Source organism: Sneathiella sp. (genome assembly GCF_036960985.1).
In the GTDB taxonomy this organism is placed as follows: Bacteria; Pseudomonadota; Alphaproteobacteria; order Sneathiellales; family Sneathiellaceae; genus Sneathiella.
In genome coordinates, this window is the sequence record NZ_JBALWD010000021.1 from 1 (window position 1) to 57,671 (window position 57,671).

Here is a 57,671-nt window from a genome sequence, read left to right on the forward strand (position 1 = left end):
CCTGAACAATCTTCGAAACATCCTCGGCCGAAAAGGTTACAATATGCAAAACAGGCCCAAAAATTTCTTGTTCTAGTGAGTCAATACCGTCAATTCTATATACAGCTGGACCAACGAAGGTTCCGTTCGCTTGGCCTTCCGGAACCTTAAGCTTTTTGATAAGACGCCCCTCGTCCTCCAGTTTTTGGCAATGAGCGTCGATCACAGTTTTAGCATCGCTATCAATGACAGGACCAACATCAACTGCAATGCCCCAAGGGTTACCGATAACCAATTCATCCATGGCCCCTTTCAGCATTTCAATTATTTTGTCAGCAATATCCTCTTGCAAATAGAGAACCCGCAGCGCAGAACATCTTTGACCTGCGCTTTGAAAAGCGGAAGCGATAATGTCCCGCACCGCCTGTTCAGGCAATGCACTGGAATCAACAATCATTGCATTTAACCCACCGGTCTCGGCAATTAGCTGGGCATCCGGTGCCGCGTTTTCTGCCATTGCACGATTGATGTTCTGAGCGGTAATAGTCGAGCCTGTAAAGCACGTTCCCTTAATGTCCGGATGCGAAACCAATTGAGCACCGACAATTGAGCCAGCGCCTGGAAGGAATTGTAAAACTTGAACCGGGATTCCCGCTTTATGCATCAATTGTACGGCTCGAGCGGCGATCAACGGCGTTTGTTCGGCTGGCTTCGCAATAACCGGATTTCCCGCGACTAGAGCCGCCACAACCTGACCCGTAAATATGGCAAGTGGAAAATTCCAAGGGGAAATACAGGCGAAAACGCCCCGTCCTGTATAATTGAGCGGATCGTCATTATTCCGTGCTCGCATCGCATAATACCGACAAAAATCAGCTGCTTCGCGAACTTCCGAAATGCCATCGAAAACTGATTTCCCCGCTTCGCGAGCCAGTAGCGCTATGAGTTCGATCCGATTTTCTTCGTAAAGATCGGCTATTATTTCAAGGATATCGGCTCTTTCGAGAACGGATGTCTCACGCCAGGTTTTCTCGACATTTACGGCGCAAGACATCGCTTCATCAACTTGCACAGCATCCGCATTTTGACAATAACCCACAATATCCGACCGCAATGACGGATTGGAAATTTCGTAACGGTCACCAGATGCCGCTTGACCACCAACACATGGGTGAGCTTCCCATTGATAGTTGTTATAGGTATTTTTGCTTCTTTGCAATTCGTGTAATACTAATGGATCTGCGAAATTGATCCCTAAGGAATTTTGGCGATTGGCGCCATACAAGCGAGCCGGAGTTGGAATTGCTGAATTCGATACGACGGAATAACCAAGAACCGCAGACACCGGATCTCGAACAACTTCACGAGCAGGAACGTCTGTATCTAAAACCTGATTGACGAAAGAACTATTCGCTCCGTTCTCGAGCAGGCGCCTGACCAGATACGCTAATAGGTCTTCGTGAATGCCAACCGGAGCATAAATTCTGCACCGCGTTTTATTTTGCCCCATAACGAGGTCATGCAATCCCTCTCCCATCCCGTGCAACCGCTGAAATTCATAAGAACCCGCCTTCCCCGCTGCTATCGACAGGATACCACTGACGGAATGCGCATTATGGGTCGCAAATTGAGGATAAATATGATCTGTCATGCCAAGGAGTTTTTTGGCACAGGCCAAATAACTGACGTCCGTCGATGCCTTGCGAGTAAAAACTGGATACCCTTCGAACCCATTTACTTGGGCAAGCTTAACTTCTGTATCCCAATAAGCACCTTTTACGAGGCGCACCATAATTCGACGATCTAGATCCCGCCCCAATTGATACAGCCAGTCAAGGACATACGTGGCTCGTGGCCCGTAGGCCTGTACGACAACACCAAAACCATCCCAACCGGCCAGATCCGGGTTGGAAAGTACCGCTTCTATCACGTCCAGCGACAAATCGAGCCGATCGGCCTCTTCGGCGTCGATATTGAATCCCATATTGGCGTTCTTTGCCTGAAAAACCAAACTGGAAAGGCGCGGAACGAGCTCATTCATTATCCGTTTTTTCTGCGTAAATTCATATCTTGGATGAAGAGCGGAAAGTTTAACCGATATTCCAGGGTTATTTCGAATATCTGAGCTTGTACAGCCTACGGACAAATTTGAAATCGCAGTGGAATACGCCATAAAATATTTTTGTGCGTCGGCAGCTGTTCGAGCGGCTTCGCCCAACATGTCATATGAATAAGTATATCCTTTATCCTCCATCCCTCGGGCACGGAGCCTTGCTTCGTCAATATTTCGCCCCAGGACGAATTGATGGCCCAACACTTTCATTGACTGACTTACGGCCTTACGGATAACAGGTTCGCCCATACGCTTGATGACGCGGCGGAGCTGAACGCCCACATCCCAGTCACTATTCGCTATAGGATGAATAACCTTGCCCGTTAGCATCAGCCCCCAAGTAGACGCGTTGACCAAAGGCGAGGCCGAATTGCCGAGATGTTTACTCCAATCCGCGGGCGCAATTTTGTCACTAATCAAAGCATCTATGGTTATATCATCTGGAACGCGCAACAATGCTTCAGCCAAGCACATCAGGGCGACACCCTCTTCCGTCGTCAACCCATACTCACTTAGAAACGTTTCCATTACTCCGGGATTATTGGCACGACGTAATTCTTCAACAAAAATAGCCGCATTTTCTACGATAAGGGCGCGAGCTGCGCTGTCCAAATCCAAATCATCAATTAATTTTAATATGGTGTCCGTTTCATCTGCAAGATAGGCAAGACAAATTTTGTCGCGGAGAGATGTTTCTAAATGAGCCATAGGACTGCCTTTATCAGCAAGAAAGAGAATATGGCTATAATATAGTATTTTTGATAGACTTAGTTCCTAATTTTTTCATAATACTTAGTCTATAAGATTATGGAATATATTATCACAGGTCTTAAGACTGGCTTTGTATAAATATTCAGGCGAAATGTCCGGACTAGAACTGCTAATTCACGTGCGATTTTTAATCAATAAATTCGCATGTAACGAATAGCATATTTACAGTTTCTCCATCTTGAGAAAGCGGCATAATAATATCTTCTGTCGCTTTGAAATCTGAGTTTTTCCCGGTGTAGGGTGTTTGCCCAGCGAGCGGCTGTCTAGTTTCAACAACCTTGACGCAATTGGAAAAAATCTTGCTGTCCGGGCCTTGGCCTTTAAAGCCAAGCTCACGCATTGTTTTACCTGTATTGTCTGTATGCAACATCTGCAGGGTCACTTTTGTACCGACGAGACGATACTTGAAATCTTGTGGACCCGCCATCACATCCAACAGGATTACATTGGGAAGAAACGACACCATGTCAGCTGGCGACATATCCGCACGTGACGGCATGGAGCGCGCGCCACGTAGCCCACCCCAATAATCGAGGGAAGATATGTTAACCGGACTTCTAAGACGAACATCCAGATTTATTGCACCGACGAGAGCCTTATCCAACTTGCCCCCGGCCTGCACTATCCTTGCGCGTAATTTTCCACATCATATAGATTGATTTACGCGTGATATCCTAACAACTACTTAAGTCTATTTTAGGAATCACGCATAATTCGGATATTCGCCAAAAATCGCTTGCTACGGGCGAATTCCGAAGGAAGAAACACCTGTTTTACGTAGGGGTGCCGCCATTTCCGCAAAATCACAGAGAATCTTTCGTGTATCCCTAGGATCGATTATTTCATCTATCAGGAACCGTTCTGCCGTCCGAAAGGGAGATCGAAGCCGATTAAGCCGTTCTTCGATTTCCTCCAATTTCTTTTCTGGATCGTCAGACGCCGCCAAATCCGCTTTGTAAGCTGCTTCAAGACCACCCGCGATAGGCAACGAGCCCCAATCACCCGAAGGCCAGGCATAACGCAAGTTGAAACGCCCAGAGTTCATATGCGCGGCGCCAGCGACACCATAGGTTTTACGGACAATCATTGCGCACCAGGGAACAGTCGCCTGAAAAATCGCTGTCATCGCTCTTACACCATAACGAATGGTCGCCTGGTCTTCGGCTTGGCGGCCCACCAGAAATCCCGGTATATCCACTAAATGCACGACCGGCATGTGGAAAGTTTGAACGAGATCGACAAACCGCGTCACTTTTTGCGAAGCATCTGCCGTCCAAGCCCCACCATAGTGATAAGGATCACTGGCGATGATCGCCACAGGCCAGCCATCAAGCCTAACAAATCCGGTGATAATTGAACGGCCCCATCGTTTTCCGATTTCGAAAAAACTACCCTCGTCAACGACTGCCTCAATAATTTTGCGCATTTTGTAAACTTTACGGGGGTCCCGCGGGATTGCCTCGATAAGGTTTTCTTCCCGGCGGTTCGGATCATCGTTACATTCCGTCCTCGCCGGAAGATCATAAACGGAAGAAGGTAAATAGGAAAGAAACCGGCGCGCGCGCTCAAATGCCTCTTCCTCTGTTTTCGCTTCGTCATCCACCGCGCCATTTCGCGTATGTATATCTGAACCGCCAAGTTCGTTTTTAGTTAGGTTTTCGCCAGTACGAGCGACAACGGGCGGGCCTGCAACAAACATCTGCGATGTTTCCTTGACCATGACGGAATAATGACTGGCGGCAACTCGCGCAGCCCCTAAACCGGCAGTCGACCCCAATGCCAGGGCAACGACCGGAACTTTCGCCAGATTATCAACCATCACTTCCCAGCCACTTACAGCGGGGACATAAGTCCGTCCTTCGGTTTCAATGGTTTTAACCGAACCGCCGCCACCAGTGCCGTCAACCAACCGAATAAGTGGTTGCTGCAATGTGTTTGCCATATCCTCGACATGGATTAATTTTTCACGTATCCCAGCGTCATTTGCCCCGCCACGAACTGTAAAATCGTCGCCGGCAACAACGACCCGCTTTCCGTTCACCCGCCCACGGCCGGTAATCAAGTTTGCCGGTTGCAAATCTAGAAGATTTCCGTCCTCGTCATACTCAGCTTTACCGGTGATTGATCCAACTTCCTCAAAGGAGCCTGGGTCGAGCATTTTGTCAATTCTATCGCGAACCGTCAGTTTTCCGGCGTTAACATGGCGCGCGATTTTTTCCTCGCCACCCATTTGTTTCGCGAGTTTTTGACGACGCTTAAGTTCTTCGACTTCTTTTTCCCAGCTCATGGAATTCCCTTTTTTTTGATTTTATTCTTTGGAATCGTGATGATGTTTAAATCTACAAGACCCCTTTGCGGCTGTCTCGAATTTTATAAATATCCTGATCGTCAAAACCTCTAATCTTGCGTGTTCCTCCGGATTCAATAAGAAACTGCTCGTTCAGGGCCTCTTTAACGGGACCATTGATCGTGATTTCCATTGCCTCTGAACATTCTTGCAGGCGGGAAGCAAGATTAACTGCTGGTCCAAAAATATCATATACATATTTCTGGATGCCAACGACGGACCCGACGACGGACCCTGACGCTATTCCGATCCGGCATCGCCATTGGTTCGGATGCCCCTGATTTCGGCGGTCCAGATACCGGATAAACCGCAGGGCCGTATTTGCGACGGCGCGGGCATGATCAGGCGTTGGATCCGGTAAACCGGCGACTGTAATATAGGCATCGCCGATGGTTTTGATGCGTTCACATCCGAACTGTTCACCAATTCGGTCAAAGGCACTATAAATATCATTGAGCTCACTGACTGTAACACTAGGATCTGCAGACGCTGCCATTTCGGTAAAGCCGACGAAATCTAGCATAAGAACGGATACCGGATCATAGAGCTTCGGTGTAACAACCCCAAAGGTTTTGAATTCCTCATACACGGAGCGTGGCATCATATTTAGCAGAAGCTTCTCTACCTGTTCCTTTTCTCGCTTAATCTCGCGGGTGTTCCGCTCAACCATCATTGAATAGGAATCGATCATGGATTCCATTTCGCGGATACGAGAGATGTTTTGACAAACAAGGACAATAAAGGCGCCTTCAGCTTCGGTTGTCAGCGTGAAATCCGCGGCAAATATCATCGTCCGGCGTTTTTTCCGAAAATTTAACTCCGCCGTAAAGCGCTTATTGGAGAGAAGTTGCTCACGAAGTTCTTTCGCGTCAAATTCCGGCAATAACTTCGGTAGCGTATCCTGCTCCGGTTGGGGAGCAAACCATTCAACAAACGTATCGTTTTGAAAACGAAAGCTGAAATCATCCGCATCCAGAAGCGCGACACCGACGCCGATGGCCCGTAAAAGTTGCTCATTAATTGCTGCAATAGACATGTTCTATCCTACTATGATCCCACGTCTGGCTTCCAACTCACCCATAACGGTCTCGGTATCATCTTCTGAAAACCCGTGATCCGTGAGTGTTTTCGCCAAAACTGCTTTCATTTCATCCATATGTTCATGTTTAATATCCAGATGCGTATGGAGCTGTTTCAAATGATCGTCCGAATACGAGGAAGGTCCCCCTAACAAGGATGCAATGAATTTCGTTTGATGATCAACAAGCTTGCTCATCTCCGTATCATCGAAAAACGGCCCAATTTCGTCACTATCAAGCAGTCGATCATAAAAATCCAAGACAACTCGGCTAACAGCTGAAAACCCGCCATATTTTTCAAAAAGTGTTTGATCAGCCATCGTACTACGTTCCTTGTTTGTTATAGCTATGTTTTTCTTCGCAGGAGACCACAAAAGAAAGGATAATATCCCGTTATTACTATGTCGAGTGTTTCCTATATTTCCCAACAATCTATTGTTCAGCCGCCATCTTACGATCAATTCTTCAACAGAACGCAGATAGTTTTCCCTACACTTCTTTAACTCGTGCTTTTATGCAACGAGTATCTGCGGTTTATCCAGCGTTTTTCCATAAACCTGTTCATCCGGTGACGCGTTGTCCGCGCGCACAATATCAAGCCAGTTCGAGTAGAAAGTTTGTCCCTGGTATTCCCAAGGGCAGGAGGGCGCTTGATCCAGAGTCGTTCTTGAAAATTGATATTTTGGTTTTACAGGCGACAAGCCTTTTGCCAGGTCACGCTGATACTCAACATTCAATGTATTCATCTCATACTCAAAATGGTTAAGGATGAAGGTTTGCTTTGCGATCTGGTCTTCCAATATCGCCGGTCCTGTTGTTGCGGATCCGGCAACAATTTTTACGGAGGGCAAACGAAACAAGTCGCTGTAATCCAGTGCTGAGTGCCGGGAGACCGGCGTTAGCAATGTATCAGATAAACCACGGAGCAAATCCGACGTAGAGTCAAAAACATCTTGAACCTCAACACCAAAGGCTTTGGTCGGAAGGTTCGTTTTTGCCACGTTATGATAGTGATACAAGGCTGCCTGAGCCGCCCAGCACACGAAAACAACCGGCACCTTGTTTCTGGTGATCGCACTCAAAACCCGGGTCATTTCAGCCCAGTAGTCAACGTCCTCGAAGCGAAGTTTTTCAACAGGCGCCCCGGTTATAATAATACCGTCCAGCGTTTTTATTTTCTCTTCGTCGATATGATCATAATGTCGGTGCAGGTGATAGGGCCCGCTTGTCCGGCAGACCTGATTGTTCAACCGGTAAAGTTTGAGAGAAACATTGAGATCATCCCGGCCCAAGCGGCGGGCAAATTGTCGCTCTGCCACTTGCTTGTCCGGCATCAGGTTCAAGAGCCCGATAACTAGATCCGTGGTACTGTTTCCTTCAAAAACCATCTGCCCTTCCTCACGAAGTTGGCGAGCGCAGGGCAATCCTTTGTTGATACAAATAGGCATGGTTCTACTCCTTCGTGGATAATGTATTCAAAATCGATCTAGAGACTGGTCTTTTCGAGCGCTTGCGAAATATCCGCAAGAATGTCGTCAATATGTTCGATGCCGACAGACAGCCGGACATATCCGGGCGTCACGCCTGCCGCGAGCTGCTGTTTTGAGGTAAGTTGCTGATGTGTTGATGTGGCCGGATGAAGCGCAAGCGTTCTTGTATCTCCGATATTGGCCACGTGATACACCATCTCCAGCGCGTCGATAAACCGCAACCCGGCGTCCCGGCCGCCTTTAATTTCAAAACCGACCAGCCCGCCAAATCCTTTTGCCATATGCTGATCTGCCCGCGCCTTTTTCACCCCGTCCATTCGCGATGGATGAATGACGGTATCCACTTTGTCATTCTGTGACAGAAAGTCCGCGACAGCCTGTGCATTCTTTGTGTGCTCGCGCATCCGAAGCGGCAGGGTTTCCAATCCCTGAATGAATTGAAAGGCACTAAACGGGCTCATACAGGGGCCCAGATCGCGGAGCATGGTAACCCTTGCCTTGATAATATAGGCGACGGGTCCCATTGGTTTGGTTGCTTCCGTCCAGACGGCCCCATGATAGCTTGGATCAGGTGTATTGAGCATGGGAAACCGGTCCGCATGCCTCTCCCAGTCGAACTGGCCACTATCAATGATCATGTCACCGATTGAGGTCCCGTGGCCGCCAATGTATTTCGTCGTCGAATAGACAACAATATGCGCCCCGAAATCAAAAGGTCGGCATAAAATCGGTGCCGCCGTATTGTCCATGATAAGCGGAACACCAATTCCTTCGGCAATGGCCGCAACATCAGATATGGGAAAAACCTGCAGTTTCGGATTTGGCAATGTTTCCGCGTAATACGCTCTGGTTCGCTCATCTGTCGCCCGTCTGAAATTCTCAGGATCCGTTGGATCGACAAAACGAACGTCAATCCCCATTGTTTTGAATGTATTGGCAAAGAGATTCCAGCTGCCACCATAAAGATCGGTCGAGCTGACAATATTGTCGCCTGTTGACGCAATATTCTGGATGGAAAGAGCCGTCGCTGCCTGACCGGAACTTACGGCCAATGAAGCAACGCCCCCTTCCATGGCAGCCATGCGCTGTTCCAGCACTTCTGTCGTGGGATTGCCGATACGGCTATAAATCGGGCCAAGCTCTTGAAGGGCGAAACGGGCGCAGGCAGTTTCCACATCGGGAAACTGGAAGGACGTGGTCTGGTGTATTGGAACCGCAACAGAACCTGTTGACGGATCGCCCCGAAACGACGCATGCAATGCAATTGTTTCTGGATGTGTAAAGTTTGTCATGTCATGTCCTCACTTTTGAAGTTGATATGGAATATTTTCTCAAGCAACCCAACGCAGGGCTTCGACGCCGGTTACGCGATATTGTTCGACTTCCAATACATGATGGAAAATTCTTGGATTAACCCACTCAGCGGCATTCACGGGGGCCATATGACCGAGGCCAGGCAACAGCGCCAGTTTCGCATTCGGGATAACCTGCGCAATCATGCTGCTGACCTGTTGCGTCACTTGTTGTGATTCCAACCCGACCATCATCATTGTCGGAACATTGATCGTTGCCAGCTCTTGCAGGGTCACTGTTTCTTCAAAACCATGAACAAAATTCTGTGCAACGGCGTCAATTTTAGAAACGAAGTTCTCCTGCAGTGCAGATGGCATCTGAGCCCATGTCCCGTCGCCGTTCCAGTAATCGATGAACGTCGCCATCCCGGTTTCTGGTGTCTTGTCGGCAATTGAGCTGTGCAGGCTATCTGCGACCGTCTTCATTTCATTGAAGAATTTCTGATTCCGATCGGTCGTGTTGCGGAGCAGGCAAAACAGAACCGGTTCGTAAACGGTTAAACTGACAAGCAGGTCAGGACGCAGGACTGCAACTTTCATGGCAACAGCCCCACCGTATGAGTGGCCGACAAGATGTACGGGCTGGCCCAGCTTTTCAATTTCCCGAATAACTGGCTCCGCATCAGCGGCAAAACCGACTTGCGATCCAGCGACTGGTTGGTCCCCGTATCCTGCAAGATCCGGTGTGATGACATGAAAGCGATCTTCAAGACATTCACAAAGCGACCGCCATTGCTTTGAAGAAGAGGCGGAACCGTGCAGGGCCATAACGGGGGCTGTTGTAAAATCTGTGTAGGTCATCTTGTCGCTCCATGCGGCTAATTGTTTATGACCGTAGTTTTCCTCCTTTCTTGTTTCAGTTCTTTGTCTGAAAAACAGGTTTATTGCTTCAATTGTTAAATTACGAAAACACACAAAAACACATATTTTCTGGTCTTTTGTGGAGTTTATGTGGTTTTATGTTGATAATTTCTGAAACAATTGAAACAAAACTGCTTCTATTAGATAATCTATTGAAACACAGTTGCGCTAACTTGAAATCATGAATGGTATCGAACAAATGTTAATGTCTTCAGCTAAACAAGAGACGCCGACCACCTCTTTTGCGTCTTTCACGGCCGAAGGGCGCTTAATTGCTGCCGCCCATGATTTTGATCAGCTATCGCTGAACGGGTCAAAGGCCGAAACACGTGCGGCAATCCTTGAGGCATATTTAAAACAGCTAGATCATTTTGATCAGGAAGACTTCACGCCGACAGCCGCCACCCTTAAATCAGCTGCGGAAAAATGGAGTGATGGCCACTCGGCGGCGATCGAGGTCAGATTGGCAAGTGGTGATTGGCGGCTTCTTTCCAGTTATGCCACCCCGGATGGCGGCAGCGTTTTGTTGAGCGTTGATATAAACAAGCAAAAATGGGAAAACGAGTTTTCAGAGTTTATGTTGCAAAACAGCCCTCTACCTGTTTGGGCGAATGATGCGGAAACCGGCAAATTACTTTATGCCAATACGGCGACCCATACCCTTTATAAGAAGGCGACCGCTGATGACAGCGAAATGGGGTTTAAAAAATTCTTCGCCAAAAACAACGAGGATCCCTCATTCAGAACCTTGATGAAAACCGGATATGACGACAATTACACCTTCGTTACCAAGAATGCCGGCGGCGAAGAGCTTTGGTTTAGTGGCGCCGCACGCCTTTTACGGTCCGGCGAAAAAGACATTATTGTCACGACCACACAAGACGTTACAGACAAAAAACGTCGCGAAGAAGAAATCAACAAGGCCAAGGAAATTTTATCTGACGCGATCGAAAGCCTGAGTGAAGGCTTCGCCCTTTATGATGAAGACGGCATTTTAGTTATGTTCAACGACAAATATCGTGAAATGAATCATGGGGTGAAAGATCTTCTCGAGCCTGGTTTGAACTGGGAAATTCTTGTGCGCGAAACGGCCCGGCGGGGCATCTACGCCGACGCCATTGGCAGAGAAAACGAATGGGTTAATGAACGCCTGGAAAGTGGTACGGAATTTATTCAGAATTTCGAACTCTGGCACGCCGACGGCAGTTGTTACACGGTTTCGGTTCATCCAACGAAACTTGGTGGCTTCGTCGTTACCCGCACAGATATTACCTCCGAGAAACAAGCCGACGAAATGCAGCGAGAAGCCGACGTGCTGTTACATAAGGTTCTAGAAGCATGCCCGGCAAATGTTCTTATGGCCCGGATTGGCGACGGACAAATAATCTATCGATCTCCAGCAGCCCGGGAACTTTTCGGCAGCACGGAATCAACGAAAGATCATTATGTCTATCCCGAAGACAATGCAGACTATTTAACTGATTTACTGCCGACCGGTCGGATTGACGATTTCGAAACATTATGTATTCGCCCGGATGGCACGCATTTCCCCGCAGCAATTTCCGCCCAGATAATTGATTATCGGGGCGAAGATATGATTGTTTCCAGCACGATAGATTTAACGGAGCAGCTTGAGGCGCGTCAAGAAATATCGTCGGCCGCAAAACGCTTAACAGATGCCATCGAATCCCTGGATGAAGCTTTCGCTCTATTCGATTCTGACCATGCGTTAGTCACTTATAACAATCTGTATATCGATTCTAACAAACCACTCAAAAATATTATAAAGCCCGGCGTCCGATTTGATGAAATCCTCTATGCGACGGAGAATTTGAGTCGTCAAAAGGATATTGAGCCCTTTATCCGCGCCTATGAAGACAGCAAGGAAGTTGGAAATGTCCGCGCCGAACGGCGGGATATTGAGGAAGAAGATGGCCGAATTTATTCTACTTCTATTAATCCGACATCAGAAGGCGGCTTTGTTGTCACGCGTCTAGATGTTACGCGGCAAAAGGAAATGGAGGCTGAGCAACGCGCCGCGGACGAAGTTGTTCGCCTTGTGCTGGAGGCCTGCCCGGTGCCGCTTCAAATGGTCAACTTTGCCGATGGCAATTTATTGTTCCGAAGCCCGGAAACCAGATCATTGCTCGGCGACCCGCCGTCATCCCGATCCTATTTTGTCGATCAAAATGCATTCGACTCTTACCGGGACGAGCTGCAAGAGAAAAAATTCGTAAACAACTATCGGATCGAACTCTACAACGCCAAGGGAGAACCCTTTTGGGGTGCGATATCCTGCCGCCTCATTGACTTCAGAGGAGAACAAGTCATCGTCGCCAATACACGGGATCTGACGGAAGAACTGTCCCTACAAGAGGAATTGGCGCGGCAACGAGAGATTTTGTTTCAAAGTGAGAAAATGTCAGCATTGGGTGAGCTCTTGGCGGGCGTCGCCCACGAACTGAATAACCCCCTATCCATCATCGTCGGACATTCCTTGATGATGCAGGAAGAAGTGACCACGCCCGGAACCGGGCGGCGTGTCGAAATCATTAGTAACGCGGCTCAGCGATGCGCTAAAATTATCAAGACTTTCCTTGCCATGGCCCGGCAAAAGCCGGCGGAGATGCAAGATATCGATATGAACATGGTCGTCGCCAGTGCCTTGGATGTTACGGATTTCGCCTCGGGTAAAGGCGGCATGGTACTTAAACGCGATCTGATGGAAAATTTGCCGTTGGTCAACGCCGATGCGGATCAGATAACCCAGGTCGTCGTCAATCTCGTCATCAACGCTGAGCAAGCCATTACAGCTAGCGGCAAACCGGGCCAGGTAACCCTTAAAACAGACTTTGATCCGGGATCTTCGGAAGTGATCATCCGTGTGGCCGATAACGGTCCCGGTATTCCAGAAGCCATATCCGCCCGCATATTCGAGCCGTTTTTTACAACGAAGGAAATTGGTCAGGGTACCGGTATCGGATTGGCGTTCTGCCATAGAATTCTGGAGTCGCATGGCGGCAGTATCACTGTAAAATCAACGGAAGGGCTTGGGACAGAGTTCACCCTGCGCCTCCGGGCAAATTCAGGCCTTGTGAGTGCATTATCGGAATCCCCCGAAATAAATCGATCCGCGTCAACCTGTACTATTCTGGTTGTTGATGATGAAGCGGATGTCGCTGAACTTATGCAGGAAATCTTGATTAAGGAGGGCTTCGACGTCAGCACAGCCAAAGACGGGAACGACGCTCTGGTTAAAATTTCCACCGAAACCTATGGCCTGATTTTAAGTGATTTGAACATGCCCGGCCTTGATGGCAAGGGTTTGTATGACCAAATTAAATCGCAATACCCGGATCTTGTGGACCGGATTGGGTTTATTACAGGCGATACAATGAGCGAGGATGCGCAGCAATTCCTGAAGCACGCAAAAAGACCAAGTATGGAAAAACCTATCAACCCTCGTGAACTTAGAAATCTTGTTTACGATATGCTGGAGGAGATCGGGGAACCGGTGAAGAAACATGACAATTGAAAATGCCCATATTCTCGTCTGCGATGACGAAGTCGATGTCCGGGAAATGCTCAAGGAATATCTCGAAAAACGCGGCTTTAAAGTAAGCGAAGCCGGCAACGGCGTTGAGCTGAGAGATGTTATTGAAAAGGATGAAATCGATCTGATCTTGCTGGATATCAATATGCCCGGCGAAGACGGTCTGTCTATCTTGCGTTCCGTCCGGGCCGAAAAGGACATCTGTGTTGTCATGCTGACAGCCGCGGGGGAGGTCGTCGACAGAATAATCGGATTGGAAATGGGCGCCGATGATTACTTGGGTAAGCCCGTCGATTTACGAGAACTCGAAGCACGGGTCAAAGCCGTTCTCCGTCGCCGCGACAACAGTGAAACGACGTCCGCCAAATCACCAACCAATAAGTTCGCCGCCTTTGGCGACTGCCGGCTCGATCTGGAAGCGGCGAAACTCTTCGGCGGCGATGGCCTGGAAATTGCGATTACCGCCATGGAATTCAGCTTGTTGAAAGTATTCGCGGAAAATCCAAAACGTGTCCTTAACAGAGACCAGATTTTAGAGCAGGCCCATGATCGGGGTTGGGATCCGTTTGACCGAAGCGTCGACATCCGGATTTCCCGAATTCGCCGCAAAATTGAGCCGATTCCTGAAAAGCCGCAAATTATCAAAACGATCCGCGGCATCGGCTATCTCTACGATCCGGAAGTTGCCTGAAGTCTATTTCGTGGGCTGCGAGCCCTACTCCGGAAGGGGGACGAAATCAGTTTCCTCTGGCACGCTGTCAAACCGCTGGGCCCGCCAATCTTCCTTGGCCTGCTCGATCCGGGATTTCTGCGTCGAGACAAAATTCCAATACATAAATCTCGGCTCAGACAACCTGTCTCCGCCAAGCACAGCGATCACACTGGGGTTTCGAGCCAGTAGCTCAGCTACTGGCTTGTTTTTAAGGACTGCCAGCTCACCGTCGCCCACAAGCCGGCCGTCAATCTCGATTGCACCTGAAACGACATACACCGCACATTCATCATAGTCCGGTTGCAGATGTACTTTACGGCCAGCCTCAACAGAAATATCAGCGAAGAAGAGTCGGGTGAAAGTCGGCACCGGTGACTGTTGTCCAAAAAGCTCCCCGACCATAAGCCGGCCGGCCCAGGCCGCACCAGAAATTGCCGGAAGCTCCTGTTTTGGGGTATGGGCAAAAGTCGGGTTGGTTTCTTCATATTCTTTCGGAAGCGCAACCCACAACTGCAACCCATTTAACGCCTGATGAGAACTCCTCGCCAGCTCGCTGCTCCGTTCCGAATGAACAATGCCTGTACCAGCTGTCATCCAGTTGACGTCGCCCGGAGATATTTCCTGCAGGGATCCCAAACTATCCCGATGCAAAATCGATCCCTCATAAAGATACGTCACCGTGGCAAGCCCGATATGGGGATGCGGCGGGACATCTATGCCCTGCCCGGCGGCGAGAACGGTTGGTCCCATATGATCAAGAAAAACAAAAGCCCCCACAGAGCGCTGCCTTGCCACGGGCAGTAGACGCCGAACAGTCAGACCGCCAAGATCCTTCGGCTTTCCAGAAATAATATGCTCGACGCTCCCCTGGGTCATAACCGCTCTTCTTGTTACTGGGCTGTCCAGCCACCATCAATGGATTGTAGACTCCCGGTAATATTTTCAGCCGCCTCGCCGCATAAAAACATTGCCAGCGCCGCCACTTGCTCAATGGTTGTAAATTTTTTGGTGGCCGCCGCGGCCAACATAACATCGTTGATCACTTCTTCTTCCGTCATCCCGCGGCTTTTGGCAGTATCCGGAATTTGTCTTTCAACTAAGGGCGTCCAAACATATCCAGGGCAAATGGCATTGACCGTGATATTGTCCCGAGCAACTTCCAGCGCCGCGGTTTTTGTGAGACCCGCCACACCGTGCTTTGCCGCCACATACGCCCCTTTATTGGGTGACGCGACGATGGCATGGGCAGAGGCGGTGTTGATAATCCTTCCCCACCCCCGTTTTTTCATGAGGGGGATCGAAAACCGCATTGTGTGAAAAACCGACGAGAGGTTAATGGCAATGATCGCGTCCCATGTTTGAGGCGGATAATTTTCTATGGGGGCAACAAATTGGATGCCGGCATTATTCATAAGAATATCGACGCCGCCAAATTCAGCATCTGCCGTTTTAATCAGGTCTTCAATCTGATCCGGTTTCGTCATATCGGCGTTATGATAAACACAGGTGATACCATTTTCCTCCGCCAGTGATTTACGAAGCGTTTCAATCTCTGCCGCATCGCCAAAACCATTAATCACGAGGTTACATCCCTCTGCCGCCAGGGCGCGGGCATAGCCTTCGCCAATACCAGAAGTCGAGCCTGTGATAACAGCCACTTTATCTTTCAACATAACGTCTCTTTTCTTCAAATTTAAAAGTTCAATTGCCTACAGCGGCCAGAAAAACATTATGGCCGGAACCGCTACCGCGATGACCAGGATTTCCAAGGGAAGCCCCATTCGCCAATAATCGCCGAATTTGTATCCACCCGGCCCCATAATCAACGTATTATTTTTATGACCAATGGGCGTCAAGAACGCACAAGACGCCGCAACGGCGACGGCCATGAGAAACGGATCCGGGCTGACGCCCAATCGGGTGGCGATATCAAGGGCTATGGGCGCCCCGATAACCGCTGTCGCTGTATTATTGAGGACATCTGATAATGTCATCACGACCAGCATTAAAACAAACAGAACCGCCATGGTCGACAAACCTGATGTCAGATAAACAATACCGCCCGCAATCAACGCCGTTCCGCCTGACGCCTCCAGCGCTGCACCAAGGGGGATCATGGATCCCAGCAAAACGATCACCGGCCATTCCACCTGATGATAGACTTCTTGAATGGGCACAATATCCAGCGCCACATAAGCAACAACAACAATTGCCAGAGCAACCGCCAAATATAATCCGCCAAAACTCGCAACCGCAATGGCAGCAGCAAAAATACCGGTGGCTAACCAGGCCCGTTTATATTGGGTTACAGATAAGCCCCGTTCGGCAAGCGGCAAGCAACCAAGCCATGTTGCAACTTCTGGAACCCGATCACTTGGTCCCAACAAAAGCAGAATATCCCCAGCTTCAATGTCGAGATGCCGGACACGGTCACGGAATTTCTTACCTTGACGGGAAACGCCCAGCAACGTCACGCTATGACGGGATAAAAGCCGCAGGGAAATCGCCGACCGCCCGTCAATACGACAATCTTTCGGGACAACAACTTCACTGAGGACCATTCCGCCGGAGGCCGTTTTCTCGTGGCGTTTTTCCCCATCAAATTCCAACTTCAATGCGCCGCGAAATTGGTCAATGGCTTTCGGGCTGGCGTCGACAACCAACAAATCTCCAGCGCGAATTTCCACATTACGGGCCTGCCCGGCCAATCGTTTATGACGGCGGACCAATCCAACAACCGCCACATCATTGTCATCGGCTGTATCATCAAGATCCCGAACCAGCTTACCGATAGCCGGGGATTCTTCAGGCACAACCAATTCCGCCAAATAGCCTTCCAGATCCAACAACTCACCCGTTGGACTTTTGGCATCTCGAATACCGGGTATCAGCCGCCATCCGATAATGGCGACGAAAAGAATACCAACAGTTGCACAGACAAGACCCACAGGTGCAAAATCAAACATTCCAAAAGGCTCGCCCAAGGCCTCTTCACGATAAGAGGCGATAATGATATTGGGCGGCGTGCCGATCAATGTAATCAAGCCACCGAGAATAGTCGCAAAAGCAAGTGGCATAAGCGTCAGCCGCGGCGCGCGCTTTGCCTTGGCTGCAGCTTGTAAATCTACGGGCATTAGCAGGGCTAGTGCCGCAACATTGTTCATAAAGGCGGAAAATATCGCGCCCAGTCCGCTCATGGCGGCAATATGCCCGGAAAGCTTCAAATCAAGCGCCGTTAATTTTCGAGTTATGAGATCGACTGCGCCAGAATTCACCAGGCCCCGTGACACGATCAAAACCAACGCGATAATGACTGTCGCCGGATGCCCAAACCCCGAGAACGCCAGGTTGGTTGGCACCAGACCCAGAACCAGTGCGATAATCAAGGCGACGAAAGCGATGAGATCATAGCGCCACCGGCCCCAGATAAGCATGGCAAAGACAACACCAAAAAGCGAGAAGAGGAGAATTTGATCCGTTGTCATGCAGATTTCTTCAGCATTGCAGCCATCATCTGATGGATGAGGTTGACGGCTTTCAGCGGCCGCACCATAACTTTGAATTCTGTTATTCTACCGTCTTCGCCCCAGGTGATGATATCGACGCCATTGAGCGTGATACCGTCAATAATCGTTGTGAACTCGAGAATAGCCTCGCGTTCACCAACAACTTCGCGGACATAGGAAAAATCATCTGAAAAAAGAACATGAAACGCGGCCGTCAAATACATTTGCGTAATTTGCTTGCCCCGTTGCGGCGTATGCACCACAGGTGAATGAAAGACAACGTCTTCATGGAGCAAGGCGTCAAGGCCTGCAGGATTATGAGATTTGACCAGTTTATGCCAGGTTTCGAGCGTATTTTCGATCATTTAGTAGCTTTCATCAGAATTAAGAAAGTGGCGGCTCCCGATTAACCATTTCCACCCGCACATCACGTTGCGGAAAGGGAATGCCAACACCAGCGTCTTTAAAGGCTTGCCATAATTTCACAAGGACTTCACTTGAAACATTGCGGCAGCCGGATTCCGGATCGGCTATCCAGAACCGTAATTCAAGATCAATAGCACTGTCTCCAAATCCGCGCATCAAACATTTTGGGGCGGGATTTTCCAGCACTCTGGCAACCTCGCCTGCGGTTGCTTCAATAAGCGATATCGTTTTTGGAATATCGGCATCATACGCAACACCAATAGGAACTCGCAGACGTACATTCTTTGAACTATAAGACCAGTTGATGACCTGTTGCGTGATCAAATCTTCGTTCGGAATAAGATATTCCATGGAATCCCGGGTAATAACGGAGGCGTACCGCGCGCCCATGGTATGGACGCGACCATATGTGGTGCCAACCTCAATGACATCTCCCGGTTTGATACTCCGATCCAGCAACAAAATAATTCCGCTGATGATATTGGAGACGATTTTTTGCAGGCCAAAACCAATCCCGACACCAAGGGCACCACTGAAAACCGCAAAGGCCGTAATATTGATGCCCGAATTAGATAATATGATCAGGATCGCGGCCGAAACCAACCCAACACGGATTAATTTCGACGTCAGTACTTGAACAGATGGCGTAAGCGCTTTGGATTTATTTACCCGTGCTTCCAAAAACCGCGAAAGACCAAAGGTTATCCAGAATACGACGATACCGGCAACGATTGCCTTTGCAATACCGAGCATGGAAATTCGGGTTTCACCCAGATTAAAGGCAAGTCCGTTTAAGAAAATGAGAGTCGGTTCAAGGAGCTCCAGAATACTCAGCGCCGTGATGACCCAAATACAGATGGCAACAAGGCGCGCCCAGACTTTATTCTGAGCAAGGCTTGTCACAATATTAATCAGAATCCAGGCACTTAACAGAGAACAGGTAACACTCAGAATTATAGACGGCGGCCCGACGCCTTGGAAAATTGCCAGAACGACAAATTCGATAATAAGCCATAAAAGCGGTAGCGAGAGCGCGGATAAAATTTCGATTGCACGAAAAAATGGAGATTGAGGCTGCAGGTTACTGGTTAAGGATTTCAATCCTGCCTGAACACGCCCTTGCAAAAAATACGCAATGCAAAATCCAACGATGACAACCGCGACCTGCGCAAGCACGTCAACATCCGAGCCATGCTCCATGACCCGTTCCCAGCCTGACAATAAATAGTCGCGTACTTCCTGAGCATTCATCGATGGAAGCTTAACTTGAACCGCGCGGAATTCAAACAACTATTGCCGGATCTTGTCGCAGGTACCCTGTTATTTTTCGTCGGAAGACGCGTCCACGAGGCCCAGAAAAGCATCAAGAAGTTTCGGGTTTGCCTTCGCCTCGTCGGCCGTTCCCGCCCAGACAGTCTTTCCAGATTCCAAAACACATACGTCTTCAGCAACATCAAGCGCGCGGGCTGTGTTTTGCTCGACAAACAGCAACGTAATGCCCTCGCCTCTCAGGCTATCAAGGGCGGCATAGCAAACATCAATCACTTTTGGCATCAACCCCAAGGACACCTCATCGATCATCAAAAGCTTGGGCTTCGCCATAAGGGCGCGGCCGATCGCCAGCATCTGCTGCTCGCCGCCAGACATTTTACCGGCGAACTGATCGGCCCGTTCGGCTAACCGCGGAAACAGATCAAAGACCCGATCCCGGTTAGCTTTTTCCTCCTCTTTAGGCCGGGAGTAACCGCCAACGGTCAAGTTTTCAACCGTCGTCAAATCAGGAAACAATCGCCGTCCTTCGGGTGCAACAGCGATGCCCAGATGTACCCGCTGCCGTGCCGGTAGATAGGTAATATCTTCTCCGTTAAAAATCACGGATCCTTGCGTAACCTGAACATGCCCAGCGATGGACATTATTGTCGATGATTTGCCGGCGCCATTTGGGCCCATCAAGGCGAAAACACTCCCGGCGTCAACCGTCAGGTTCAGATTGTCCACTGCTGTAAATTCACCATATCCACAGGCAAAATCCTTAAGCTGCAGCATTTTCGTCCTCCCCGCCCAGATAGGCGCGGCGTACAACCGGATCTTTCATAACGACCTCTGGTGGGCCATCTCCAATTTTTCGGCCATTATCCTGAACCACCAGTCTCGTGCAGATGCGCATCACTTCGCCCAGATTATGCTCGATAAGGATGATTGTCATACCATCGCCTTGCAGATCTTTAATGGTATCTGCAAGTCTTCCGGCTTCCGCATGGTTCAAACCCGCCAAAGGCTCATCCAGAAGGACAACCTTCGGATCAAGCGCCAAAGCCCGTGCGACTTCCAGGCGCTTAAGATACCCAAGAGAAAGGTTCGCGGGTTCTGCATCTGCTGCATCGGCAATTCCCACACGTTCCAGAATTTTTAGGGCCGTTTTCCGCTCGGCCCGTTTGTCTGTCTTGAAAAGAGCGGCTAGCGGGTTAGCTGTTTTCCGGTAACCGGCAGCCAAGGCCACATTGTCGAGCACGCTGAGATTACGAAGTGGGCGCACCAATTGTTGCGACAATCCCATTCCTTTTCTGATGCGCGCATGTATGGGCATACCAATCAGCTCCTGGCCCATGAGCTGAATGCTGCCTTCCTGCGGCGTCACCACACCGGTGATGGCGCGCATCATGGTCGTCTTCCCGGCGCCATTAGGACCTATAAACCCCAGCAGCTCCCCTTCATCAAGATGAAACGTAACATCATCAATAGCTGTCACGCCGCCAAATCTAACGGTCACATTCTTGATATCCAATAACCGAGTCATTCTCGAGCTCCTGCCACAGGGGAAGATTTCACCCGCCGGAGACGCGACCAAAGCTTTTGCGAAATTTCGGCGACACCGCCGGGACTAAATCGCATAACAAAAAACAGCAGTCCGCCGTAAACCAGCAATTTATAGTCATCAATAAATTGGAACCATTGCGGCAGCAAACTAAGAACAATCGCTGCGAAGACAACGCCCCATACGGAACCGATGCCGCCGATGACGACCATGGACAGAATGGAAATACTCTCAATAAAGCCGAAACTATCCGGATCGATAAATCGAATATGATGGGCGTAAAACGCCCCGGCGACACCGGCGATCGCCGTCCCCATGGCGAAGGCAACCAGTTTGTACCGGGATACATTGAGGCCGAGAACACGCGCCGTGTCCTCATCGGCGGCAACGGCATCAAAAACAAAACCCAGCCACGACCGTTTTAAATAAAGGCTGTAAATTATCGTCAGGCCAGCGATCAGCAGTGTCAGTCCCATAAAGGCGGGTTTGCCAAGGCCGATATCCGGGATCCCCGCAACGCCCATCTCGCCGCCCACGAAATCCCATTGCCCTACAACACCTAAAAACAGAAATCCGGCGCCCATGGTAGTGATGGCCAGAAAATCATCCCGGACCCTGAGGGAGGCAAGGCCCACAATAAGACCAAAAACTGTGCTCAAGACGGCGCCCGAGACGACGGCAAAGGCAAAAGGATAGCCCGCCTTTGTCATCAAGGCGGCGCAATACGCACCGATCCCGTAAAAAGCCGCGTGGCCCAGACTTATTTGTCCGCAAAACCCGGTAATGAGATTGAGGCTAAGCGCGACGGTTATCGCGATACCCATGGTGGTCAATAGTGTAATTTCGTATGCACCTATTCCAAACATCACGCGGCCTTTCCAAACAGGCCCTGCGGGCGCACCATAAGAACCAGGATAAGAAAGGCAAACGCAATGGCGTCCCGATCGAGATACTGGCCCAGATAAATCGTGCCAAAGGCCTCGATCACACCCAAGGCCAGCGCGGCAATCAAGGTCCCGCGCACATCGCCCAGGCCACCAAGAACAATAATTGCCAAGGCTTTATAACTGGGAACTGAACCCATCGTCGGCTCTACCAGATTATTGAGGAGTGCCACCATAACCCCGGCAGCAGCAGCCAAGGCCGACCCAATGAAGAAATTCACATAGCGTACCTTGATCGTATCGATCCCAAAGGATTCAGCCATTTCCGGATCGGTCACGGTTGCTTTCCAGGCCGTGCCAAATCGGCTCTTCCCGGCGATTATCGCTAAGCCGCCAAGTAAAATAACGGCCCCAAAAAACATTAAAATTTCCGCCGCCTTAAAATTCATGGCAAAGACAGCAACATTTTCCTGTAGCGGAGGATTATCAAAGGAGAGACCAAAGGGTCCGAAGACGATCCGGAATATTTCTTCCATCGCAATGAAAAGTCCGATTGAGGCGATCAGTGCGACGAACGGTGGCTTATCCAAAATCGGCTGATAGCATAACCGGTAAATGACCATTCCGATCAATCCGACGGACACCATCGAAACAACAAGTGCCAGGGTAAAGCTTCCCAACTGGTTGGTGATCAAAACACCAAAATAGCCGCCCAGCGTAAAAAGGCCGGCATGGGCCACATGCAATATGCGCAACAAACCGTAAACAAGGGTCAGTCCGACGGCAATCAAGGCGTAAATACTACCCTGAATAAGGCCCTGCGATAACAGATCTATAAACAGCATCTACCCGCCCTCCGACAGCGTCGTAGTCTCAAATAAAAAGCCGGAAAAGAAAAAAGGAGAAGATAAATATCTTCTCCTTCAGAGTGGGTCTAATTGGTTGGTGGGGCCAATAGTTTTTTATCGCTGATGATCGCGTAATGATGCCAAGCACCATCTTTCACGACTTGAACCTGCACATCTTTTTGAACTTCGCCGAGTTCGTTGAACGAAATTGTCCCGGTCGATGCTGTCAGGTTTGTCTGGGCGATCGCGTCACGAAGAGCCGCGGCGTCGCTTGTTCCCGCTTTTCTCATAGCATCTACCAAAACCTTGACCGCGGTATGACCGGAGGCGGCAACCATATCCGCGCTATAGCCGGCTTTCGCTTCAAAGGCTTTTATGAAATCCGTTGTCTCGGCAGAGTCTGAATCCCGATCCAAAGACGTCGTAATAATAACACCCTCAGCATCGGCCTTTGCAATCTTGATGAATTTCTCCGAGTCATAGCCTTCCTGTCCGATAATCGGTGCGGTGATCCCAGCAGAACGCAATTGGCTGACCAGTGGTCCTGCAGTGAAGAAATAACCTGAGGCATAAATGACATCTGGATTGTCAGATTTCACCTTTGTAACGATCGGCCCGAACTGGCGATCCTTGATGGAATATTCATACTCACTCACGACTTCGACACCGAAATCGCCGGCTTTTTCTTTAAATCCGGCTGCCAGTGACTTGCCAAAATCATTTTTAAGAGTGATCACAACTGCCCGCTTCTTGCCCAAAATTTCGCCCGCAAGTTTTGCGCCCGCACGGCCCTGAACTTCACCAACAAACGATGTCCGAAAGACATAATTACCAGATTTAGTGATTTCTGGGTGCACGGCATATGCCGCGATGTATGGAACACCGGCGCTTTGAAAAATGCCCGCAGCCGCCCGCGTCGCACCAGAGTAACTTCCGGAAATCGCCGCGACGACTTCGTCTTTTTCAACGAGTTTTGTGGCGATCGGAACCGACTGCTTTGGAGACGCTTGATCATCATAGACAACAAGCTCGATCATCTTACCATCAATGCCACCAGTGGCATTTGCCTGTTCAACAGCCAATTCGGCGCCGATAAGTGCAGATTTTCCATCTGCTGCGGCAAATCCTGTTTGCGGTACGTTCATCCCGATTTTCACTGTATCGGCCCATACGGCTGTTGCCGCAACGCTCATGATAAGGCCTAGAGCCAGCCCTTTGATTTTAGGTGTCATTGATTTTTACTCCCCAATTGCATTTGTATATATACATTAGGAGAGGCTACAAATTAGAGTCAAGGAAAATTTGTATATACAAATACTGATGCCCGTTATTTGGCCAACGGCAGACATAGGAATAGCCGTCCATTAGCTGTATTGATTAGACATGTTTCTTGTGAATACGCTATGCTAAGTATCGTCAAATGATTTGGTAACTTGAATACCAAACCACCCCCTCGCACAAGGCTTTCAAAATAGATATGCATTCTCCCGCCATCACTACAGACACGCCTTTTTTGGACAGTAAATATTCCTGGCTTCGCCTTTTCATATCGGTAATGATCTCTGTTGTCGGCAGCGCAGGAATGTGGATTGTAGTTGTTGTAATCCCGTCCGTGCAAAGTGAGTTTGGCGTCGATCGTTCAGATGCGACTCTTCCGTTCACGGCTGTTATGGTTGGATTTGCAATCGGCAATCTTGTGCTCGGACGGCTGGTTGACCGATTTGGAATAGTAGTCCCCATGGTGATGGCGGCAATACTACTTACTCTCGGATTTGCCTTAACGTCTCAAGCATCCAATATTTGGTCATTTGCGGTCTATCAGGGTGTTTTCATCGGAATCGGATCCGCAGCAGCCTTCGGCCCTTTGATTGCCGATATATCCCATTGGTTCGAGAAACGGCGTGGCATTGCAGTCGCCGCTGCCGCAAGTGGGAACTACATTGCAGGAGCTGTCTGGCCATTCTTGTTAAAAGATATCATCGCCGCAGACGGTTGGCGCGATGCCTATCTCATTGCCAGCCTTGCGTCTTTGGTCATAATGTTACCGATGGCATTTTTACTCCGTCGTAGAATACCTGCGCAAACAGTTGATCTAGGCAACACCGGCAGCACCCATTTGTCAGGTCTGAAATTTATCCAGTTATCCCCAAGATCTCTGCAAATTCTGCTTGGCGTCGCCGGCGTCGGATGTTGCGTCGCCATGTCCATGCCGCAAGTCCATATCGTTGCGTATTGTGCAGATCTCGGATATGGGGTCGCCGCTGGTGCGGGAATGCTCTCTATTATGCTGATAGGCGGCATATTCAGTAGATTGGCTTCCGGGATGCTCGCGGACTATATCGGCGGTATTCGCACAATTCTTCTGGGATCGTTCCTGCAATGTATGGCGCTTTTCCTCTATATACCTTTTGACGGCTTGATGTCCCTATATGTAGTTTCTCTCATTTTTGGATTGTCGCAAGGCGGACTGGTTCCCGGATACGCGCTTGTGGTTCGCGAATATCTGCCGGCAAAGGAAGCCGGAGAACGTGTCGGCCTAGTCATCATGCTAACTGTTGTTGGTATGGCGCTTGGCGGTTGGATTTCAGGATGGATCTATGATCTTACGGGATCCTATCAGGCGGCATTCGTCAATGGTATCGCCTGGAACATGTTGAATATGTTAATAATGGCTTTCTTACTTTGGCGAACAAAGGAACCAGACGCGATTCCAGCATTACAATAAGGAGGAATTTAATGAAATTTTCTGTCACCCATGAAGAAGATACTGAATTCGCCGGAGATGGCCTCCGTGGCTTTTTTGAATATCGTGACCTTGGTATCAAAGACGCGACCAACGGTAAATTTGGGGCCCATGTCATTCGGGCTGTTCCTGGAGCTCATGCCATAGGCAACGATCACACGCATACCCTGGAATTTCAAATGGTCTATATATTAAAAGGCTGGGTCAAATTTTGGTACGAAGGCGTCGGTGAAGTCATCCTCAAGCCTGGATCTTGTGTTCATCAAACTCCCGGGATAGTTCATCGGGAAATCGAGCATTCAGACGATCTGGAGTTAATCGAGATTACATTGCCGGCAGAATTTCAGACTGATGATGCTTCCTGATTAGTCAGCCACTATTCCTCAATCCGGCGGCAATTCCATTGATGGCAATATGAATACCCCTCAATACTTTGGGATTGCTATTCTCCTCCCGATTTTTCTTCAATAATTCAACTTGTATATGGTTGAGCGGATCCAGATAGGCGAAACGATTTCGAATTGACCGCTTTAAAAGTGGATTCTCTTGAAGTAATTGCTCCGAACCCGATATCGCCAGAAGGGCATTTATTGTCGATTGCCATTCATTGCAAATCGTCCCGAAAATATTATTTCGCAATTGGACATCCGGCACCAACTCTGCATATCGCGAGGCAATTGCGATATTACTTTTCGCCAACACCATATCCATATTTGACAATTGCGTATTGAAAAAGGGCCATTTTGCATTCATCTCCTGCAACGTCGCCAACCCTGTATCCGGATTTTTGTTAAGCCAAGTTTCAACCGCCGCGCCAAAGCCATACCATCCCGGTAGCATAAGGCGGCATTGGGCCCAGCTAAAGACCCACGGAATGGCGCGTAAATCTTGTACACGCCGTGTTTTCTTGCGTGAAGCAGGCCGGGATCCAATATTCAACGTTGCAATTTCATTGATAACAGTTGAACCCCAGAAGTAGTCTTCAAATCCTTCAGTTTCGTATACCAATCCTCGATATGCCTTGAACGCATCGGCAGACAGCTCTTCCATCACTTCTATAAAATGCGGCGGCACACTTTCTGCCGCGTCCGGCGTCAATAAAGTTGCCTCGAATGTTGCGGCAGCCAGACTTTCCAGGTTACGTCGACCAATGGCGGGAGTAGAATATTTAAAAGAAATAGTCTCACCTTGTTCAGTAACCCGAATTTGCCCCTGAACAGCCCCTTTGGGTTGCGCCAAGATTGCTTCGTAACTCGGGCCGCCACCACGACCGACAGTTCCCCCGCGGCCATGGAAGAGCCGCAAACCGACATTGTGACGTTCGAATAACTCGATTAATCCAGTCTCGGCTTTATACAATTCCCAGCCGGAAGTCACGAACCCGCCATCCTTATTACTATCTGAATAGCCCAGCATTACTTCTTGAATGCCGCCCCTATTAACCAGCAAACGTTTATATTCAGGGATGGATAGCAAGGCATCCATGATCGGGACACAATTTCTCAAATCCGGGATTGTTTCAAACAATGGCACAATGTTGATTTTGCTGTGGCCCTCTGGTGATATCATCCCGACTTGCTTGAATAAGGTGGCAAGCTCCAACAAATCTGAAACAGATTGCGTATTGGAAATAATTGCTGTTGTAATTGCGGTCTCGCCATAGGTTTTCTGGGCAATTGCCGCCGCCTGAAGAATAGCTAATTCAGATTGCGTTTCTTCGGAATAAGACCAGTGAGGCCGTAGCAATGGTCTCCCTGACGCCAATTCGGCAACCAGCGCTTCAATACGCTCGGACTCATCCATTTCGTTATATTGAATGGACGAATCCACGGCACTAAAGAGCTCGCCGACAACCCGTTCATGCATATCCGAGTTTTGACGCAAATCCAGGGTTGCTAGATGGAAGCCGAAACATTCAACAGCTCGGCGAAGATGTTTCAATCGACCATCGGCAATAAGTTTTGATCCGTTTTCAATCAATGATTTTTGAATCACATCCAAATCATCCAGAAATTCCGAAGCAGATCCGTAGGAAGCGGCCTCACCAACCGGCGCACGCGCGGGAGCAGGTGAGCCAAACCCTGTCAAAGTTGCGACCAGGCGTGCATAAATTCCAGAAATCGCACGACGGTAAGGTTCCCCTTGCCGATGGGGAGAATGATCAGGAGAACTTTCAGCAAGCTCAAGTAAGGCATCTGACATATGAACAACATTCGTCGACAACGAAAGCTCGCTTCCCAATCTGTGTGTTTCTTCCAGGTAATGGGTCAGTATATGAGCATTTTGTTTTCGCAATGTTGCTTTCAAGACATCCGATGTAACAAACGGGTTCCCGTCACGATCTCCCCCAATCCAGCTTCCCATTCGTAAAAACGGTTTAATGGAACCCCCGTCTACTTGCATACCTAGTTCAGACAGGCAATTTTCTAAAGACGAGTAGAAATTCGGAAGCTCTGTTAAAAATGTCTGATCGTAATACGATAATCCGTTTTGAATTTCATCAACGATTTGAAGTTTGGTCCGGCGCAGCAAATCCGTTTGCCATATGGTTAGTACTTCCCGGCAAAGTTCGTTATCGATACTCGAAATTTCACGCGGACCCCAATCACCAGAATCTCGTTTATCCAATAATTCCGCAATATCTGCTTCACGACGCATGGTACTTTTACGGCGAACTTCCGTTGGGTGAGCGGTAAGAACGGGAACCACGAGGGCCGTTTCAAAAAACGCTTTTAACACGGCATCAGAAATACCCGCTTCCTTTGCCTTCATTAAGGCGCTCTCCATGGATCCATCCCGCGGGGCAGAGCCAATTTTTTCGTGAAAACGGGTGCGACGCACATGATGTTGGTCTTCGGCAATATTGGCAAACTGCAGAAAATAACTAAACGCTCGTAGAACCAAAACTGCTTGCTCCGTTGACAATCGGTTGAGGATATCCTCAAGATCCTGTTTAGAGTCCACTGAATCTTCTTTATGAAATAGAATGGAAGTTTGACGTATGTCTTCGACCAGATCGAAAACATCCTCCCCCTCTTGGGCTCTTACAGTATCGCCGAGCAAGCGGCCTAACAGCCGAATATCCTCTCGCAATGGCGCGTCTTTTTCCTGGGAGTCCGTCGAACTGTCGGGCAGCATATTAAATTCCGTTTACTATTTGAATAAGAAGGCATTCAGAACACCGGACCATATCAATTTTTCTGTCTGTCGTCTTTAAAATATCGACAATCACTGCCCTTAATCTATCTGCCAAAGCTGCGTAACCGTGTCGCAAATTGATAACCTCACGATACGTCAATTGGTCCATATCATTTTGACAATGAAAGGGGGAATGGCTATGATTTTTTCATAGATGCATATCACAATTACAACGAAAGCCCGTATGCTACATCTTCATCGCTTTCTATCGTCGGCTGTCTTGTCCCTGAGTTTGATCGCTCTGCCTGCTTTGGCAGAAGACGGTCCTCTTATGACATTGGAACAGGCATTGAATATTGTTCGCGCACAGAATTTGCAGATAAAAAACGCGAACATTCAAGTCAATGTGGTCGGGGACCAAACGGATGCAATGCGCTCCAATTTATATCCGGAATTAAGTGCGGGCGTTCGCGGGTACCACAATTTCGAGGATAATGAATATACCTTTGAAGAGGGATCGTTGGGAACTGTTGGCGGCGACCCCGTTCCTTCCAGTAATGTGGAGATTGGAACAACAGACGGTTTCAGCACCCATTATTCTATCACCGCGAAACAACCGCTCATCCAGCTTTACGAAATCAACCTAAATGTCGACAAGCTTAAGCTCGAACAAGACATCGCCCGCCAACAGCTTCGCGGAACGCGGCAAACAGTTTCTTGGCAAGTCAAACAGCTCTACTATCAAATTCTGAGTTACGAGAGCTCCATGGAATCAACAACGAGTTCAATCGCTTTTTACTCTGAACTGGCAGATATATTGGAAGACAAGGTTGCCCAGAAAACGGAACTCGAATATCAGCTTCTTAATGCACAAGCCAAACAGGCTTCGTCAAACCATGACTTGGTATCGCAACAAAATGACATCATAACGAGCAAGCAACAGCTTAATTCCCTTTTGGATAGGGATATTTCAACACCTTTCAGTGTGAGTATGGCTTTTGCCGATCCGCTCGTGAGATATACGGAACAGACCGCCGAAGCACAGGCGTTGGCGAACAGTCCTGAAACGACGGAAGCAAGACTGCAAATAAAAGTCGCCGAAACTAATGTGGAAATTCAAAAGACGGATTATTTTCCAGACCTTGATCTTGTCGCCAGTTATGGAAAGTCCCAACACACTGAGTTTATTCCAGACGAAAGCATCTATGTCGGACTTTTTGCCAAATGGGATTTTTTCACCTGGGGCAGGAATGACAGTAACTTGTCGGGGACCAAGCGCGCGCTCAGTCAGGCTAAAAATTCTTTACGTGACAACGAAGACCAGATACGTGCACAAATCAGTGAAGATATCCGCAACCTCAAAGTCGCGAAGGAACTGATCCCGGTGACGATACTGGCGCAAAAAGCCGCCGCCGAGAAATTACGGGTAAGTACTAATCAATATAAAGCAAACGCCATTCTTTTGGACGACCTTCTGGATGCTGAATCTGAATTATCCGAGGCAAATGACAATTTCCACAAAGCGGAGCTTGCTGTCTGGAATGCCAGCGCGGAACTAGAAAAAGACTTGGGAGAAGAATAGATGCCCGCCAATATTCTAAAGGCGGCAGGGATTTGTTGTTGCCTTATCCTACTGCAAGCCTGCGACTCCGGCGACGACCCACAACAAAAGTCACCTACCCCCGTCCGAACGCAGGCGATTATCTCGCAAAATTTGACAAAGGATGTGCGATATACGGCGACGATTGAAGCTAATTCTCAAGTTAACCTGTCCTTCAAGGTAACCGGTTATGTGACTGGCCTTTTGCAGGAAAAGGATACCAGCGGCAAGGACCGGCCTGTTCAATCTGGCGATATAGTCGCCAAGAATACCGTTCTTGCTGTTGTCGACGACAAAGATGCCGCAAATAATACAAAGCAAACCGGCGCACAGGTAGCAACAGCGCAGGCAAATTTGAACAAGGCGAATGAAGACTATAAACGTGCACAGGAATTGTTCAAATCGAATAGCATGACTGCCCCCGATTATGATGCTGCTAAACAAGAATACGAAACAGCCGTCGCCAGTCTGACAAGTGCCAAGGCAGCCCAGAAAAGTGCTGAGAACGATCAAAAAGATTATGATCTAAAGGCACCAATCCACGGTGTCATTATACAGCGGAACGTGGACGTCGGATCCCTTGTATCGCCAAGTGTCGTTGGCTTTGTCATCGCAGACACGGAAACCGTCAAGATCGTCTTTGGCGTCCCGGATACCATGGCGCGTACATTGAAATTGGGTCAATCGCAATCCTTCACAACGCAATCTTTGCCAGACCGCGTATTTACGGGGAAAATTACCGAAGTTTCTGCGGCTGCCGATACAAACACCCGAGTTTTTGACGTAGAGGTAACCGCAAAAAATACAGAGAACGTGCTAAAAGTTGGCATGATCGCATCTCTCAGCGTAACAAATGCAGGTGCGACACAGACAGCTGCGCTCATCCCGCTTTCGGCGGTGGTAGCAGCCAAAGGAAACGACGGAGGCTATGCGGTTTTTGTTGCGACTGCGGATGGAAGCGAGACTATAGCAAAACTTACTAATGTGGAGTTAGGTCAAGTTTATGGAAACAATATCGCAGTTTTGAAAGGCGTAGAGCCTTCAGATCAGATTATCGTCAGTGGGGCGACCCTTGTCACCGATGGAGAACAGGTTGAAATTATTCCGTGACCCCACCTAATCACCTAGGGCTGGAGATCTGCCTGTGACCGATATAACTGAAACAAAAAATACGGCACGTTACTTTACGGAAAATCGTCATATTTCCTGGATTCTGCTATTTGCCGTTTTAATCTGGGGCGCTTACGGCTACTCGTCGATGCCAAAAGCCAAGGATCCGGATATACCCGTTCGCGTCGCCACTGCCATCACGAGTTGGCCAGGTGCAGATGCCACCAAAATTGAACAATTAATCACTCGGCAAGTGGAAGAAAAAATAGCTGAAAGCTCAAAGCTGCAAGAGACAAGCCCGTCAAAATTCGCGATAAAATCCCTGACGATGCCAAATCTTTCCGTCGTGCAGATTCAGCTTTCGGACTCTTTGAGTACGACCAAAGCAGCGTTTAACGAAATAAATCTCAATTTGAATGCCTTATCAGAAACTTTGCCAGCCGGCGCTGGCAGCATTACGTTTAATGACGGATTTGGAAATACTGCGGCTATTTTGCTCACCATAGCGAGCCCTACTGAGCGCCCCATAGAGATTTCGTTACGTGCTCGCGATATAGAGGCAGCTATAAAAACTGCCCGCCGAAATAAAGGGATACCAGAAGAGGGTACGCAGCAATCTCTAATCGTCGTCATGCCGCGGGATATTAATTTGACGACACCTGCCCGACACATGAAATTGCTGAAAAATTTTCTTGAAGAAAATAACGTCATCGAAACAGCGGACTCACTGCAAGGACCAGGATTTTTAGGTCTGGATTTCACTAGCTCCGCTTCGAAGGAAGAAATAAACAGACAATTTCACAGTTTTCTGGAAACCAAGTTAGCGCAAATAAACTTTCACGAAGACGCCTGGCCCACAGTAATCATCGACAACCCCACCAAAACAAACGAGCTGCTTCAAGCCAATCCCGGTGATAAATATAGTTATCGTGACTTGGATGACTATTCGAACCTGATAACACGAACCTTGCAAACAATTCCTTTGGTCACATCGGTGAATAGCTCAGGCGTTGTCGACGAACGCATCTATCTCGAATATTCTCAAGATCTACTTGCGTCCTATGGATTGACGCCAAATGATATTAATGGCGCCATTGCTGCCAGAAACAGCGATGCGTCGGGTGGTGAATTTTACGCTGGTGGTTCAAACATACTCGTTGAACCAAGCGGGCAGTATACCGATCCCAGTCAAATCGGTGACACGGCATTTAGTCAATCTCCAGCTGGTGCACCGGTTTATTTACGAGATATTGGGAATGTGGTGCCCGGTTATGTAGATCCTCCGCAGTTTCTAAATTTCTACAATTGGCGGGATGGGAAAGGTGAATGGCATAAGGGAAAAGCTATTTCACTTGCGATTCAGATGAGAGACGGTGGCCAAATCGCGGATTTTGGCGAAGCAGTAACAGCGTCGTTAGCAACAGCCAAGCAGCACCTTCCCGAAGACCTCGTTGTTGAGCGTATTTCCAATCAACCCGAGCAAGTTGCCGAAAATATTGATTTATTTATGACGGCCTTGATTGAAGCAGTCGTGCTCGTGGTTATCATTTCATTTTTGGGTTTCTGGGAATGGCGCTCTGCACTGCTTATGATGCTCTGCATCCCGATAACACTAGCGATGACGTTCGGGGTTATTGATCTACTTGGAATTCAGTTACAACAGGTATCCATTGCGACACTCATAATTGCGCTCGGATTACTTATTGATGATCCTGTCGTTGCGGGCGATGCCATAAAGCGCGACTTAGCGGCCGGTCAACCGCGGAGTATAGCCTCATGGCTCGGTCCTACAAAATTGGCGCAGGCAATTTTATTCGCCACGATTACCAATGTTGTTGCTTATTTGCCGTTCTTGTTATTATCCGGCAATACGGGAGAATTCCTTTATAGTTTACCGGTAGTAATGGCAGCCGCCCTAATATGCTCCCGCCTCGTCTCCATGAGTTTTCTTCCATTTCTCGCGTATTATTTGTTACGCCCCTTGAAGAAGCGCGAACGGACAATGGAGGAACGCCGAGAAAAAGGATTTACCGGATTTTATTTTCGTCTAGGCAGCTTCCTCATAAACCACCGTAAGAAAGCTCTTCTCACTTCGTTCTTGTTCCTCGCCCTCATTATTCCTTTAAAGGATGTATTGAAAACATCCTTCTTCCCCGATGATGTCCAATATCTGTTTTATGCCGACGTCCGTTTGAGAAACGATGCGACTATTTCCGAAACACAAGAAGTCGTTGTAAAAGCAGAAAAAATTATCCAGAAAGTGGCCAATGAATTTGGTGATCAACTTGGATCCGAAGGCGGAGGTGATCCGCTTGAATCCATAGCGACATTTCTGGGAGGTGGGGCTCCCCGGTTTTGGTTCTCCGTCACGCCAAAACTTCACCAACGAAACTATGCCCAGTTGGTGATGCGCGTGAATGACAAAGATCTAACAGCAAAACTAATTGTCCCTCTCCAAAAAGCTTTGAGCAAGCAGATATCTGGCGCCATCATCGACGTCCGCCAATTACAGACTAATCCAGTTCCTTACCCCATCGACATACGGTTAGCAGCAAAATCTGCCGTCCAGTCTGAAGGCCCTGAATCCGAACAGGAAATTAGAACGCTCCGTCTTTTGGCGGCAGAACTTGTCAGCATCCTACGAAATGCACCCAACGCGACAAGAGCCCGAGATGATTGGGGCCCAGAATCTTTACGCCTCAAACTTGACATTGATTCAGATCGCGCCTTCCTGGCAGGCGTGACGAACCAAGACATCGCTGCCTCATCTTCAGGCGGGTTAAATGGCAATCAGGTCACGACACTCCAAAGGGGAGACAAAAATATTCCTGTCGTTACTATTTTGCAGCCTGAAGAACGGGCGCAAATATCAGATCTGGAAAATCTCTACGTCTTTTCCTCGCAAAACAGCAACAAAATACCGCTCGAGCAAATTGCCAGCGTCCATTATGATCTCCACACTGAGAGAGTCCGGCATCTTGAGCATTTTCGCACAATGAATATCCGAGCTTTCCCCGTTGCTGGCGTTCTCCCTTCTGAAGTTATGGCGCTAGTAGATGAAGAGCTTGCTGGCTTTCAAAATAGATTACCTCCAGGATTCGAGATGGAGATCTCAGGTGAACAAGCAAATGCGCAGCATGGATTTAAAGAGCTCACTAAAGTAATGGGTATCTCGACCGGGTTAATTTTCCTGGCCTTGGTATTCCAGTTTCGCAATGCCGTTAAGCCGTTGATTGTTTTGGCTTCTGTCCCTTATGGCGTTATTGGCGCATTGATCGCCCTGGCATTAACTAAAAGCCCGTTCGGCTTTATGGCATTTCTGGGTATTGTTGCCTTGATCGGTGTTATTGTCAGTCACGTTATCGTTCTGTTTGATTTCATTGAGGAAATGCGGGAAAAAGGTGAGCCTCTTCAACTGGCATTGCTTGATGCAGGTATTGTTCGACTCAGGCCGGTTTTAATAACAGTCGGCGCTACAGTATTTGCGTTGGGACCGCTTGCACTGCATGGTGGGCCATTATGGCAGCCCTTGTGCTTTGCACAAATTGGTGGACTAACTGTCGCGACTTTTACGACACTTCTTCTGGTCCCGATTATTTATTCGATATTTGTTTTAGATTTAAAAATTGTTTCGTGGAACAGCTCGGAAACTTCTTCTGCGTGATCAATTTCTCACGGTCAAAATATTGTGTAAACTCCTAGAATAGTGGTTAAAAAAGCGCTATGTTCGCCGGAGAAATCGGTTTTAACGGGTATATTGCGATTTCTCCTTTTTATGCACTCTTCCTTGGAGTTTGAGATTGTGACGGAATTTAATTGATGAGGAACAAAAAGACGGACAAGCTTTGCTTGCTTTTCCTCAGTATTTTTGTAAGTCAAGCTTTCGCAATAAACGCGTCTTTCGCAGATTCTCCCAACGTTATGAAATGCAGTCATCAACTGCCCCCTGAACATCATATTGCCAAAGTCATCGATCAATGGGCGGCGGAGATCGAAGCATTGTCTGGCGAGGAAATTGACGTTCAAGTGTTTGGTGCCAGTAGCTTGGAAAAACCTGCTGAAAATGCGTCCACCGTCGCGGCGGGTGACGTCCAGTGCGGCTTCACACTGAACAGGCAATGGGGCAGTAACTTACCCCTAATGAACGTAACGCTAAACCCTTTTACTTTTGATCATCTCGACAAGTTAAAAAAATGGAATTCGTCGGAAGCGGCTGCAATTTTAGAGCGCGAACTGCTGACCAAAGGGCTTAAGAATGTCACATGGCTTTTTTCCAGTTGGCAGACAGTGCTTGCAACCGATCGAAACCTTCTGTCAAAGTTGGCCGATTTTGAAGGGGTAAAAATCCAGGGTATTGGCCCAATAGCAGATGCGAGTTTACGCGCTTTAGGGGCCGTTCCCATAGATGTTTCAGGGGAGAAAGCCTATGACGCATTGAAAGAAAAAGAAATTGATATTGGTGTCGCCAGTTTCTCGGAAACGATCGGCAACAACTATTTTTCTTTACAAGATCAAGCCATTGTTCTGCCTCTTTATAGCCAAATATTCCATGGCTATGTTAATGCGGACTGGTATGCCGGTTTATCCGAAAAAAGTAAAAATGCGATCGCGGAAGCTGGGAAATCCGCGGCCCTTTGGGCCATTGAAGCTTCCGAAATTTCAGCCGCGGCAGCACCGCAAATACTGGAAGAGAATGGCATGAAAGTTCGGAGGGCCACGGAAATTGAGATCACAAACCTTAAAGCAAAAATGAGACCCGCTTTCGCGGCCTCATTTCAGGATGCAACCGGTAGTGAAGGCACGTCTCTTCTCAAATTGATTAACGGCTTATAAAAACGTTTCGAAGCATGGATTACCATGTCACCGTTCTACGGCGTCGTAAGTGCAACTGACAAAAGTCCCGACATTGCTACCTGCCCACACTCATCCGCCTCCGCCTTTATCTCCTTAAGTCTTTGGATGTTTTCTGCATTTTCTCCATTTACACCTATGTCAGCCAGAGAGCGCCCGACTTCTATGTAAAAATCAGACCACCCTAAAGGTTCGCGTGCTGTAATATCCTCCAGAGCGTCTGCATAACGAATTACTTCGTGCCATTCTTGCTGCTGTGCGCAGCTTTCGATAGCAAATGCATAAAAGAAAAAGTAGTTATGACTGATCACGCTGGACTGCAATATCCGATTTCCCTCATCCAGTGCCCATCGACGATCCTCTTCGTTCACGGCTACTTGCGCAGCCGCTCCCAGTGTCCAAGGACCCATAAAGCCTTCGCCAGTTTCACGGCAAATTTTAAAAGCGGCGCGGCAAGTCTCCATAGCCGCATCCGGGTCTTTTTCAACATGAAATTGGTATCTTGCATGGCAAATCATTGAGGCAGGTTGAAAAAGGGCGGAGTCCATTTTTAATGTTGCCTCCCGACTCTGTTTACCCTGCTGTTTCATCGCTTCAAAATCGCGCTGACAAAACATAATTTCGAGTAAACACATATGACCAATCAAACCAGCGCGTTTATCAGAAGTCGCAATCGCCTTTTCAATTGCCTCCTTCGCCACCTCTACCGCCAGATCAAGGTTATTTAGAAACAACGCTGTCCAGGCGATCATCGGCATGTTGGCAACGGCGATGCGCGCGAATTCATGTTTTTCAGCTAATTCAACACATTGTTTGAAATACTGATGAGCGGTTCGCATGCGTCCGGCCCCATAAGATGCATCGCCTAATCCGCCCAAAGCTCGGGCTTCTCCTTCGAATGATCCAATTTCTTTCGCATATTGCAAAGAAATCTTATGCTCCTCCATACATTCTTTAATCATGCTCCTGGGGAAATAAATATTTCCTCGCAAGAAGTGTATTTCTGCCAAAATCTCAATAAACCGGTTTTTAAGAGCAATATTTTGAATTTTGGTAAGGCAAGTTAAGGCGTCATCAGAACGATCAACTATTCTCAATGCCGTGGCCAGGCCAACATGCGCCCGGCAAAACTGTTCCTCGGTATCGTACAACTCTAGTGCTGTTTCAAACGACCGGATCGATTTATCTATTTCACTTAAGTGACGGCATAGATCGCCTTGCAAATATTGAAGCTCAAATTTAATTGTATCATCGCCAGGCAAAGCTATTCCGCGTTCGACTAACGATAAGGCTACGTCCGGCCGAAAAGCACGCAGTTGCAGTTTGGCGGCATCAAGATACGCCTGCGCCGCTGCCGGATCTTCGGCTTTTTCGAGATGTTCGGCCGTCAAAACAGAATCAGTCTTTCGAAAAAAAGCCGCCGCTTTCTTATGAAAAGACAGTCTTCTGGTATCTATGAGGGATGCATAAACTCCTTCGCGAATTAGCGCATGGGAAAATTGGAATCCGTCGGGTGTCGGCCTTATCAGCGCATTCCGCAATAAGTTTTCGGGATCGAAATCAGTTACCCCTAATAAAGCGCTAATGGCATCGGCTGAGAAGCGCTGTCCAAGAATTGATGCTGCTTGTAAGGTTTCTCGATCCGGCATCGTTAGTGTGTCTAGTCGAGCTTGAACTATTCCCTGTATTGTTCCCGGTATTTGATCCTTCTCTAAGTCATGTGCATTGCGCAGCAATTGATCGAGATAAAGTGGATTTCCCTCGGCGCGCGCGATGCAGGTTTGGATTAGCTGGTTATTCAGATTAGGGAATGCTTTTGCGATACCGGCGGCTTCCTCTGGATTTAGAGGGGAAAGTTCAACTGTAGTAAAAGACACATCGTCAAGTTCCGCCGCACGCGGATCGGCAAACGGATCTCCGTTGTTACGCGTGGTTAGGACCAATAGAACCGGGCAATCCGTCAGCACATGATAGATCTGCGCGACATGAGACAATATCACCGGCTCAGCCCAGTGAATATCCTCGACCTTCAACATAAGCGGTTTTTTTTGACCAATCGCCGCTATCATTTGTGCGACAGCTTCTTGCTTACCCATATTGCGAGCATCATTATCCATCGCATCATAAGTTCCCCCCAAAACAGCGGGCTGCGGTAAGTTAAGGAGATCATTTAGAAAAACACGCTGCGTTTCATCCAAAATTCCTTCAGAAATTACCCGCTCCAATGCCTCTCGCCGCTCTTTCTTGCGTCCTGCGGGGATAATCTCCAAAATGTCTCGAAGCAAGGAACGTATGGCGTCCTGACCTTTTGCTGTTCCAAAATCGAGAACCAAACCGGTATGGCAAGCAAATCCCTTTGCTATCGCTATTTTTCCAAATTCATCCGTCAGCCTCGTTTTACCTATGCCTGCTTCGCCGCGAATTACAAATATTTGGCCTGATTGGTCTTCAACGCATTGTTCCAAAGCAAGTGAGAATTGGTGCAAGTACCTTCGACGCCCAACAAAAGCATAAGGACTTGCGCCACGAAGACTAGATACACGCCCTAGTCTCCAGACAGATATTGATGCATTCAATCCATCAACAATCTTTTCGCCGAGCAACTCTCCGTGAAAACGATTGCCAAGCGCATTCTTTACGGCGGCTGATACAAGTGTTTGTCGAAACAAAGCTAAATCCGTCAATCTAACAGCAAGATTTACGCTATCTCCCGTAACTGTATAGGAGGACCCATTCTCATGGCCGGCGACGACTTGTCCAGAAGCAACGCCGATTTTGACTGTAAAGGCAGTTTTAAAATCCGCAGCCCTACGATGAATTTCAAGGGCAGCACGCAGCGCTCTTTCTGGATCATCCGTATGTGCAAGCGGCGCGCCGAAAACAATCATGACAGTGTTTCCAATCTGGCTATCAATCGTTCCTCCGAACTCCGTACCTACATTTTCGATGCACTCGAAACTGCTACTTAGTTTTTCTTGATGTTGTTGGTCAGCATCCGCGACGAAAGGTAAGGTTGCCTCGTCAATTTGGGCATATAAAATTGTAACCTGCCGATGAATGAGCTGAAGGCCTGAATTACGTCCGTCGCCCTCATTCTGGGCTGCGACATACTGGGCAATGGATGACATCATTTTCCGCCGACTACCCAACGGCACACCGAGTTCAGCCAAATCACCATCAGTCAAGAAAGGAAGAGCGGCCATATCCACCGCATTCTCTAAAAAGCTATCTGTATGCTTTTCAAATCCGTTCCGGTGCAGCCATTTACCGATGTCATCTGCCATTTACTTTATACCCTGTAGATTATTCTCTCCAATACACATGAATTTTCAGAGAACTATATTCAATCATTATCGTGTTTCAACTTTGTCCCAATTGTTTCAAGAAATTCGCAAGTCACCTGCACATTACTCTGATGGGACGCTAGCCGTATAGTTCGGGTCGCGAATGTCACGTTTTCCCGCGTCCATATCAGCCATATCGGATAAGGCGCGTGTATCGACCATCAGATCGCAAAACAAAGTTCTCTCCTTCGCCAAACCTTCATCAATTGGTGTGATTGCAGCTCCCCGCACAAGTTTTTTGATATGACCAAATGCACGTGGTGACTTATTTGCCAGTGCCTCGGCAACTTTCATTGCCTTGGCAACAACATCCCCATTTACGCAATAAGCGGCAAGACCAATTTCCTTAGCTTCACGAGGGCTTATGGTTCGCCCGAGAAGCTCCAATTCCAAAGCCCGAGATTCCCCTATCAATCGAGGAAGCCGTTGAGTACCACCCGCTCCTGGTAAAATACCTAAGTTTATTTCAGGCAGTCCAAGATCATAGGGGCCGTCTTTCACCAGCCTAATATCACAGGCTAACGTGAGTTCAAATCCTCCTCCCATAGCGCTTCCGTTGATCGCCGCAATAAACGCCTTGGGCATTTCTTCCATTCGGCGAAAACAACTATGCAAGATGGCTTCCGGTACAGGACGGGCAGGATCAAATGTCATGCCTTTTGCAGCCATGGATTGACTCCGTTTATACAATAAAGACACATCATAATGCCGGATGAAGACATCTTCCAGGCCACCCGTGAATACAATAGAACGGATGTTGTCATCTTTTTCGACGTCGTCCAGAAAAGACTCGAGTTCAACTTCCGTGTGTCCATCCATATACCCATTCGGCGGATTATGAAATTTCACTAAAGCAATTGGGCCAATTTTTTCGACTGACATTTGTGGCATTTTTTATTCTCCGGTTACAATGTCATGTATTTCATTTAACCAAACGGGCGATTGCGCGAGGTCAATAAATTTTTTCTCATCTTCAAGCAAAACCCGACCTGCTTCGCGGCCTGCTTCCGATGTAGAGGCAGCTTCAAGGTCCGCCCGGCTTCGCCACCACATCTCGGCGATACCGTCATACGCTTGAGGTGCACCCCGTACTGCTGCAAGTGCCACCCCCATTTCAGAGTGCTGACGATGTAATTGAGTGTATTTCCAAGTTCCCAATGCTTTTTCGAAAGATCGAACAAGCGGACCATGACTGTTGAGCCAATAGTCGTAGAAATCTTCTTCTGTCAAATCTGCTCGTTTACGAAGGCAAAATGTTAGTTTGATTGGCGGGCTATCTGACATATTTAGATTCCGCCAATTGTGTTTGGTTCGGTGAGCAGTATCTTTCCCGATCTATGTGGTTTTGCCGCATGGGCAACTGCCTGTTTCACGTCATCAAGAGGATATTTGGCTTCTATTGCACCCGAAATTACACCTTCCATGACAAGAGGAATGAGTGCTCCGTACATGGAGAGAATATCATCACGTGATGCCGTTTTGAACCAATCGGCCAGCCAGAACCCCTTTAATTCAATGCGCCGAAACACCAAATCAAAAGGATCTACTTTGCAGGGCTCTCCACTCAACAAACCATAATTTACGACATACCCGCCATCTGCGAGGCATTTTGCGAGTTGATTACTTGCGTATCCGCCAACCGCATCGAGTGCAAGTTTCGGAAGCTCCCCACCGGTTTGAAGTGACATTTCTTCACTCATTTTGACGGCATCCGTTTTTTCATCAGCAACTATTACGACATCAGCACCATCCGCTTTTAACATTTCGACAACATCCGCCCGTCGCGCAATCGCAATGACCTTCAAGTTCTTCCGCTTAGCTATTTTAATTACATATCGACCGACAGCTGAATTACTAGCGTTTTGAATGACCCAATCCCCGTCTTTAAGGGAGACCAATGACGTAAGCATAATTTCTGCTGTCGCCGGATTTGCCTTTATCATAGCTGCTTGATCAATATCAATATCCGCGGGAAGAGGAATGACTGCGCCTTCACGGCACATCATGCTTTCCCGCCATGCGCCTCCCCCAAAGGGCAGCACCAAATCCCCTGCTTGCAAATTTTTTACTGCCGGTCCAATCTTGATTATACGACCAACGCCTTCCGCACCGGGAATATTTGGCAGTTCAGGTCTGATGCCATAATCTCCCTCTATGGTCAGAATATCAGCAGGGTTGATTGACATGGCCAGCATTTTAACTACGAGCTGATCTCCTTCGGGATTCGAAATGTCAGGCTGTTCTGCGAGTTCAATAACCTTGGCGGCCGGTCCAAATTGGTGAAATTGAGCGATCTTGACCATAGATTTTTTCCTTTTTTATTTTATGTGTCCAGTTGCACGCGAAAAAGACCAACAATCCGGCGGGCTATTTCTTCGGGGCTATCTTTTCCCGGTTGATACCAATTGACCGTTGCATTCAACGCGCCAAACAAGGCAAAGCGCAAATATTTTTTATTGTCGTTTGTGAGATTGGGTAATCGATCAATGAAGGCAATAAACATTTTTTCGTAATCATTCCGATGAACTATGAGACGTATATTCAGTTCCGAAGTGCCTTTGGGAATGGTTTCAGCAACAACAACAGAGAAAAAATCATCTTCCAAAAGAGATGTCAGATGCGCTGCTGCTGCGGCTTCTAATTTATCCCATGGGCGGCCTTGCGTCACAACTGCAGTTTCAACACTAGTTTTGATACGCCGTACACCCTCCATATAAACTTCTTCGAAGAGTGTCTCTTTAGAACCAAAGAAATGATAGAGTGAGCTGGGTTGGACATTGGCTGCGCTCGCGATGTCGCGCACTGAACCCGCATCAAAACCTTTTCTGGCGAATACATTTGCTGCCGCATTCAGCAATTCTAAACGTCGATGTTCCAACCTTGGTCTACCAACGGTGCGATTGCTGAGCATTCTTGTTGCCTGAAAATAATTTATTTAACGAACGTTCAGTATATTCGCTCACCGATAATTGGCAACAGCCTTGAGATTTCATTAACCATGTCTGGGATAAAATAGGCGTAAGATATATAGTCGTTATGTATCGGATTATTGCTGGTTATCGCTATTTAGACGTAACGATTTGAGGAGATCTTGGTAAATGGACAAGAATTGGGCCGAATTGGAGGCCTACTACGAACAAGTGAAACTATCGCGGATATCCGATTTTTTCGATCAGGATCCGAACCGCTTTAACGCTTTTTCGGTCGGGTTTGACGACATTTTGATGGATTTCTCTAAAACCACAATTGATCCAACTTCATACAGTCTTCTAGTTAATCTCGCGCAGGCCGCCAATATTGAGCAGAAAAGGGATAATATGTTCACAGGTCTGGAAATAAACCAGACTGAAGGCCGAGCGGTTTTGCATACGGCTCTACGCAATCTAAGGGCTAAACCGATTTATGCCGACGGCGTAGATATCATGCCGAACGTGTTGTCCAATTTCGAGTTGACTAAGAAATTCGCGAACGCCGTGAGAAGCGGTGAAATTTCAGCGTCGGATGGCGCTCCCTTTACGGATATTGTGAATATTGGTATCGGTGGGTCTGATTTAGGCCCCGCAATGGTAACTGGCGCCTTAGCGCCCTACCATGACGGCCCTCGTTGTCACTTTGTCTCTAATGTTGATGGAGCACAAATCGCCGATGTCCTTGGTCTTCTAGACCCGGCACGAACTCTTTTTATTGTCGCATCAAAAACTTTTACGACTATCGAAACGATGACGAACGCAAATACGGCGAGAAATTGGGCCCATGCAGCGCTGGGCGAAACCGCTAAGCAACATTTTGCCGCAGTTTCCACGTCGCTCGAAAAAACAACGGCTTTCGGCATTAATCCAAATTATGTCTTTGGTTTTGAAGATTGGGTTGGTGGTCGCTATTCCGTATGGGGCCCTATTGGCCTGAGTGTCATGCTTGCCATTGGCCCAGAAGCCTTTACAGAATTTCTTTTGGGCGCACAGGATATGGATATCCATTTCCAAACAACGCGGCTTCAAGAGAATATGCCTGTCTTGCTCGCATTGATCGGTATTTGGCATAATAATATCTGTGGATATGGCAGTCGAGCGATTTTGCCCTATGACCAACGTCTGGCCCGACTACCGGCATATTTGCAGCAGCTTGATATGGAAAGCAATGGCAAACGCGTCGACATGGACGGCAAATTAATATCCAGAAATACTGGGCCTATTATCTGGGGTGAACCCGGAACTAACGGCCAGCATGCCTTCTATCAATTATTGCATCAAGGATCACATATTGTGCCTTGTGAATTCTTAGTTGCCGCACAATCTCACGAATCTGATCTCGAAACTCACCATCAACTGCTGCTTGCAAATTGCTTGGCACAATCGGAAGCCTTGATGAGTGGGCGGAGTCAGGAAGAAGCGAAATCTCTCTTGTGTTTAAAGGGAACTCATACAGATTTGGACAGCGCAGCCGCCCATAGAACATTCCCGGGCAATCGCCCTTCCATTACGTTGCTATACAAAAAGCTTACGCCACGTACATTGGGTCAGATCTTAGCTTTATATGAGCACAGGGTTTTCGTTGAAGGCGCCATCTGGGGACTCAACTCCTTTGATCAATGGGGTGTCGAGCTTGGAAAGGAACTTGCCTCCGACCTATTACCGTTAATTAAAACTGGCAAAGGTTCAGAAGAAAAAAGTGGTTCTACTGACGGGCTTCTAAAAGCTATGACGAGATTGCGACAAGGATAAAATTTCTAATCCAGCAAATGACAAGATGCCAGATGACCGTTACCACGATCAATGAGTGGTGGTTCTTCATGATGGCATTTGTCCATTGCAACGGGACATCTTCCCGCAAATCGGCATCCTTTTGGCAGGTTAATGGGGCTTGGTGGATCCCCCATAAGCCGAACGCGTTCTTCGCTACCGTCGCGTGCCCGCGCTTTCGGAACAGCAGAAAGCAAAGCTTTTGTGTAGGGGTGCTGTGGATTTTTAAAGAGGGATATTCGGTCTGCCTGTTCTACAATCTGCCCCAAATACATCACGGCTACATGATCACAAAGATGTTGCACAACACCGAGATCATGGCTGATAAATAGATACGTCAGGCCAAGATCTTCTTGCAGTTTGCGCATCAAATTGAGGATTTGCGCCTGCACAGCAACATCGAGCGCGGACACCGGCTCGTCACAGACAATCAGATCCGGTTTGGTGGACAAAGCTCTGGCCAAACCGACACGCTGTCGTTGGCCGCCTGAAAATTGATGTGGAAAGAGAGTTGTCAGTTCTGGCCGCAAGCCTACTTGAACAAACAAGTCACGGACCATTTGATCCCGCTCAGATTCTTCACCAATATCCATAAGATCAAGCGGCTCACGAACAATTTCGCCAACGCGCTGACGTGGGTCCAATGAAGAATACGGATCCTGAAAGATCATTTGAAAGCGCCGACGGGATATTCTGAGATCATCTTTTTCAAGAGAACTGATTTCCAAATCATCAAGCCGGATATTTCCTGCCGTTATTGGAACCAATCGTAATACTGCGAGCGCCGTCGTCGTTTTACCGGATCCGCTCTCACCAACAATCCCAAGTGTCTTTCCCTTCGGTACCGAAAAGCTGACGCCATCGACCGCATGAACAATCATGCTTTTCTTGAACAGTTTTTTTCCGCCAAAATGAACCTTAAGATCGCGAACTTCGAGAAGGGCTTCTGCGCTCATACCGCCACCACATATTTAACATTATAACAGGCAACTGAGTGTCCCTCAGCAACGGCTTCTATGAGAGGTTGCTGCTCCTCACATTCCGGCGTTTTATAAGCGCATCTGTCTGCAAAGGCGCACCCCTTACCCAAATCAATCAAGGATGGAACGACCCCCTTAATCTCGCTTAAATAAGGTCGTACTTCACTGGGATTGTCTTCAAGGTGCGGCACACAGGCAATCAGTCCGCGAGTGTACGGATGCTGCGGGTTGGTCAGAATTTCATTGGTAGGGCCGGATTCGATAATATGTCCAGCATACATAACCGCGACCCGATCCGCCAATTCTGCTATCGCACCCATATCATGGGTAATCATGATAATCGCCGTGCCGGTTTCTTTTTGCAGATCTTTAAGAAGGTCAAATATCTGAGCTTGAACCGTGACGTCCAGTGCGGTCGTCGGCTCATCTGCGATCAAAACCCGTGGATGGCACGATAAGGCCATGGCAATCATCACCCGCTGCCGCATGCCACCCGATAGTTCATGGGGATAAGAACTTGCCCGCATTTCAGGTTCCGGAATGCCAACTTTTGTCAACATCTCGACAGCCCGTTGCCAGGCCTCTGCCTTTGTGACGTCCTCATGGAGGAGAACACATTCCGCAATTTGATCACCGACATTAAATACCGGATTCAAAGATGTCATCGGTTCCTGAAAGATCATAGAAATTATGCCGCCACGGATTTCACGCATCCGTTTATTGGATGCCGTCGTAAGTTCTTCACCTTCCAGGGAGATCGACCCTCCGGTCACGTTACCAGGCGGGCTTGGAACCAACCCCATTACCGAAAGCGCCGTCATACTTTTACCGCAACCAGATTCACCGACGATACCGAGAATTTCGCCATTCAACAATTCAAGCGACACATGGTTAAGAACCCGCGCATTGCCGGCCCGCGTCTTAAAATCCACGACCAGATTTTTAATCGATAACATCGCAGCCATCAGCGTTCCCTCAATTTCGGATTAAAGGCATCATTCAGTCCATCACCAACCAGACTGAAACTGAGAACTGTCAGGAAAATCATAAATCCGGGGAATGTCACGGACCACCAGGCATCCAGAATATACTCACGACCCGCCCCGATCATCAGCCCCCAGCTGAAAACATTCGGATCGCCCAGGCCTAAGAAACTCAACCCGGCCTCAAACAGAATGGCGATACCAATAGTAAGAGTGGCGGATACGATCAGAGGTGCCAAGGCATTGGGCAGAATAACCCGCCACATGATGCGGCTATCTTTCGCACCCACGGATCGGGCAGCATTAACATATTCGAGACTGCGAATACGGAAGAATTCCGCTCGAGTCAAACGAGCCGTTGTTGGCCAGCTGACGATCCCTATGGCGAAGGACACCACGTATATTGTCGGCGAGAATAGAGTAACCAAAACCATGGCGAACAAAAGGGCGGGAAGTACCTGAAAAAATTCTGTAAGGCGCATAAGGGCTTCATCCACGGCACCGCGGTAGAAACCGGCAAAAGCTCCGACCAAAATTCCAATGGTAACTGTTATAAATCCGGCTGCCAGCCCGACAAACAAGGTAGCCGATCCTCCTTGAATAAGGCCTGCCAGCATGTCACGCCCAAGGTAATCGGTTCCCAAGGGAGCCACTTCGGTTTGGCCCGGAGCTGTCAATGGCGCCCAAACAATCTCAAAGGGGTCAACGGGATATAAAAATGGTCCCAAATAGGTGAATAGGACGACAATAATGAGTAGAAAAAACCCCAGCATGCCGGCCCAGCTTTGCCGGAAAGCACGAAGGGCCTCGCGTACCGGGCTTTGTGCTTGAACGATATCGGGTGCATCGACTGCGGCCACATTAACCTCCCGATCGGATACGTGGATCGACAAGTCGATACACAAAATCCGTCACTAGATTCGCCAATATCACAAGAACTGACGAGAAAAACAAAATTCCCAATACTGTGGGATAATCGCGCGCTAGAATTGAATCAAACGCCAAGGTACCGAGACCCGGCCAGCTAAACACTGTTTCAACCAATACGGCGCCGGAAATAATACTTCCAAACTGCAAACCAGCGATAGTGACAACCGGTAAAATAGCGTTGCGAAGCGCGTGATGACCATAAACCTTGGTTTCCGCTACACCTTTTGCCCGAGCTGTCCGGATATAATCGGAGCTCAGAATTTCCAACATACTGGCACGGGTAAGCCGCGCATATTGGGCGAGATAGACAATGCCAAGGGTCAATGCAGGAAGAACCAGATGATGGGCTACATCCAAGATATAGCCAAAAAACCCGGTATCCTTTGTGATATCGAACATATTGGATATGGGGAAAATCGGATACACCCAGGCAAACAGGATGACCAGCATGAGGCCTGTCCAGAAAATCGGCGCGGAATAACCAATCACCGATACCAGTGTGACCAATCCACTAACAATGCCTTTCGGCTTGTGTGATGCCAGAACACCGAGCATGGTGCCAACAAAAATTGCGAAGAGCAGCGCCGTCGTCACCAATAATATGGTGGCGCCGGCTCGTCCCAAAACAAGATCAAGGACAGGAGCATTATAGAAAAACGACTGCCCCAAATCTCCCTGCAAGGCGCGCCCCAGATAGACCCCAAGTTGGACATAAATTGGTTTATCCAAGCCATAGGTCTTACGGATATCCGCCATCATTTCCTCTGTGGCGCCCCCCATTTCACCGGCGATTACGTCAGCGGGATCTCCGGGAGCCGCATGAATCAAAAGGAAATTAAGGACAAGGACTGCAAGGATTAGAAGAAATGCGTGTAATAGCCGGCGAGCAACCATCATGACCATATTCATGATAGAATTACCCGCCGATTATATAAGTGAACTGACGTCATCTTATTTCAAGAAAACTTCATCCATCGGTGCCATGGCGCCCCAAATTGTCATCGGAGGGTTGCCAACTTTTTTGCTGTAGGCTGTGTGATAAGGCAGGACATTGAGGTAAGCGATCGGTGCTTCGTCAACAATAATTTCCTGAGCTTGGTTATACAGCGCAATCCGTTTGGCTTGATCCAACTCGGATCCAGCTTGCAGCAGCAGAGCATCGACTTCTTCGTTACAATAACTCTGTGTATTTGACCAGATCACACCTTTTTTGATGTTGTCGCAAAGATAAGTACGGTGAACACCAATAACCGGATCGCCCCAGTTAAAGACGATGTCCATGCTCATATCAAAATCATGACCACTTACCCTTTTCGCCCATGTTGGAAAATCCGGGGATGCCCGCAAATCAACGGCGATACCGGCCTTTTTAAGCTGAGGCTTTAGATATTCCGCCACACCTTTTTGCAATTCCGAACCATTAGGAATGTAATCAACGGTCAGTTTAAAGCGCATGCCATCCGCATCGCGCGGGAAACCAGCTTCATCTAGCAGGGCATTGGCTTTATCCAGATCAAGATCATACTTTTGCGCATTTGCCGCATAAAATGGGCTGCCTGGGACAATTGGTCCAGTAGCCGCTTTTGACTGTCCACCAAGTAACGCATTGACGACAAAGTTACGATCGATTGCATATGCGATCGCCTGACGTACGCGTTTATCTTTCAAATATTCGTTCTTCGTATTAAATTCCAGCCAATTAAGCGGTCCAACAGCTTCGTAGCCTCTATCCGTAACAATCACATTGTCACTTTTCTTCAGCCGCGCGATATCTTTCGATGTCCCGAGGAACGGATACATAGTGACTTCACCTTTATCGGTAGCGAGCGCCAAACTTGTTGGATCCTTGTAGTTCTTGATAATAATCTTATCGAGATATGGGCGGCCTTCAATAAAGTAATCCGGGTTCTTTTCCAGGATAATATATTCACCAGGCTTGAATTCAGAGAATTTGAAAGGACCAGAACCGACAGGCGCGCTATTGGCAGGATGAGTTTTTGCATCCTGCCCATCGCCGTAAACATGCTTTGGTATAATCGGTAGTAAGGCACTCGACATTGCTAAGAAAGCTGCCGGATGCGGTTTGTCGAAATTGATCACCGCAGTATTCGCATCAGGTGTATCAACGCCGGTCACAGGCGCGAACATGGATTTAAAGGGATGGTTGTCTTTCACCGTTTGAAGTGAAAAAGCCACATCTTCCGATGTAACGGGTTTTCCATCATGGAATCTGGCATTTTTACGCAAATTCAGAGTAATGCTCTTGCCATCATCGGAAACGGACCAGCTTTCCGCCAGATACGGTTGTGGTTGCCAGTTTTCGTCAAATCGTAATGGTGTCGCGAAAATTTGCGTTCCCGGAACCGCTGTCGCAATACCGGACTGGACGGCTGGATTAAGATGCCGCGCCTTCTGTGTTGTGCCGATAACGAGTGTTCCGCCACTTTTGCCTTCTTCGGCCTGGGTTAGCGTTGCGCCACCAGCCGTTGCTATCATGGCTACCGCAGCCGCGATAATTCCAAACTTCTTCATCCCTGCCTCCTGTTACATTCTATTTTTTTGTCTTTCATTTTGTAAACTTACGCTAAATCAACGGCTATCATTCGTAAAATATATTTTTACGCTTTTATTAAAACATTTATTAGAGGATTGGTCCGTTTTTACCTTCAGGTAAAGTTGCCATATTGAAGGCTCCGCTTTCGCGAAGCCGGATACAGGTTTCAATGACCACCTGATCCACACTGCTTAAATAGGCATCCGTGCGATGCAGAATGCCGTACTCCACAGCCTGGTACCCTGACGTCATGGGAATACGGACAATATCGCCGACCGTGTATTGCTGTTTTTGCAAGGGTCGCAGATTAAAAACAGAAAACCCCATACCTGCAGCCACCATGCTGCGGACCATTTCCGATGTCTGAGAAGAATAGGCGACTTTTGGCGTTAAATTATCTTGGCTAAACAAGCCAAACATGTATTCCCGAGTTTGATCCAAATCCAAGAGAACCATGGGGTCATTGCTCACATCTTTCAGTGATAGTGAACTTTGATTAGCTAACGGATGATCGTGCGGCAGAACAATATGCGGGGGCGCTGTAAAAAGCGAAATAAATGAAATGCTGGCGTCCAGGTTGGTATTTGCGCCAATAACCAGATCAATCTCGTTATCAATTACCTGACGCATATTTTTTACTGTATCGCCTTCTGTGAGATGAATGGAGATACCCGGATGATTATCCGCAACAGATTTTGTTATAAGCGGCAATAAAATAGGTGCCGCTGGTGTAAAACACCCCAGTCGGATAGCGCCGTTAATAGCTTTCGCCTGTTCGTCGACAGCTTCTTCAAAAGTAACATGAGCTTTCAAGAGTTGGCGGGCATTGGACAAAAAGCCATGACCGAACTGCGTAATAGATATGCCCTTTGACGGTAGCCGAGAGAATATTTTTTTCTGACTCTGCTCTTCAATCGCATCGATGGCGGATGAAATGGAAGAAGGGGAGATATTCAACGATTTTGCTGCACCGGTTATGGATTTCTGACGCGCAGCGACATCTATATATTTCAATTGCTTCAGCGTATACCGCATCCATTCCTCTATTTTTTGTAAGAATACCCGCAGAATAAACTATTTTTCAGAGGTTAATGCGCCACCTAAACTCTGTCCAACTAAAAAACGTCAAAAAGGAAGATCACGTTGTCGACAGTCATCGTATTCAAAGCGAAAAAAATCATCACCATGAATCCGGCAAACCCAGTTGCCACATATGTTGCGGTACGCGAAGGCAAAGTACTCGCTGCTGGAACTGAAGAGGATATTGCCGGTTGGGGCGATTATACCTTGGATGAAACATTTGCGGATAAAGTGTTGATGCCTGGCTTTATTGAAGGGCACTGCCATTTAATGGCAGGTGGAATCTGGCAATTCATCTATCTTGGATATCAGGATCGCATCGACCCCGATGGGAAGCATTGGCCGGGTGTGAAAACCCTGGAGGATGTATTGGCGCGGCTAAAGGAAGCCGAAGCAAAACTTGATCCTGAAGAACCACTAATTGCTTGGGGCTTTGATCCTATTTTCCTCATGGATCGCCGGCTCGATAAAAACGACCTGAATTCTGTAAGCACCAATCGTTCTATTGCGGTTGTTCATTCAAACTTTCATTTGATGACGGTAAATTCCACCGCTTTGAAACTCGCCAATTATGTGGCAGATATGGGTGTCGACGGGATTGCCCTTGGGGATGACGGCACGCCAAATGGCGAGCTGCAGGAAATGGCCGCAATGTTCCCGATTATGCGGCGGCTAAATATCAATCTTCGCGAACTTGGTCGGGCACCAAACAGCATCAATGATTTCGGTAAAGTTTGTAATCGCGTCGGAGTGACGACCGCCGCTGATTTAATCAACGATCTCCCCGATGAAGATGTCGCAGTAATGACAGATATTACGTCTACTAAAGACTATCCTATTCGCTTACTTTCCATGCTCAATGGATTGGCCCAATCAGCTGATGAAACGCGCATACGGGCGCTCGAATTAGCAACGAAAAGTACAGATAAACTGCGTTTGGGTGGCGTCAAGATTGTCACCGACGGATCTATTCAGGGCTTTACTGCCCGGGTCCGTTGGCCGGGCCATTACAACGGTGCTCCAAACGGCATATGGAATATCGTCCCTGATCAATTGAACGAACTCGTCTCCATTCTAAATGATGCGGGCGTACAAATGCATATTCATACCAATGGCGATGAAGCCATAGAAGCCGCATTGGACGCCCTTGAGATTGCAAAAGTAAAGAATAACAGGCCGGACTTACGGCATGTATTACAACATTGCCAAATGGCGGACAGAGCCCAGTTTCGTAAAATGAACAGGCTTGGCGTCTGCGCCAATCTCTTTGCCAATCATCTATATTATTTTGGTGACAAACATTATGAGCTGACCATGGGCCCGGAACGAGCCCTGCGCATGGATGCTTGTCAGTCAGCCATCGACTTTAATGTCACTTTCACCATACATTCGGACGCGCCGGTGACCCCAATGGGACCACTCTTCACCGCTTGGTGCGCTGTAAACAGATTGACGGAAAGTGGCAGAGTTCTCGGTGAGTATGAAAAAATCACCGTCGAAGAATCTCTAGAAGCCATCACCCTCGGCGCTGCCAGCACTTTGCAGATGGATCACGAAGTTGGGTCAATTGAAATTGGCAAATGGGCTGACTTTGCTGTCCTCGAAGATGATCCTCTTACCATTGGCGCGGAAAAGCTCAAAGATGTCCGCGTATGGGGTACCGTACTTTCCGGGGACATTTTCAAGACACCATGACGACACGGGAGACACCGCTGCCTTTAACCGTTCTTTCAGGCTTTCTGGGAGCAGGCAAAACAACATTGGTCAATCACCTTCTACGGCACGCCAATGGTCAGAAAATACTTGTTCTGGTCAATGATTTTGGCAATCTTCCGATAGATAGAGATCTGATTGAGGCCGAAAACGGAAACTTACTGACATTGGCAAACGGGTGTGCCTGTTGCAGCATGGGAGGTGATCTGTTTGAAGCCTTTGTCACTGCACTGGAATTCGATCCTGCGCCGGACCAACTATTGATTGAAGCCAGCGGCGTCGCGGAACCGGCCCGTATTGCCAATTACGCCAAAGCGGAGCCGGATTTGCGGCTGAACGCTATTGTAACTGTCGTCGACGGAGAAAATTTTCTTTCTTCGGATCGAGATCATCGTGTGGAGCATGTGGTCCAAGAACAGATATCAAGCGCGCATCTTCTGCTCCTCAATAAGTGTGACAGGATAAACGACACTCGAAAGCAGAACGTTCTTAAGCAGTTGAAGCAACTCAACCCCTCTACCTCTGTCATTGAGATGGTCAAAGGACAAGTTCCCACAAACCTCGTTTTTGACATAGTCCCCATATCCAAATCCTCACAAGAAGTAATAACCAATCCGCACGATCATGGTGACATTTTTGAAAGCTGGTCCTTTCAGACCGACCAGGCTTTTCGACCAGCCGACTTACGTAAAATCCTCGAAGACCTGCCTCCATCAGTCCTGAGATTTAAGGGGATATTTCAGGCAAAGCCTACCTTCGAGCCTTGGACAGCACATAAAGTAGGATCACATATCGAAATTTCTCGCCATACGGGGTCCGCTTTATTGCCGCAACGAACTGAATTTGTTGCCATTGGCGCCAAGGGCGCGGACATATTGACATCACTTAATAAATCGTTCTCCGACGGGGCAACTTGAAGCAATTTCCGTCAGACAACTCGTTTTGCCTTCTTCTTGGAAGTAAGTAAAAATACTTTATTGAGAAAAACGCCATAACTTACCGGCATAAGTCGCTGCAACCGATCAAGAAGCCGGGCGTCACTTCCGATGAGAATCCGGCGTTTGTTCTTAACAACGCCGTCAAGAATAACTTCGGCAGCTTGCTCCGGTGTTGTTCGTGCGAGTGCGTCAAAGGTATTTGAAAATTCCTCAGCCGTCTGCTTTCCCGAAAAAGACCGCTTAAATCGTGCATTTTTGGCAATGTCTGTTAAAATTCCACCCGGATGAACGCAAGAAACGCCAACGCCTTTGCCACGAACTTCTTGCCCTAACGCCTCTGTAAAGCCGCGCACCGCAAATTTGCTGGCATTATAAGCACTTTGTCCCGGAACCGTTACCAGTCCGAAGAGACTTGAAATATTTATAAGATGTCCTTGGCGGCGACCTAAAAGATGCGGCAGGAAAGCTTTGCTGCCATGCACAACTCCCCAAAAATTAATATTCATAACCCAATGAAAGTCATCATATGTCATGGAATTAACGTTATCGACGACGGTGACACCGGCATTGTTGAACACCAAGTCAATACCGCCAAATTCTATAATGGTTGCTTCAGCCCAGTTCTCAACAGCTTCACGATTGCTGACATCTAGTTTGCTTGTTACATATCTGATATGTTGATTTTCGATCAATGTCGCTGTTTCTGCTAAGCCCTCTTCAGAAATATCGCTCAAGGCAAGGTTGCATCCATCGCTCGCCAGCTTGCGAGCCAAAGCGCGGCCAATACCCGAACCTGCACCTGTAATGGCTGCTGTTTTTCCTGCAAAATCCATAAATTATCCCTATTGCTTGATGGCTTTATTCCGCGCTGTTTCTTTTTGATTATCAATAAGTTTATTTTGCCGTTTGAAAAACTCTGACATGTTTTCGATCATGACCTGCACCTGCGAAAAGACGCCCGAGAGGGTAATAAAACCATGATATAGATCCTCATATTCCTGAAAGTAAACTTTGGCTCCTAAACCACTCAGAATATCTGAGATTTTTTTGCCGTCATCCCGCAAGGGATCAAATCCGCAAGTTAAAATCCATGTAGGAGGCATCCTGCCTTCTTGAGCAGAATCAAGAATAGCAAAGCGCGGGTCATCGAAGTTCGCTCCTTTAGGAAGGAAATGTTCCATAAACCATTCCAAAAGATCTCTATTCAGGACAATCTTTTCATCACCAAGCAATTGGCGGGAGTGAGACTCTTCTGCTGTAAAGATAGGCGGGTAAATCAATCCCATTGCCAATGGGACATGTCCTGCATTTGATTTCGATGCATCCGCCGCGACAAGCATCGCCAAAAAAGCGCCCGCGCTATCCCCAGCAACAGATACTTTCGCAGGATCTATATGAAGTAAATCGGCGTTTTGCTGTATCCATTCCCAACTTTGAAGAGCGTCTTCAAACGCTGCCGGAAATTTGTGCTCCGGCGCCAATCGATATTCCAGTGACAGAACATCAAATCTAGACTGCCGCGCGAGTTTTCTGCAGAATTTCTCGTAACCATCCAAACTACCTATTACAAACCCGCCGCCATGAAAAAAGAGTATACACGGGCGTCTCGCTGTGGATGTCTCATCAGAATAATGACGTATTTTAAGTTTACGGCTGCCCACAGGTATTTCGATATCCTTTACACTGGCAATCTCAACGGTCTTTCCATCAAAAAGCTCTACTGATTTATCAAAGCCTCTACGAACCAACTGGGGAGTCCAATGCTTTTTGGAGACGGTTAAACTATCCTGAAACTCAATCATGGCCTGAGCGCGCGGGTTCAACACTCGCCCATCCACGGTCAAAATCCGATCACCAATTTTTCGTCGCCAGTAGTCATCACTTGCATGCTGCAGCTTATGTCTCGTTGAGAAGAAGGTTGCATAAGCCGCAGCCATTTTCAGAACCTTGAACATTTTCCCATACCTTTAACATTTATTGTTCTCAATAATTCACAATCAATCAGGACATCGCTTTTAATATGATATTGAAATCCGCTTTGTTAAGCTGGCGTTTCTCACTTTTGAATCGACGCGCCGTATGTGGATAAAGTGTTCCAATACGTCCAGTTTCATCCTTATACCAGCTTTTACAATCGGTCGCCCAGACTGTTTGTTGAAGATCTTTCTGCATCGTATGATCGTAAGATATCGTTGCCTCATCCGTAGGTTCAATCAGTTTGGTGCGACCGGCTTCCTTTATACATTTCATAATAAATTTAATTTGCATTTCTATCATGAACACAACGGAAGTTGACCCGACACCTGTATTAGGTCCCGTCACAAAATAGGTGTTTGGAAAGCCCGGAACCATAGCACCATGATACGCAGAAGCCTCGTTCGCCCAGAGTTTTCGTAAGGAATGGCCATCGCGGCCAATCAGATCAATGGACGTCATTTGCTTTTGCAGATCAAATCCAGTGGTCAAGACAATTGCGTCCGCCTCATGATGTATGCCAGCTTCATCCACCACCGTTTTTCGAGTAATTTCTTGAATGCCCTCTGTGACCACTGACACGTTGTCACGGGTAAGGGCCGGGTAGAAATCATCGGAAATTAAGATGCGCTTACAACCAAGCTCATAGCTCGGTGTCAATTTTTCCTGTAGTTCGGGATCTTTGATCACCGTTTTCATATTGTCGTCAATAAATCGCACCGCGCGTGAACGCATCCAGGATTTTCGTTTGAACAAAGGTGCCCGCAACAAATCAAACCGCCAAAAAATCTTCCAGCGAAGCATTTTAAGGCGCAAGGAAGACCGGCGAAACGCATCTTTCTCGGCTTGAGTATAGGCCCGGTCCATTCGCAGCGATATATAGTTTGGGGTTCTTTGAAACATAATGACGTTTTCGGCTATTTCTGCCAATTTCGGAACGGCCTGAATGGCGCTCGCAGCACTTCCGATGACCACAATTTTTTTGTCTTTCAAATCGACATCATGACGCCATTGTGCGGTATGAAAAACCGGACCCTTAAAACCTTTCAATCCTGTGAATTCCGGAACGGACGGAATATTGAGACCTCCGGAACCAATGACAAGATGGCAAGCGCTATATTCACGGCCGTCAGGAAGGCGAACCGACCATAATTGATTTTGGTGGTTAAAGACAACTTGCTCAGTGCCGCTATCAAACTTGATATAGGGCGTCACGCCGAAATCATCAGCACATTTTTTAATATATGCCTGTATCTCCGGTTGCGGGGAGTATACGCGGGACCAATCTGGATTGGGAGCAAAAGAAAAACAGTAAAAATGGGACGGAACGTCACAGGCCGCACCAGGGTAGGAGTTCTTATGCCAAGTGCCGCCAATTTCCGTTTCTTTTTCCAGAATGACAAACTCAGTAATTCCGGCCTCAAGCAATTTCACGCCCATACACACGCCGGAAAACCCGGCCCCGATAATCAAAACATCCAATATTGTTGCATCGGATACGGGTCGCGCGTCGCCGGAGGTCTTCATTGAACCACTTCTTTGTTTTCTAAAGCCTTTTGCGCCGCCGCATCGAACGCAGTCACCAATTTTGAAAACAAATACTAGCGGAACATAAATTTAAGTCAAAGGTATTAAAAATTTCACTTTCCCGAGAAATTTACAGCTTTAGATCAATCAGTGACTGTGGGCCCAAGAAGCAAATTTTCGGCTGTTTTCAGGAGTTCTTTCATCATACCATCACCTTCCCAAAGAGGTGTTTCAGGCCCGGTCACGGATTTCGCACGTTCCCGTGCGGCCAGCGCATTATAAACATAATGTTGCATAAGATAAATTCGACGCTTCATGGTTGCGTCTTCGAGATGAGACATCATTTCCTTTAAATGAGCGAGGCAACGAAAATAGCCAATATCCCCGGAATTTGCGACTGTTTTTTGGACGAATTCAGCGTCTGTTTGGAACGTCTGTAGAAATAGCCTAACATTACTATTTGAGCGCGGGTCATTGTTCGACAAGACAGAACTGGTGACAAAAATTTCCAATACTTCATAAACGCTATTCGGTCCACCCTTTGCTTCGGTGGCGTCCATCAGCCTGACCCGTTCAGCATCAATGACTTCGGCAGCATCAAGCAAAAGAACGCGCGCCAGATCTTCTTTTGTCCGAAAATAGTAATGCAGGGAGGCCATATTCTTCTGTCCTGCGGCCGCAACTATTTCGCGAACGCTTACACCGTCCATTCCTTTTTCAGCAAATAACTT

General features: G+C 47.9%; 45 protein-coding genes (1 of these 45 running past the window's edge). 11 read left to right on the forward strand and 34 right to left on the reverse strand.

From position 1 onward, the window contains the following. The 8 genes from putA to V7723_RS12685 all read right to left on the reverse strand — a co-directional run. The coding region (gene putA, locus V7723_RS12650) for a bifunctional proline dehydrogenase/L-glutamate gamma-semialdehyde dehydrogenase PutA (protein WP_335684841.1) at positions 1 to 2,800 on the reverse strand (2,800 nt) is incomplete at its 3' end. Between the two features lie 190 nt (positions 2,801 to 2,990). Beyond that, on the reverse strand, positions 2,991 to 3,467 hold the full coding sequence (locus V7723_RS12655; protein WP_335684842.1) for a PAS domain-containing protein: 477 nt from the start codon (positions 3,465 to 3,467) through the stop codon (positions 2,991 to 2,993). Positions 3,468 to 3,602: 135 nt separating this feature from the next. Beyond that, positions 3,603 to 5,150 carry an acyl-CoA carboxylase subunit beta gene (locus tag V7723_RS12660; protein WP_335684843.1) on the reverse strand — a complete coding sequence of 516 codons (1,548 nt, stop codon included), beginning with the start codon at positions 5,148 to 5,150 and terminating at the stop codon, positions 3,603 to 3,605. A 52-nt stretch (positions 5,151 to 5,202) separates the two neighbouring features. Next, on the reverse strand, positions 5,203 to 6,246 hold the full coding sequence (locus tag V7723_RS12665; RefSeq protein ID WP_335684844.1) for an adenylate/guanylate cyclase domain-containing protein: 1,044 nt from the start codon (positions 6,244 to 6,246) through the stop codon (positions 5,203 to 5,205). A gap of 3 nt (positions 6,247 to 6,249) precedes the next feature. Further along, complete coding sequence (locus V7723_RS12670) at positions 6,250 to 6,609, reverse strand: group I truncated hemoglobin (protein ID WP_335684845.1); 360 nt, start codon at positions 6,607 to 6,609, stop codon at positions 6,250 to 6,252. Between the two features lie 192 nt (positions 6,610 to 6,801). Further along, positions 6,802 to 7,737, reverse strand: a complete 936-nt coding sequence (locus tag V7723_RS12675; protein ID WP_335684846.1) for a homoserine O-acetyltransferase/O-succinyltransferase family protein — start codon at positions 7,735 to 7,737, stop codon at positions 6,802 to 6,804. Between the two features lie 38 nt (positions 7,738 to 7,775). Next, positions 7,776 to 9,071: an O-acetylhomoserine aminocarboxypropyltransferase/cysteine synthase family protein gene (locus tag V7723_RS12680; RefSeq protein ID WP_335684847.1), complete on the reverse strand. Its 1,296-nt coding sequence runs from the start codon at positions 9,069 to 9,071 to the stop codon at positions 7,776 to 7,778. Positions 9,072 to 9,110: 39 nt separating this feature from the next. Beyond that, on the reverse strand, positions 9,111 to 9,932 hold the full coding sequence (locus V7723_RS12685) for an alpha/beta fold hydrolase (RefSeq protein ID WP_335684848.1): 822 nt from the start codon (positions 9,930 to 9,932) through the stop codon (positions 9,111 to 9,113). A 265-nt stretch (positions 9,933 to 10,197) separates the two neighbouring features. On the opposite strand from V7723_RS12685, the gene V7723_RS12690 reads away from it, so the two are divergent. Together V7723_RS12690 and V7723_RS12695 are read left to right on the forward strand one after the other, a co-directional pair. Further along, positions 10,198 to 13,527, forward strand: a complete 3,330-nt coding sequence (locus V7723_RS12690) for a PAS-domain containing protein (protein ID WP_335684849.1) — start codon at positions 10,198 to 10,200, stop codon at positions 13,525 to 13,527. Beyond that, a complete protein-coding gene (locus V7723_RS12695; protein ID WP_335684850.1) occupies positions 13,517 to 14,236 on the forward strand; it encodes a response regulator in 720 nt (239 codons plus the stop codon). The genes V7723_RS12690 and V7723_RS12695 overlap by 11 nt, the downstream gene beginning before the upstream one ends. Positions 14,237 to 14,260: 24 nt before the next feature. Here V7723_RS12695 and V7723_RS12700 read toward each other — a convergent pair whose 3' ends face one another. The 10 genes from V7723_RS12700 to V7723_RS12745 form a co-directional block, all read right to left on the reverse strand. Beyond that, a complete protein-coding gene (locus tag V7723_RS12700; protein ID WP_335684851.1) occupies positions 14,261 to 15,133 on the reverse strand; it encodes a pirin family protein in 873 nt (290 codons plus the stop codon). Positions 15,134 to 15,147: 14 nt separating this feature from the next. Beyond that, positions 15,148 to 15,930 carry a 3-hydroxybutyrate dehydrogenase gene (locus V7723_RS12705; protein ID WP_335684852.1) on the reverse strand — a complete coding sequence of 261 codons (783 nt, stop codon included), beginning with the start codon at positions 15,928 to 15,930 and terminating at the stop codon, positions 15,148 to 15,150. Between the two features lie 36 nt (positions 15,931 to 15,966). Continuing rightward, entirely contained in the window at positions 15,967 to 17,742 is a 1,776-nt protein-coding gene (locus V7723_RS12710) for an SLC13 family permease (RefSeq protein ID WP_335684853.1), read from the reverse strand. After that, entirely contained in the window at positions 17,739 to 18,128 is a 390-nt protein-coding gene (locus V7723_RS12715) for a nuclear transport factor 2 family protein (RefSeq protein WP_335684854.1), read from the reverse strand. The genes V7723_RS12710 and V7723_RS12715 overlap by 4 nt, the downstream gene beginning before the upstream one ends. A 19-nt stretch (positions 18,129 to 18,147) precedes the next feature. Continuing rightward, on the reverse strand, positions 18,148 to 19,440 hold the full coding sequence (locus tag V7723_RS12720) for a mechanosensitive ion channel family protein (protein WP_335684855.1): 1,293 nt from the start codon (positions 19,438 to 19,440) through the stop codon (positions 18,148 to 18,150). Between the two features lie 69 nt (positions 19,441 to 19,509). After that, complete coding sequence (locus V7723_RS12725; RefSeq protein ID WP_335684856.1) at positions 19,510 to 20,235, reverse strand: ABC transporter ATP-binding protein; 726 nt, start codon at positions 20,233 to 20,235, stop codon at positions 19,510 to 19,512. Next, positions 20,222 to 20,986: an ABC transporter ATP-binding protein gene (locus V7723_RS12730; protein WP_335684857.1), complete on the reverse strand. Its 765-nt coding sequence runs from the start codon at positions 20,984 to 20,986 to the stop codon at positions 20,222 to 20,224. The genes V7723_RS12725 and V7723_RS12730 overlap by 14 nt, the downstream gene beginning before the upstream one ends. Beyond that, entirely contained in the window at positions 20,983 to 21,870 is an 888-nt protein-coding gene (locus tag V7723_RS12735) for a branched-chain amino acid ABC transporter permease (protein ID WP_335684891.1), read from the reverse strand. The genes V7723_RS12730 and V7723_RS12735 overlap by 4 nt, the downstream gene beginning before the upstream one ends. Then, positions 21,870 to 22,733, reverse strand: a complete 864-nt coding sequence (locus V7723_RS12740; RefSeq protein WP_335684858.1) for a branched-chain amino acid ABC transporter permease — start codon at positions 22,731 to 22,733, stop codon at positions 21,870 to 21,872. Before V7723_RS12740 ends, V7723_RS12735 begins: the two co-directional genes overlap by 1 nt. 89 nt (positions 22,734 to 22,822) lie before the next feature. Further along, positions 22,823 to 23,968 carry an ABC transporter substrate-binding protein gene (locus V7723_RS12745; RefSeq protein WP_335684859.1) on the reverse strand — a complete coding sequence of 382 codons (1,146 nt, stop codon included), beginning with the start codon at positions 23,966 to 23,968 and terminating at the stop codon, positions 22,823 to 22,825. Positions 23,969 to 24,213: 245 nt separating this feature from the next. On the opposite strand from V7723_RS12745, the gene V7723_RS12750 reads away from it, so the two are divergent. Together V7723_RS12750 and V7723_RS12755 are read left to right on the forward strand one after the other, a co-directional pair. Further along, positions 24,214 to 25,461 carry an MFS transporter gene (locus V7723_RS12750; protein WP_335684860.1) on the forward strand — a complete coding sequence of 416 codons (1,248 nt, stop codon included), beginning with the start codon at positions 24,214 to 24,216 and terminating at the stop codon, positions 25,459 to 25,461. 11 nt (positions 25,462 to 25,472) lie between these two features. Further along, on the forward strand, positions 25,473 to 25,844 hold the full coding sequence (locus V7723_RS12755) for a cupin domain-containing protein (protein ID WP_335684861.1): 372 nt from the start codon (positions 25,473 to 25,475) through the stop codon (positions 25,842 to 25,844). A 4-nt stretch (positions 25,845 to 25,848) separates the two neighbouring features. Here the strand turns inward: V7723_RS12755 and ppc are convergent, their stop codons facing one another. Then, a complete protein-coding gene (gene ppc, locus V7723_RS12760) occupies positions 25,849 to 28,617 on the reverse strand; it encodes a phosphoenolpyruvate carboxylase (RefSeq protein ID WP_335684862.1) in 2,769 nt (922 codons plus the stop codon). 214 nt (positions 28,618 to 28,831) lie between these two features. Between ppc and V7723_RS12765 the strand changes: the two genes are divergently transcribed. The 4 genes from V7723_RS12765 to dctP all read left to right on the forward strand — a co-directional run bounded on the left by V7723_RS12765 (position 28,832) and on the right by dctP (position 36,160). Next, entirely contained in the window at positions 28,832 to 30,199 is a 1,368-nt protein-coding gene (locus V7723_RS12765) for a TolC family protein (RefSeq protein WP_335684863.1), read from the forward strand. Next, positions 30,200 to 31,327 (forward strand): efflux RND transporter periplasmic adaptor subunit, encoded by a 1,128-nt coding sequence (locus tag V7723_RS12770; RefSeq protein WP_335684864.1) that lies wholly within the window; start codon positions 30,200 to 30,202, stop codon positions 31,325 to 31,327. 34 nt (positions 31,328 to 31,361) lie between these two features. Beyond that, positions 31,362 to 34,991, forward strand: coding sequence for an efflux RND transporter permease subunit (locus tag V7723_RS12775; RefSeq protein ID WP_335684865.1), 3,630 nt, complete (start codon positions 31,362 to 31,364; stop codon positions 34,989 to 34,991). Positions 34,992 to 35,146: 155 nt separating this feature from the next. Beyond that, positions 35,147 to 36,160 (forward strand): TRAP transporter substrate-binding protein DctP, encoded by a 1,014-nt coding sequence (dctP, locus tag V7723_RS12780; RefSeq protein WP_335684866.1) that lies wholly within the window; start codon positions 35,147 to 35,149, stop codon positions 36,158 to 36,160. 35 nt (positions 36,161 to 36,195) lie between these two features. Here dctP and V7723_RS12785 read toward each other — a convergent pair whose 3' ends face one another. The 5 genes from V7723_RS12785 to V7723_RS12805 all read right to left on the reverse strand — a co-directional run bounded on the left by V7723_RS12785 (position 36,196) and on the right by V7723_RS12805 (position 42,433). Continuing rightward, the gene (locus V7723_RS12785) at positions 36,196 to 39,462 is read right to left on the reverse strand and encodes an AAA family ATPase (protein WP_335684867.1); all 3,267 of its coding nucleotides are present in this window, start codon (positions 39,460 to 39,462) and stop codon (positions 36,196 to 36,198) included. Between the two features lie 123 nt (positions 39,463 to 39,585). Continuing rightward, the gene (locus V7723_RS12790) at positions 39,586 to 40,413 is read right to left on the reverse strand and encodes an enoyl-CoA hydratase/isomerase family protein (RefSeq protein ID WP_335684868.1); all 828 of its coding nucleotides are present in this window, start codon (positions 40,411 to 40,413) and stop codon (positions 39,586 to 39,588) included. 3 nt (positions 40,414 to 40,416) lie between these two features. Next, positions 40,417 to 40,806, reverse strand: a complete 390-nt coding sequence (locus V7723_RS12795; RefSeq protein ID WP_335684869.1) for an EthD domain-containing protein — start codon at positions 40,804 to 40,806, stop codon at positions 40,417 to 40,419. 2 nt (positions 40,807 to 40,808) lie between these two features. Next, complete coding sequence (locus tag V7723_RS12800; RefSeq protein ID WP_335684870.1) at positions 40,809 to 41,825, reverse strand: zinc-dependent alcohol dehydrogenase family protein; 1,017 nt, start codon at positions 41,823 to 41,825, stop codon at positions 40,809 to 40,811. Positions 41,826 to 41,845: 20 nt separating this feature from the next. Next, entirely contained in the window at positions 41,846 to 42,433 is a 588-nt protein-coding gene (locus V7723_RS12805; RefSeq protein ID WP_335684871.1) for a TetR/AcrR family transcriptional regulator, read from the reverse strand. A gap of 187 nt (positions 42,434 to 42,620) precedes the next feature. Between V7723_RS12805 and pgi the strand changes: the two genes are divergently transcribed. After that, positions 42,621 to 44,243 (forward strand): glucose-6-phosphate isomerase, encoded by a 1,623-nt coding sequence (gene pgi, locus V7723_RS12810; protein WP_335684872.1) that lies wholly within the window; start codon positions 42,621 to 42,623, stop codon positions 44,241 to 44,243. Between the two features lie 5 nt (positions 44,244 to 44,248). On the opposite strand, the gene V7723_RS12815 is transcribed toward pgi, so the two are convergent. The 6 genes from V7723_RS12815 to V7723_RS12840 form a co-directional block, all read right to left on the reverse strand. Further along, positions 44,249 to 45,217 carry an ABC transporter ATP-binding protein gene (locus V7723_RS12815; protein WP_335684873.1) on the reverse strand — a complete coding sequence of 323 codons (969 nt, stop codon included), beginning with the start codon at positions 45,215 to 45,217 and terminating at the stop codon, positions 44,249 to 44,251. Continuing rightward, the gene (locus V7723_RS12820) at positions 45,214 to 46,206 is read right to left on the reverse strand and encodes an ABC transporter ATP-binding protein (RefSeq protein ID WP_335684874.1); all 993 of its coding nucleotides are present in this window, start codon (positions 46,204 to 46,206) and stop codon (positions 45,214 to 45,216) included. The genes V7723_RS12815 and V7723_RS12820 overlap by 4 nt, the downstream gene beginning before the upstream one ends. Next, complete coding sequence (locus V7723_RS12825; RefSeq protein WP_335684875.1) at positions 46,206 to 47,084, reverse strand: ABC transporter permease; 879 nt, start codon at positions 47,082 to 47,084, stop codon at positions 46,206 to 46,208. The genes V7723_RS12820 and V7723_RS12825 overlap by 1 nt, the downstream gene beginning before the upstream one ends. Position 47,085: 1 nt before the next feature. Further along, positions 47,086 to 48,063, reverse strand: coding sequence for an ABC transporter permease (locus V7723_RS12830; RefSeq protein WP_335684876.1), 978 nt, complete (start codon positions 48,061 to 48,063; stop codon positions 47,086 to 47,088). A gap of 42 nt (positions 48,064 to 48,105) precedes the next feature. Further along, positions 48,106 to 49,686, reverse strand: a complete 1,581-nt coding sequence (locus V7723_RS12835) for an ABC transporter substrate-binding protein (protein WP_335684877.1) — start codon at positions 49,684 to 49,686, stop codon at positions 48,106 to 48,108. Positions 49,687 to 49,795: 109 nt separating this feature from the next. After that, positions 49,796 to 50,743 carry a LysR substrate-binding domain-containing protein gene (locus V7723_RS12840; protein WP_335684878.1) on the reverse strand — a complete coding sequence of 316 codons (948 nt, stop codon included), beginning with the start codon at positions 50,741 to 50,743 and terminating at the stop codon, positions 49,796 to 49,798. A gap of 150 nt (positions 50,744 to 50,893) precedes the next feature. Between V7723_RS12840 and V7723_RS12845 the strand changes: the two genes are divergently transcribed. Continuing rightward, entirely contained in the window at positions 50,894 to 52,483 is a 1,590-nt protein-coding gene (locus V7723_RS12845) for an amidohydrolase (RefSeq protein WP_443024225.1), read from the forward strand. Next, entirely contained in the window at positions 52,441 to 53,418 is a 978-nt protein-coding gene (locus V7723_RS12850; protein ID WP_335684880.1) for a CobW family GTP-binding protein, read from the forward strand. The genes V7723_RS12845 and V7723_RS12850 overlap by 43 nt, the downstream gene beginning before the upstream one ends. Positions 53,419 to 53,429: 11 nt before the next feature. Here V7723_RS12850 and V7723_RS12855 read toward each other — a convergent pair whose 3' ends face one another. The 4 genes from V7723_RS12855 to V7723_RS12870 all read right to left on the reverse strand — a co-directional run. Next, the gene (locus tag V7723_RS12855) at positions 53,430 to 54,272 is read right to left on the reverse strand and encodes an SDR family NAD(P)-dependent oxidoreductase (protein WP_335684881.1); all 843 of its coding nucleotides are present in this window, start codon (positions 54,270 to 54,272) and stop codon (positions 53,430 to 53,432) included. Positions 54,273 to 54,281: 9 nt separating this feature from the next. Beyond that, positions 54,282 to 55,394 carry an alpha/beta hydrolase gene (locus V7723_RS12860; protein ID WP_335684882.1) on the reverse strand — a complete coding sequence of 371 codons (1,113 nt, stop codon included), beginning with the start codon at positions 55,392 to 55,394 and terminating at the stop codon, positions 54,282 to 54,284. A 46-nt stretch (positions 55,395 to 55,440) separates the two neighbouring features. Next, positions 55,441 to 56,940, reverse strand: a complete 1,500-nt coding sequence (locus V7723_RS12865) for a flavin-containing monooxygenase (RefSeq protein WP_335684883.1) — start codon at positions 56,938 to 56,940, stop codon at positions 55,441 to 55,443. A 143-nt stretch (positions 56,941 to 57,083) separates the two neighbouring features. After that, positions 57,084 to 57,671, reverse strand: the 3' portion of a protein-coding gene (locus V7723_RS12870; RefSeq protein ID WP_335684884.1) for a TetR/AcrR family transcriptional regulator. It continues 45 nt past the right edge of the window; the window shows 588 of its 633 coding nt (coding positions 46-633); the start codon falls outside the window, past its right edge — the gene reads right to left on this strand; its stop codon occupies positions 57,084 to 57,086.

Bases quoted from the DNA above. Each gene is read 5' to 3' on its own strand.
- V7723_RS12765 (WP_335684863.1), top strand. From the start codon at position 28,832: ATGCATATCACAATTACAACGAAAGCCCGTATGCTACATCTTCATCGC.
- dctP (WP_335684866.1), top strand. From the start codon at position 35,147: ATGAGGAACAAAAAGACGGACAAGCTTTGCTTGCTTTTCCTCAGTATT.
- V7723_RS12865 (WP_335684883.1), bottom strand. From the start codon at position 56,940: ATGAAGACCTCCGGCGACGCGCGACCCGTATCCGATGCAACAATATTG.
- V7723_RS12675 (WP_335684846.1), bottom strand. From the start codon at position 7,737: ATGCCTATTTGTATCAACAAAGGATTGCCCTGCGCTCGCCAACTTCGT.
- V7723_RS12805 (WP_335684871.1), bottom strand. From the start codon at position 42,433: ATGCTCAGCAATCGCACCGTTGGTAGACCAAGGTTGGAACATCGACGT.
- V7723_RS12790 (WP_335684868.1), bottom strand. From the start codon at position 40,413: ATGCCACAAATGTCAGTCGAAAAAATTGGCCCAATTGCTTTAGTGAAA.
- V7723_RS12845 (WP_443024225.1), top strand. From the start codon at position 50,894: ATGAATCCGGCAAACCCAGTTGCCACATATGTTGCGGTACGCGAAGGC.
- ppc (WP_335684862.1), bottom strand. From the start codon at position 28,617: ATGCTGCCCGACAGTTCGACGGACTCCCAGGAAAAAGACGCGCCATTG.
- V7723_RS12850 (WP_335684880.1), top strand. From the start codon at position 52,441: ATGGGGTACCGTACTTTCCGGGGACATTTTCAAGACACCATGACGACA.
- V7723_RS12715 (WP_335684854.1), bottom strand. From the start codon at position 18,128: ATGATCGAAAATACGCTCGAAACCTGGCATAAACTGGTCAAATCTCAT.
- V7723_RS12745 (WP_335684859.1), bottom strand. From the start codon at position 23,968: ATGACACCTAAAATCAAAGGGCTGGCTCTAGGCCTTATCATGAGCGTT.
- V7723_RS12730 (WP_335684857.1), bottom strand. From the start codon at position 20,986: ATGACTCGGTTATTGGATATCAAGAATGTGACCGTTAGATTTGGCGGC.
- V7723_RS12685 (WP_335684848.1), bottom strand. From the start codon at position 9,932: ATGACCTACACAGATTTTACAACAGCCCCCGTTATGGCCCTGCACGGT.
- V7723_RS12840 (WP_335684878.1), bottom strand. From the start codon at position 50,743: ATGCGGTATACGCTGAAGCAATTGAAATATATAGATGTCGCTGCGCGT.
- V7723_RS12665 (WP_335684844.1), bottom strand. From the start codon at position 6,246: ATGTCTATTGCAGCAATTAATGAGCAACTTTTACGGGCCATCGGCGTC.
- V7723_RS12750 (WP_335684860.1), top strand. From the start codon at position 24,214: ATGCATTCTCCCGCCATCACTACAGACACGCCTTTTTTGGACAGTAAA.
- pgi (WP_335684872.1), top strand. From the start codon at position 42,621: ATGGACAAGAATTGGGCCGAATTGGAGGCCTACTACGAACAAGTGAAA.
- V7723_RS12725 (WP_335684856.1), bottom strand. From the start codon at position 20,235: ATGCTGCAGCTTAAGGATTTTGCCTGTGGATATGGTGAATTTACAGCA.
- V7723_RS12680 (WP_335684847.1), bottom strand. From the start codon at position 9,071: ATGACAAACTTTACACATCCAGAAACAATTGCATTGCATGCGTCGTTT.
- V7723_RS12720 (WP_335684855.1), bottom strand. From the start codon at position 19,440: ATGAATGCTCAGGAAGTACGCGACTATTTATTGTCAGGCTGGGAACGG.
- V7723_RS12700 (WP_335684851.1), bottom strand. From the start codon at position 15,133: ATGACCCAGGGGAGCGTCGAGCATATTATTTCTGGAAAGCCGAAGGAT.
- V7723_RS12705 (WP_335684852.1), bottom strand. From the start codon at position 15,930: ATGTTGAAAGATAAAGTGGCTGTTATCACAGGCTCGACTTCTGGTATT.
- V7723_RS12800 (WP_335684870.1), bottom strand. From the start codon at position 41,825: ATGGTCAAGATCGCTCAATTTCACCAATTTGGACCGGCCGCCAAGGTT.
- V7723_RS12830 (WP_335684876.1), bottom strand. From the start codon at position 48,063: ATGAATATGGTCATGATGGTTGCTCGCCGGCTATTACACGCATTTCTT.
- V7723_RS12795 (WP_335684869.1), bottom strand. From the start codon at position 40,806: ATGTCAGATAGCCCGCCAATCAAACTAACATTTTGCCTTCGTAAACGA.
- V7723_RS12820 (WP_335684874.1), bottom strand. From the start codon at position 46,206: ATGGCTGCGATGTTATCGATTAAAAATCTGGTCGTGGATTTTAAGACG.
- V7723_RS12860 (WP_335684882.1), bottom strand. From the start codon at position 55,394: ATGTTCAAGGTTCTGAAAATGGCTGCGGCTTATGCAACCTTCTTCTCA.
- V7723_RS12835 (WP_335684877.1), bottom strand. From the start codon at position 49,686: ATGAAGAAGTTTGGAATTATCGCGGCTGCGGTAGCCATGATAGCAACG.
- V7723_RS12670 (WP_335684845.1), bottom strand. From the start codon at position 6,609: ATGGCTGATCAAACACTTTTTGAAAAATATGGCGGGTTTTCAGCTGTT.
- V7723_RS12710 (WP_335684853.1), bottom strand. From the start codon at position 17,742: ATGACAACGGATCAAATTCTCCTCTTCTCGCTTTTTGGTGTTGTCTTT.
- V7723_RS12855 (WP_335684881.1), bottom strand. From the start codon at position 54,272: ATGGATTTTGCAGGAAAAACAGCAGCCATTACAGGTGCAGGTTCGGGT.
- V7723_RS12770 (WP_335684864.1), top strand. From the start codon at position 30,200: ATGCCCGCCAATATTCTAAAGGCGGCAGGGATTTGTTGTTGCCTTATC.
- V7723_RS12690 (WP_335684849.1), top strand. From the start codon at position 10,198: ATGTCTTCAGCTAAACAAGAGACGCCGACCACCTCTTTTGCGTCTTTC.
- V7723_RS12735 (WP_335684891.1), bottom strand. From the start codon at position 21,870: ATGTTTGGAATAGGTGCATACGAAATTACACTATTGACCACCATGGGT.
- V7723_RS12755 (WP_335684861.1), top strand. From the start codon at position 25,473: ATGAAATTTTCTGTCACCCATGAAGAAGATACTGAATTCGCCGGAGAT.
- V7723_RS12740 (WP_335684858.1), bottom strand. From the start codon at position 22,733: ATGCTGTTTATAGATCTGTTATCGCAGGGCCTTATTCAGGGTAGTATT.
- V7723_RS12785 (WP_335684867.1), bottom strand. From the start codon at position 39,462: ATGGCAGATGACATCGGTAAATGGCTGCACCGGAACGGATTTGAAAAG.
- V7723_RS12815 (WP_335684873.1), bottom strand. From the start codon at position 45,217: ATGAGCGCAGAAGCCCTTCTCGAAGTTCGCGATCTTAAGGTTCATTTT.
- V7723_RS12695 (WP_335684850.1), top strand. From the start codon at position 13,517: ATGACAATTGAAAATGCCCATATTCTCGTCTGCGATGACGAAGTCGAT.
- V7723_RS12660 (WP_335684843.1), bottom strand. From the start codon at position 5,150: ATGAGCTGGGAAAAAGAAGTCGAAGAACTTAAGCGTCGTCAAAAACTC.